This is a genomic window from Mucilaginibacter phenanthrenivorans (genome assembly GCF_024721155.1).
GTDB classification, from domain to species: Bacteria; Bacteroidota; Bacteroidia; order Sphingobacteriales; family Sphingobacteriaceae; genus Mucilaginibacter; species Mucilaginibacter phenanthrenivorans.
On sequence record NZ_JAHVAP010000004.1, the window covers coordinates 519042 to 576712 of the forward strand.

Genomic DNA, 57671 nt, shown 5'->3' on the forward strand with positions numbered 1-57671 from the left:
TGATACGTTTGCTTGTTTGCTGCGCTATAACGATAAACGCCTGAATTTGCCAAAACAAACCAAAAGTCCCCGTGGCTATCCCTTGTTATTTTAACAATATTTGCATTAGCAGGAAGTTTTAGTGCTTTTAGCCAGGGTGATATGCCGATGCTAAACTGCTCTGTTTTAGGGCTGTAGATACAAAACCCACCCCTGGTTGCTAACCATAGGTTTTGATCCGGTCCCTCATAAATGCTTTGTATAAAATCATCAACGAGTGAGTTTTTATTACCGGCATCGTGTTTGAATACTTTAAAGGAATAACCGTCGTAACGGCTAAGACCCGACATGGTGCCGAACCACATAAAGCCTTTTGAATCATTATAGATGCAGTTTACCTGGTTGTGCGACAAGCCATTGCTTATATCCAGTTGCGAAAACTGGTACTGACTGGCTTGCGCAAAAGCCCGGGCACACGCAAAAAGCATGGCTACTATAAGGATATAAAATTTTATGCGCATCGGTATAATTGAAAAGGGTCGACAATCAATGGTTTGAACCATATGAAAGGCCGTACACTAAGGTAATATAATGTTGTGTTATTATTCGCATAAAAAAATGCGTTCCGGATCTCATCCCGAAACGCAATTTATGACATTTATAAATTAATGCCACTATCAACTAAATCCCGGATTTAATATTATAAACCCGTTCTTATCGGTTATTAATCAGGTAAGCTTTTGCACTGGCCTGATTCAAATCATTATATTTTAACACCATGACTATAACTGCACCGTTACGGCCTTGCCATCATATTCAACTGTTTTATCTGCATTAACGGTTATCCCCACATTTGAGCCGTGTTCGCCGTTAACCAGCACAACATTAAATGTGCGGTGTTGCTGTATGTTCGGGTAATCGCCTTTAATAGCCGATATGGCAACCTGATGTAGTTTATCATTCCAGCTAAAGGTAAACGTGGCATATTGCCCCTTTTCGTAATTATAATTATCGTTTTCGTCCTCGTAAAACTTAAACTCCCCATTTGCACCGGGGTAGATCCTTAACTCAATGGGTTGGCTGGTTTTTTCCGTTGCATATTCAACCACCGGTCCCATGGGGATAATTGAACCCGCTTTTACATAAAGCGGCATTATATCTATGGGGGCCGAAGCTGTTATTGTTTTTCCGCCGGTAAGGGCTTGTCCTGTCCAGAAATCATACCATGTAGCTTTTGGCAGGTATAATGTCCTGGCCTTTTCCTTACCGTCGGCCCCCGCTGCAGTATATAACTGCTCTGTTACGGGGTTAACCAGGAATGCCGGCCCAAACATATATTGATCAGGGATATTATAAACGTTGGCATCGTCCCTGAAATCAAATGCAAGGGAACGCATTATGGTATAATTATCGGTTGAAACGCGGCCCGCCAGCGAGTATATATAGGGAAGCAGGCGGTAACGCAGCTTATCAAAATTTAACAATATAGCTTTAGTTTTGTCATCCCAGTTATTGGAGAATATTGCCCGCTCACCCTTGCCGTGGATCCGGAATATCGGCGAAAACGCTCCAAACTGGAACCAGCGTGTAAACAGTTCCCTGAATTCTGGTTTCGACCAATCCGGCGCTACCCAGTTATAGTGGTAACCGCCTATATCCGATGTCCAGTATGGAATACCCGATACACAGGCGTTTATCCCCTGCGGCACCTGGCTTTTGAATGCTGAGAACGTACAGGAGATATCTGAAGACCATAGCGTGGCTGCATTGCGCTGTTCGCCAGCAAAGGATTGCCGGATTAAAAAGAACGCGCGCTTACCCGGGATATCCCTGCGCCATCCCTGGTAAATCCCCTTTGAGTGCTCCAATGAGTAGGTGTTAAAATAATCTATTCCCCTGCCAATTGAAAAATTACTTTTCCGGCGTTCGTCCAAAAGGGCGCCATTATCAGGCTCACATTGGTCAACCCACCATGCATCCCAGCCATATCGTTTTATCAAACTGTCGCGCGCCTGGTCCCAATACAATTCGCGTGCCTTGGGGCTATGGGCATCATAATAACTATCGAAGGTATGGGTTACGATGTTATCCCAGGTAATGTCTGTTAATCCACCTGTCTTTTGCAGCGCATCAAAATCCTTTGTTTTTTTTCCAAATACCGGCCAAATGGAGATCATGCCATGAATATTGGCCTTGTGCAGTTCGGCCACCATTTTTTTAGGATCGGGATAGCGGGCGGGATTCATCACATGCACGCCAATTGGAAATGGATCCCAATAATACCAGTCCTGCACAATAACATCAACCGGGATATGATTTTTGCGGTAATTGTCCTTAACTGATAAAACTTCATCCTGGCTCATATACCTGTCTTGCGACTGGAATAAGCCAAAGGCCCATTTGGCAAACATGGGCGCCGTACCTGTAGCCGTGCGATACAAGTTAATGATCTGGTCAAAATCAGGACCGTAAAAGAAATAGTAATCAACCTGCCTGCCGCTTTCAGAAACGTATTTAAATTTCGTATTGTTGGCTTCAGCACCGTAAAAATTGGATGCCGAATAATTGTCCCACATCAGGCCGTAGCCTTTGGTGGATAATAGCACGGGTATGGCCCCCGTCATGTACTTAATAGCCATGTCCTGGTTGCGCCCCTTGTAGTTAATGGAAAGCGTATCCGTAGGGTGGCACCCAAGGCCAAAAAGTGCTTCATTTTGCGGTGAATTGAACTGGGTACTTACATTATAGGTATCAATCCCAGCAATAGTTGCCGGGGTAATGGTTTTGTTTTCGCCGCTGCTTTCAGAAGTAATTTCGTTCCCATCCAGGTCGTTATAAATAATAGCGTTGGTGGCTTTATTTATGATGACTTTTAGCCTTGAGGTGGTAATTATATACTCCTTCTTATTTTCTGTGAGATTAAAAGCCGGGTAACTCCATTTGTTATTAACCACCAGTGAGGCTTTGTTAGACAGGCTGTCAAATATGGTATACCTTACCTCTATTATGTCGTCCTTACAAACGGTAACCTGCATCAAACCTTTATCTAAGGTAAAAACTACGCTGCCCGGTTCCTTTTTGTAAGATAGAATAGACGCCCTGGCTTTTGATACATTCATTACAATCAGCAAAGGCACCAGGATTATAATTTTTGAAAAAGCAGCTTTTAGTATTGATTTTGTATTTAGCATGAAAATTACAATAGTTTATATAGTTAATTGGTTAACGATAAAGTCCGAAATACCTGCGGCATTAAGCCCCATTCACAAACAGGATAACTAGAACTTCCTTTTGGGTGGCCAAAAGTCAGCGATGATTATTTTTCTTGAAAATGCCTTCGGTTTATTATCTGGGCGATAAAATTATGCTTTGCACCAATGGGAGAAGGGGTACAAAAGTTAATAAATAGAGTACAAAATGTTCAAATTATCGAAAAAGCACACTTTATTTAATCGTGTCTCAGATCAATCTGATCTTTTCTTAATGAATTAAAAGAGATTGTCGTTTTCAGAGATCAGTAGTTATCGTTTTTCCGGGGGTGATCGATCGTTTGGCTTATCAGCATATAAAGCTGATGTAAGCCCGGATTTTTTAATAAAATTCATCACATCAATATTGGATCTTGTCATTTTTAAAAACCGACTGGTCATTTGCACGTTATAATGTTATTAATAACTAACAGCTATCATCATGGCAAAATATTCAGAAAAGGCAGGGGAAAAAGTAGAAAAAACCATGCACGAAATGAAGGAGGGTACACTTAAAAGCGGAAGTGGTAAGAAGGTCACTTCAAAAAAACAAGCGATAGCTATTGGTTTATCCGAAGCGAGAAAAGAAGGAGCCAAAGTGCCAAGGAAAAAATCTTAGTTATTTCGGGTGAAAACAATCATGGAAAAATTTGAAATTTCGGTAAGTAGCGATAATCAAAATCATCATTTTGAGGTAGTCGATTACATGCACCACAGCAGCGACCATTGTAAATTTGAAGTTTTTAAGGAGGGAAAATTTGTTGCCAGCTTTGAACCTGGTGCGCATAAAGTGCTGCACATTTGTAAAAACACAGGTGTGGTTGAGGAAGGGCTTTTACATTTACTGGCCGATCAGCTGGAGTCTTACAATCTTTAGCATTGCTTTAGGGCAGCAGATATGATGATCCCAAGCAATGCCGATGCAGCAAAGCTTAGTAAGGTGCCTACCAGGATGTATTCTGTTTTCTTTTCGGCTTTCTTGTCCTTATCGCCAAATCTTAGGATGGACTTAGCGGTAATTAGAAAGCCTATTGCGGTGTATTGGCCGGTAAGCACAAATGTCAGAATTAATGTTCGTTCGCAAATGCCAATCCATTTACCGGCATCTTCCAATCCTTCTTGGGCTTCCTTATTTGCTTCCAGGTCCTTGCGCCATTTTGTGGTGGCTAAACCTATTAAAATACCTAACGGCCAGGTTACCGATACGTAGCCAAACGCCAGAATCCAGAACCTTGTGCTTTCAACTATTAAAGATATCCCCGCTGTAATTACCGGCCACTGCTTATAAATACAAAGCCAGATAATTACAATTACCAGTAAATGCATTAGCTGATCAGCTATGAAATAAATAAATTTATCGGGCAGGTATGATTTAACAACATCAATAAGATAATGTGATACCAGGATCACCAGCGGAAGCCACCAGCAACTGTATAGTCCTGAAAATATGTAAGCAAATACGGCAGTAAGCAATGCGTGCCAGATCAATTTTACCGATTTGATCTTCTTCTCCTTCCTGTCCTTAACCCACGATACCGGTTGAAGAACAAAGTCGGTAAGTAGATGTGAAATGATAAGACGGAGCAATAAATTGGCAACCATTTGTTATTTTGTTACAAGCTTACTAATGTAATTTATCCCTTTTTCAACCTCTTTCCATTTAGCAACCTTTAGCCGGTTATTAACCGCGCCCTGCTTAATACCTAAAGCTTCGGCCATTTTTGTTTGGGTGTATCCCTCACATGCCAGGTAAACAACTTCAGCCTGGTTAGCCTTCCATTGATTTACAAAAAGGTTTATAAAACTAAGAATAATTGTTAATTGCTGGTTAATTTCTTCGTTGGTAGTTTTTATGGTGAGTATTTCATCAGCCCCCATTTTATCAAAAGATCTTCCCGATTGGTGAAATGCTTCGCCATCCGAATCCAATACCGATTTTCCTTTGTAAGCGATTCCGCCGATGCCAACGGATACTCTTGAGCTTAAATTGATCTTATTATTATTTTCCGGCTGCTTTTTAAACCAGCAGATCAGCTGGATACTTTTCTTGATCGCGTCCTCAACGTCGTCCATTATAAACTGGTAGCTGTCCCCTCTGAAAACCTCGGCGTCCGTAGGTTTATCAACCCATGACTTTAGCAGCTTTTCTGTGGAAGCTATTATTCTTTGGCGCTTGTCATTATCTAATCGTGTGAAGTTGATAATGTCCCCGGTTATTACCGCGTAATATTTCATATCCATCATCAATGAATTTCTTGATAATTCAAATATATCAATCTTTTACTTAATAATCAATAATTATCAATAAATCACTTGATAATTGATAATTATCAAATTTTTAATTGATATTATCAATTAAAAATACCGGCGCTTCAGCTTTATCGCCCATCACAAAAACAAGCTTACCACCATTCATTATATCACGATGCGTAATGTAGTTTTTGGTATAGCTAACCCCGTTAAGTGTTATACTTTGCACGTATTTATTTCCTGCCGACAGGTTTTTAGCCTCGATAATAAAGGCTTTTTTACCCGGTACAACTATGGTGATCTTATCTAACTGCGGTGCGCCGAATATGTACCTTCCATCGGCTGGATTAACAGGATAGAAACCCATCGCCGAAAACAGGTACCAGGCCGACATTTGCCCGCAATCGTCATTGCCTGATAGTCCATCCGGTTTATTAAGGTAGAATTGATCGATAATTTGCCGGACCAACTGCTGGGTTTTGGCGGGATTGCCGGCCTCCGTGTATAAATAGGCTACATGGTGATTGGGCTCGTTACCATGCGCATATTGGCCTATCAAACCGGTAACATCAAGTGTTGAGCCTTTGCCGAATACTTTTGAATCCATGGTGAATAGAGAGTCCAGCTTTTCGCTGAAATGTTTTTTGTCGCCCATCAACTTAATTAACCCGGGAATATCCTGCTGCACTTGCCATACATATTGCCATGCGTTGCCCTCGGTATAATCGCCGCCGATGGCCAGCTGTCCGCTATCTAGATTGGCAAAAGGGCGCACCCAATCACCGTTTGACAGGCGACCACGTTCCAAATTTGTCGACTTATCAAATAGGTTGGTATAAAATTTTGAGCGTTTAATAAAATAGTTATAATCGGCAGTTTTATGTAGCAACCTGGCCAGTTGCGCTGCGCACCAATCGTCATAAGCTGCTTCCATGGTTCGGGAAACGGCCTCGCGCTTAACTGTGTCCGATGGTAGATAACCGTAATGCATGTACAGGTTCCAGTCGTATTTTGGGCTTTTACCAATGGTGAGGGTAGTTTTTATAGCGGCAAATACCTTTTCCTTATCAAAGCCTTTTATCCCCTTTAAGCTGGCATCAACCATAACCGGGACGGCATGGTTACCTATCATGGCATAGCTTTCCTTACCCCAAAGCGCCCAAATGGGCAACAGCTTTACGGCATTAAAATGCTGCAGCATAGTTTCAACCATTTGCCCGTCGCGCTCGGGGCAGATGATGGTGTATAGCGGATGAGCTGCCCGGTAAGTATCCCATAAGGAGAGCGTAGAATAATAAACCTTATCTGCCGATTGATGCACCAAGCCATCTGCTCCCCGGTATTTGCCATCTATATCGGCAATATTATTGGGCTGGATGAGGGCATGGTAAAGGCTGGTATAAAACGTTATTTTTTGTTCTTTGGTTCCTTCGGCCTTAAGCTTACCTAAATTATTTCCCCAAACGGCGGCGGCATCAGCCTTAACCACGTCGAACGATTTATTGATGGTTTCTGTTAAATTTTTATTTGCACCGTCAATACTTACTGCGGATATGGCAACCCTGGCTTCTATTGTTTCACCGGGTTTGGTATCAAAATCAATTACCAATCGGCGGTAGTTATCGCCGTCAATAAAATGAGAACTTTTAAATGCCTTGCTGAAGTGTGCCACAAAAAACACCTTCTTATCCACCCATAAACTGGTACTGGCATAACCGCTGATGCTGTTTTTTCCGGTGATGTTGATGCTGCCTTCGTTTACATGGGTTTCCAGTTCTTCTTTGCTGTCGACAAGACCGCTTTGCAAGTCGACTAGTAAGTGTGATGCGCCTGTGTTCAGATAAGTATAACGGTGTACGCCTGTATGAGCAGAAGCGGTAAGCTCCGCTTTAATGTTATTATAGCTAAGCACAACGGTGTAATAGCCCGGCGATGCCTTTTCTGTTGATTTAGAGAATTTACTATTGAATGCTTTAGGTTGATCTCCCTGGAAAGGAAAAAAAAGGACATCACCCAAGTCAACGCCGCCTGTGCCGCTCAAGTGGGTATGGGCAAAGCCGGTAATGGTGGTGTCTTCATAACGATAGCCGGAGCAGTAGTTCCATCCGAAGTTACCGGTTTCAGGGCTTAGCTGCACCATGCCAAAAGGTACCGTAGCACCGGGAAAGGTATGGCCCGTTGCCGATGTACCAATAAAGGGATCGACGTATTGGTTGTTTGATTGGGCGAAAAGCGAGCTGCTTAATAAAAGCAGGGTAAAGTATATGGTTAGTTTTTTCATGATGCCAAATAAATAACCTGTCATTGCGAGGAGGAACGACGAAGCAACCTCGTAGCTTTGCATATTCGCCCTGCTTACGACGAGGTTGCCACGCTACGCTCGCAATGACAATTTTTTTTTATTATTCTTTATACTCCAAAGTCTTCTTCAAAACCACATCCTCTGCGGAGCGGGCTATCATTACATCAAATGTGCCCGGCTCTGTTACTTGCTTCATATCCAGGTTCCAGATGGCAATGTCTTCGGGTTTCACGATAAACTTTACCGTTTGTGTTTCCCCAGGTTTGAGGCTGATCTTGTCAAAACCCTTTAACTCCATCACAGGCGTGGTTACTGAATTTATTTTATTGCCGAGGTACATCTGCACCACCTCCTTACCTTCAACTTTACCTTCATTGGTCACATCTACAGAAACCGTTACCTGCTGATCTTTGCCAAAAACAGGTGAGGATACCTGCATATTGCTGTATTTAAACGTGGTGTAGCTCAAACCATAGCCAAAAGGATACAGTACATTCGACGATGAGAACACGTAATCCTGTCCCGGCTTATCTGGCGTGCCCGGGTTATGGTAAAAGCCTTTACTTGTATTTACATGATTATAAAACACCGGGATATGTCCAACCGACTGCGGAATAGATACATTCAACCTGCCAGATGGATTTACTTTTCCAAACAGGATATTTGCTATGGCATTACCGCCTTTTTCGCCGGGATACCAGGCTTCCAGGATGGCCGGGATATTTTCCTTTTCCCAGTTGATACTCCACGGGCGACCGTGAACCAATACCAATATCACGGGCTTACCTGTTTTATAAATAGCCTGTAATAATTCGCGCTGTACGCCATCGGGGTTTATGTCGGTAACATCGTAGCCTTCGCCGCAGGTAAACGGATCCTTTGGTTCACCTTCTGGTGTATGCCCGTTCCAGCCGATGCCGGAGAAAACTACGCTGGTAGTTCCTAATACTACCACCACGGCGTCGCTGTTTTTGGCTACGTCAACAGCCTCGTCAAATCCGCTTTTATCAGTCCCTGAAGTTCCACAACCTCTGGCGTAGTTGATCTTTACTTTATCACCCACAAATTGCTTAATACCGTTTAGCACAGTAGTTCCGGAACGGCTATCCCGGGTTGAGCTATAGTCGCCGTACTGCACCTGGTTAGCATTGGGGCCGATAACCGCCAGAGATTTTAGGCTGTTGATATTTAACGGCAACAATTGCTTATCATTTTTGAGCAGGATAATGGATTCCTCGGCAATATTTTGCGATAACGCGATATGCGCCGGGGTATGAACACGCTCCTTTAATTTTGTGGTATCAGCCAATGGTTTTTCAAATAAGCCGGCTTTAAATTTAACCCTGAGGATTCGGGCTACCGCTGTATCAATATTAGCTTCTTTTACTTTTCCTGCTTTTATCAGCCCGATTAACTTGTCATAAACATTAGCTTCCGGCGCTTCCAAATCAACACCAGCGTTCAATCCTCTTATCGCCGCACCTTCGGCATTTGGGGTTATCTTATGAAAGGTGTATAACATTTTCAATCCCTCGTAATCCGAAAACACGTAACCCTTAAAGCCCCACTCCTTCCGCAAAACCTGGTTCAGCAAAAAGTTACTGACATGGGCAGGTATGCCGTCAATTTCATTATAGGCTGGCATCACTGAATAAATATTAGCTTTTTGTACAGCAGCCTGGAACGGCGGTAGAAAGATTGATCTTAATTCCCTTTCTCCAACTGATGCAGGCGCTAAATTGATCCCTGCAACAGGGATGCTGTACGCTGCAAAATGTTTAGCGGTGCACATCACCTTGTCCTTGCCGATCCCCAATAAGCTTTCCGTTGGATCTCCCTGCATACCGGTTACAAATGCGGTTCCCATCTGGCTCACCAAAAACGGATCTTCTGCATAACATTCCTCTACCCTGCCGAAACGCGGGTCTCTTATTAAATCAAACAATGGAGAAAGCGCCTGGTCAACACCTGATGATGATGCTTCGTAGGCAATAACAGTTGCCATTTGTTTTACCAATGCAGGGTTCCAGGTACTGCCCAAAGCAATGGCCTGTGGGAATATGGTTGCACCCGAAGCCAGTTGCCCATGCAGGCACTCGCCTATCTGGATGGGCGGAATGCCGAGCCTTGTTTTTTCGCGGGCATATTTTTTTGCGGCGATGGACAGGCGGGCTATTTCATTTATAGTAACAAACGGACTTTCACAAACGCCATAGGCAAGCGGGTTGGTTACCGAATTTTTTAATGTCGTCATGCTCATTTGGCCAACCTTTTCTTCCAGCGTCATGCGGCCCAGCAAATCCTTTACACGGGCTTCAACCGGCGCTTTGGGATTTTTGTACAATTGCGCATTAGCAACAATTACTGATAAAAATGTTGCCAGGAATAAGATTATGCTTTTGAATTTTAAAAAACGGTTAATAGGGAAATAACAAAGAGGGGTGTCATGCTGAGGCACTCGAAGCATGTGCGCAGAGGCCTGTACGCTTGCTAAGCAAACGGAAAAGGGCCATTGCGCACGTCGTCCTTCGAGTGCCTCAGGATGACAGGCCGGTGCGCATTTTTGAGAAAGCATATCCATACTATTGATGGTATAAATATACAGCCGGATCAAGCAATTTACCTGTAGCGGTTTGCAACTGCAATAAATTCTGGCCGCTGTTGGCGTCATCCGCTAAGTAATAGCCTTTAAAAGTATAGTAACCCTTTTTTAAGTGCAGCAGCGCCTTCTGCGGATCAACATAGTTATCCTTGTCCCGGTTGATCACCACCACATTATCCACAAATAAAAGCGGACTATCCTCAAAGCCCGAAGTAAGTTGGTAATCACCCTCATTGTCTATCTTTATAAAACCCTCGACCTTGACCCAATTATTTACCGATTCAACTGGCGGGGCAAGCGCAAACTGCTGCGGAAAGGCGAGCATCCCGGTGGTTACCGGCGCTATCGTATCCAGTTTTTTGTAATTTACTTCCTTGGTTTTGTAAAGGGTATAGTTTAGACCTGGTTGCAGGGTAGTGGTTATCGCTGCCGGATTGATCGTCACATGCTTAACAAATTCCTTTTGCATTATATGTTGATTGCCGTTAGTCCAGGTAATGTAGGCCGATAGTTTAAGCGAATCAGTAACCGGTTCGCTGATCTTCACAGGGAATAAAACAGCCGTGGCGGTGCTATCAGGCATTTTACCATCTAGCGAATACCTGATCTTTGCATCCTTTAAAGGATATTTTAAAGTAAGGGAATAATGATCTTCATTGGTAACCACATCACCTACCCCGTCGATACTTGGCAAGCGTGCGTTTAAATCCCACAATTTAAATAAACCATATTGCTGATCCAGCTTATCAGCAAACTTGTTGAGATCCTTGTCCTGTTTTAACGACCATGCTGTTTCGGCAACAGCCAATGCGCGCGGATACATCATATATTCCAGGTGCCTCATGTTCGGAATTTTCTCTACCCAAACGTTGCCTTGCACGCCTATGATGTATTTGGCTTCGTCATTACTCAGCTGTTTCGATTGCGGCTCGTAGTTATAAACCATTTGCCACGGTACGGGCGGGTTCCATCCAATTGGCTCAAGGCTTTCATTGGCTTGTGGTGCGTCAAAGTACATGTAAGGCAGTGGCGTCATTACTACAGGGTGATGCATCCGTGCTGCGGTTATCCCCCCGGCTTCACCCTCCCAGCTCATAACGGTTGCAGATTCTGCTAATCCCCCATGCAGGATCTCGTCCCAGCCAACCAATTTTTTGTTTTTTGATTGCAGGAACTTTTCTATTCGTTTGATAAAATAGCTCTGCACCTGTTCGGGCTTGGTAAAACCCTCCCGTTTCATCAGGGCAACGGCAGTTGGGCTTTTCAACCAGTCCATCACCTCGGCTTCGTCGCCCCCAACGTGAATGTATTGGTTAGGGAACAGATCGATCACCTCCGTCAAAACGTTTTCCATAAAAGTGAATGTATTTTCGCTTGGATCGAGCATCCGCACGCGGTGTTTTTCACCCGTCGAATCCTGGCAGCCCAGTTCCGGGTATGCAAAAATAGCGGCCTCGCTATGGCCGGGCATTTCTATTTCCGGTAGCACGGTTACATAGCGCTCTTTTGCATATTTTAATACCTCGCGAATATCATCCTTGGTATAAAATCCATCACGACCGCCGCCGTCAATCAGGTTATCCAGCTTGCGGAACTTGCCCTGCTTTTCGTAAAAGGTGATCTTTGAACCGAGCTCCGTCAGCTTCGGATATTTATCAATCTGGATGCGCCAGCCTTCATCATCGGTTAAGTGCCAGTGCAAAACATTCAGCTTGTAATGTGCCATTATGTCGATGTACTTCTTAACTTCATCAACCGTAAAAAAATGACGGCTCACGTCCATGCTCAACCCGCGCCATTGAAACCTTGGCGCATCAGCTATGGTACATTCCGGCACTTTTAAAGGCAGCGGACCAGTTGATGGAAGAAGTTGCAATAACGATTGCACGCCGTAAAAAACACCATCGGTGTCACCCGTTATTGTAAGCCGGGTATGATTTGCATTCAGGCGATAGCTGCCTTTTGACATAGTGGTATCCGTCAGCAAAAAGATAGTCCCAATGCTTGGTTGGTATTGTAATTTTAAGTGAAGATTATAGCTTTTAGCCAGGTAATTTTGCAGGTAGATACCGATCTCCTTTGTATCCGTCATATAAGCAATCACATCACCATTTTTTAAGGCAAGCGTTCCCTTCCTGGCAACGATCTGATTTGGTTGGGGGATGATATGAAATTGGGCTTTAGCCGTAAATGATAGACAAATCAATAATATAGCCACTAGTCCCCCTCCCCGGTGCTGTGTCCCCACAGCACCCCACATGCTAAGCATTCGACTTACATAGCTGCGAACACGCTGAATCTCACTTCTATTGACGATATTATATTTAAATGCGGTCATACTTTGATGGTGATTTTTTTAATGTAAAGCACCCAGATGGGGATAAATATGATGAACACCATTAAAAACGCACCGGCCAGCGAGGCATTTACAGGTGATAAATAAGGCACAAAAAGATGGTTATACATATACCCCCACAGGTTAGTTTTCTTGCCGTCTGATGTAACCGGGATAGCAGACAGTATAGCGGGGATAATATCAGCCAACACGTAAGTGATTATCGCATTTCGCCCGAATGCCAGGAACGGCGGGGTTAATTTTTTACAGCCTTTTACGTCTATCAGCCAATAGCACAGGGCAAGGATCACAATATCTATCCCGCCGACATACAGCACGAACGAGCTTGTCCATAGCGCCTTGTTGATTGGGAAGAATATATTCCAGATCAGTCCGGCAACAATTAATATTGTGCCAACCCCTGCCATTTGCAGGAGCTGATTGCCGGTTTTAGTTTTATCCTTTTTGAGCCAGGTTCCGGTTAATACGCCTATTAAGCACGTGCCTACTGCAGGAATGGTACCCAGGATACTTTCCGGGTCCCAGGTTTTGGTGGAGTTCCAAAGGTGATTGGTTGTAAACACCAGGCGATCAAGCCACGCGCCCAGGTTGGTAGTTGGCTCCAGGTTGGCATGGCCTATCCCGGGAACCGGTATCAGCGTCATGATCAAATAGTAACCTATTAAACAAACCGCCGCCAAAATGGCCTGCGTGCGTTTGCTGGTTTTAACATATAGTAAGCCGGTGATTCCAAACACAACACCTATCCGCTGCAATACGCCGGGAAAGCGCAGGTGAGAAAAATTAAAACCAGAGATGAGCGGAAGGAAAAGACCCAATGCCACAATGATCAAGGTACGCCGTAAAATGGAAAGCAACAGCGCATTATGCTTTGCCGGGTCCTCCTTTTTCGACTGCATGGCATAAACAATGGATACCCCCACAATAAATAAAAACGATGGGAATACCATATCCGTTGGTGTGCAGCCATTCCATTTGGAATGCTCCAGCGGTGGATAAATGTTGTCCCAATCGCCGGGATCATTTACAAGCAGCATGGAGGCTACCGTAAACCCGCGAAAGAAATCGAGCGAGGATAAGCGGGCATTGATTGCAGTTGAAGAGGGTACGGTTTTGGTCATATTAGTAGGCTTATATTTTGGTCATCAATGGTTATCAGGCGTGATTATCGCACGCAGAGTTGACGCACCCGGTCGACGCTACGCTGGACCTCCCTCTCTTCGCTTACGCGGAAAGAGGGAAGAAAAAAATAAATATTATATAACTATTGCAGAGAGACGCAAAATATTGCGTCTCTACATTTACGCCCGTTTCGGCTTCACATTTTTCAATTTGTATACAAAATGATAGGTTCCCGATCCTGCATTTAGCTGGATATCGTCGCCTGCATTTTTTACATTGGTTAAATCGGTTATTGATGTTATTTCTACACCACTCTCCATTACATCACTGCCTACTAAAGGTAAGATAATTTGTGCGGAAGTATTCGGCGGCACGGTAATATCAACAGTAATATTACCATCGGCAATGCTCCATGCAGATTTCACCTTACCATACATTGTTTCCAGCTCGCCGTCGGCATTCTTTAATCTTCCTCCCGGGTGCGGTGAAATGATCGTGCGGTGAAAGCCCGGCGATGTTTCGTCAGTGTTTATGCCGGCGATAACGCGGTACATCCAATCGCCAATGGCGCCGTAGGCATAATGGTTAAAGGAGTTCATGGCAGGGTCCTCAAAGCTGCCATCGGGTTTAATGCCGTCCCAACGTTCCCAAATTGTGGTTGCACCGTGCTTAACCGGGTACAACCATGAAGGGTACGATTCATTCATCAGCAAATCATAAGCCCTGTCAGTAAAACCAAAGCGGCTTAACACATGGCAAATGTAGGGCGTACCTAAAAATCCTGTGGTGATGTGACCATCATAGCTATCAATGTTCTGTACTAATCTTTTTGCTGCAGACTCGCGCAGGTCCTCCGGAAGTAAATCAAAATTTAAGGCAAGTACATAGGATGTTTGCGTGCCCGAGATCATTCTCCCGTTGGGCGTAACATATTCGCTCATGAAAGCCTTCTTTATGTTAATGAGCAACTGGACGTATTTTTTAACATCATCCTCCTTATTCAGGATTCTTGCTGCGTTAATAAGCAATTGGGTGGAATGCGCATAAAATGCCTGCGCTATCAGGTTTTTGTCGGTGTGGGCGGCACCTTCTTCGTAATCGGTGCCGGAGTAAAAAAGCCAGTCGCCAAAGTGGTTACCGGTATCCCAAAGGTTATTGCGGGTATGCTGCTGAATATAGGTTACCCAGGCTTTCATACTCTCATATTGCTGCCGCAGCACTTGCTTATCGCCGTAGGCTAAATAAACATTCCAGGGCATTATGGTTGCCACGTCGCTCCAGCCTGACGCAGCCGAATAGGTGGAGTCCAAAACATTGGGGATAACATAAGGCACGGCACCTCCCTTGATCTGATCGGCCGAAAGGTCCTTTAGCCATTTGGTGAAAAAACCGGCGACATCCATATTGAACGTGGCCGTGCGGCCAAATGCCTGCGCATCACCCGTCCAGCCCAGGCGTTCATCGCGTTGGGGGCAATCGGTGGGGATATCTATAAAATTACCTTTTTGTCCCCATAAAATATTATGCTGTAATTGGTTGATGAGCGGGTTGGAGGCGGAGAATTTCCCGGTTTGATCCATATCCGAATACAGTGCGTATGCCATTACATTGGTAGAGTCTATCGGCCCCTTGTACCCGGTTATTTTTACATACCGAAATCCCTGGAATGTAAAATGCGGCTCGTAGGTTTCGGCAGTATCACTTTTAAAAACATAGGTTATTTCCTGCTTCGCTGTGCGCAGGTTTTTATTGTAGAAATTGCCCTTTTGATCAAGAACTTCACCGTGATATAGCTTTATAGTGTCGCCCGCCTTTCCCTTTAATTTAAATTTCACCCAGCCTACTAAATTCTGACCAAAATCAACTACGCGATCCCCCTCTGGCGTAGTAAGTACCTGGCGTGGGGCAAAGCGCTCCTCCTTTTTAACAGGAGGACCGGCCATTGCGATGAGCTTATCCTTTATTAAATCGTTTACCCTTACCGGTTGCCACCCGGCATCGTTAAAGCCAGGGGTTGCCCATTTAGGAATTTCCTTGCGGGCGTCATAAACTTCACCATCAAAAAACGACGAGGAACGGATAGCACCGTAGGTAACCTTCCAACTTTTATCTGAAACAAAGATTTGTCGCTTACCATCGGTATACAACACTTCGAGCTGGAAAAGCAGCGCAAGCTTTTTACCATATACATTCTTTTTACGGTCATAGGTATAGCCGCGGTACCAGCCATCACCTAAGGTAACACCAAAAGCATTCAGCCCTTTTTGCAGGCTTGAGGTAATATCATAAACCTGGTATTGCAGGCGCTTATTGTAACTGGTAAAGCCCGGCGAAAAGTAATCATCGCCGATTCGTTTGCCATTTACCTGTGCTTCGTACAGGCCGTGGGCTGAAATGTATAAGTGTGCTGCCTTAACCTTATGGGTAAGCATGAAATCGTTGCGAAACATGGGGCTGGCACCGCCAGTTGTATCCTGCGCATCGTTACTCTGGATCCAGTGCGCTGTCCAGTCATCGGATCTTAACAGTCCCATTTTCCATGAATTGATCTGGCTCCACGGTGTTACCTGGCCCTTGTTATTCCAAACCCTAACTTGCCAGTAAACCTTTTGCCGCGATATCATTGGCCTGCCGCCGTAATAAATATGAACTGACTGATCAGACGGGATCCGCCCTGATGTCCAAACAATATTCAATCCTTTTAAAATGGTGGCAGCGTTTGAGCCTACCCTCACTTCGTACGCAGTTTGGCGCAGGTTACGTTGCAGGGTGATCAGCTTCCAGCTTAAGCGCGGGTTTGTAACATCAACCGAGATAGGATTAATTTTGTATTCACAGGTTAAATTATCAACCCTAAAAAGCACAGGCGCTTTTTTCTTCGCTTGTAGTACGCCGGGGGTAAAAATCGGGATCAATAAAGCAGTGGCTATACACATACTTTTGCGCAAAAAAATCCTGCTCAAAAAAATCATACTATATTAACGTTAGGGGCCGTCGTTTTGATTGATGTAGCAATATATATTGCAGCCCACTGACAAGCGGCGGGCTGCATTAATTTCAATGCTCGAGGTTTTGCTCGTTAAGCGGGTATTGATACAGCAGGCGGATGTTGGTGTAGGCAGACGGACTGATGTTCCAATAATCACTTTTCGAAGCCCTTTCGCTGGCTGCATGTGCTTTCATTACTTCAAGGACCTTACCTGTGCGCAACAAATCGAACCAGCGGTGATTTTCAAAAGCCAGCTCAACCTGCCTTTCATGGGCAATTGCTGCGCGGAAGGCATCCTGGTTAGGTACGTTTAATGAAGCGTCTTCATTTCCTACCGATTTGTCATTCAGCCCGGCACGCTCCCGCACCAGGTTCAAATATTTAAATGCATCGCCGCCACCTGCAAAACCCTGTTCGTTAAGGCTTTCGGCCAGCATCAGGTACACGTCTGAATAACGGTAAACGGGGAAATCATTTGCGGTAACGCCTTGTACAGCGGCAATGCTCTGGTACTTTTTAACAAAAGGCAGATCATTGCCAAACTCATCGGATGTAAAGTCGATTAAGGATGCATCCCTCCTGTTATCGCCATCCTCGTAAGCGTTTACCATATCCTGTGTTGGGATATTCCAGCCGTTTAATGCCCCGTTCTGGATCTCGAACCCGGTTACATCGCTATCATAATAATCCCATGGAATAAACTGGTCTATAAAATCGCTGCCAAGCCCATTTGGGCCCTCCTGGTATTGAATTTCAAAGATCGATTCCGGGCCATTCTTTTTATGGATGTCAAAGTTATCTGCATAATCAGCGTTCAGGCTATAGGCGTTTGAGGCTATTACTGTGCGCAACAAAGGTATGGCGAGATTGAATTTCTTTTGCGTCATATACACTTCGGCAAGCATGGTTTCGGCAGTGCCCTTGGTTACCCGGCCCTTGTCGGCATCTGCAGTATATTTAACCGGAAGCTTCGCGATAGCCGCAGTAGCATCGGCAATTATTTGGGTATAGATCTTGTCAACCGGTGCTTTTACTGCCAGTTTAAATGCATCTGCTACGGATTGCGCTTCCGTTGTTACCAACGGCACAGAGCCAAACAAACGTACCAGGTTAAAGTAATTAAAAGCGCGTAAAAATAAGGCCTGTCCCTCTATTGGGTCTGAAACAGCAGCGCCTAATTTGGCTGCCGGCAATCTGCCTAAAATAACATTGCACCTGCCAATACCTGTATAAGCGCCGCCAAAAAAAACCTCTACATATTGGTTATTATTTATCTCCCTAAACTCATCTATTTCTTCCTTTTCGGTACCGGAGCGGTCATAGGGATCATACTCGTACGAGGTATTGTCAGAGCGCATTTCAGCCAACACCCAAAACGAGCCGTTGTATATGCCTTGCAAAGGCTGGTATGCGCCATTTATCGCCTGGGTAAACTGTGCTGCCGTTTTGAAAAAGTTGTCGGCATTTTGAGTAGTATCATTTTGAAGTTCGAGATAACTTTTCTTACAGGCTGATAAGGTAAGCGCTGTAATTAAAAAAAGGTATATATATTTTTTCATGTCTTCAGTTATTATTGTTTGAATTATAAATCAACTAACAATCTCAATTAAAACGTTACGTTACAGCCTACTGTGTAAACCGCAGAAACGGGGTAAGCGTTAAAATTCACGTTTGGTGAAAGTGAGCGGTTACCGTCGCCGGTATCAATACCCACTTCCGGGTTACCGCCTTTGTACCCTGTTATCAATATTGCATTCTGCGCGCTTATATAAACCCTGAAGTTTTTGCTGAACTTTGTTTTGAAGTTGTATCCTAAATCAATATTCTTAACTGCTAAGTACGAGTTACTTTCAACCCAATATGATGGAAATTCATCGCGGGCAAGGTTGGTATTTGATACCGTTGTTGGCAGCAGACCAGCACCCGGCTTGCTTGCCGAACGCCAGCGGTCAATAACCGACTGTTCCACATTGAACACGCCGTCAAGATTTGTAGTGAATTGCTTGTAAACATCAAACACATGGCCACCAACCGAACCGGCGGTTACAATTTGCATATCAAAGTTTTTATAAGCAAAGTGGTTATTAAATCCGAAAGTGAACTGCGGCCACGGATTACCTACAATGGTTTGGTCGTTACCGTCAATTACACCGTCGTGGTTAATATCCTTGTATTTAATATTACCAGCGTTCAAGCCCCATTTTGCGGCTTCTGCTTGTGTTTTAAAGATCCCATCAAATATGTAACCATAAAACTGGCCCATAGGTAAGCCTACTTGGGTAATGCTGGTTGCATTGTCATTCAAAGGAGCTTCCTTGATATTTGGCGTTGTGCCTAAATCAAGCACCTTGTTGCGATTAAACGAGATGTTAAAATCCGATGTCCAGTTAAAGCCGGTGCCCACGATGTTCTTGGTAGTTAAGGTAAACTCCCAACCCCTGTTACGTACGTTACCTACGTTTGCGGTTGCGAAATCATAGCCGGAAACTATTGGCACCGAAATGCCCTGCAATAGCCGTTGGGTATAGCGGTTATAGTATTCAGCAATTAAGTAAACGCGGCCCTTAACCAGGGAGATATCCATGCCAATATCAAGCTGTTTTGTGGTTTCCCAGCCAAGATCAACATTACCTAATTGCAATAAGGAAGAACCTGGTGCAAGGGTGCCGTTAAATGTATAATTGGTAGGACCAACCGGCGAGGCATAGGCATATTCAGGGATCGCATTGTTACCCGCAAGGCCATAGCTGCCTGTAAACTTCACCTCGTCTATAAATTCTGTTTTGGGGAAGAACGACTCCTCCGAAATGCGCCATCCTGCTGACACAGACGGGAATGTTCCCCAATTATGTCCCGGAGCAAACCTTGACGATCCATCACGACGGATTGATGCGCTTAATAAATACTTATCCTTATATGCATAGTTTACCCTGCCAATTACCGATAGTAACCGCCATTCTTCATCCCCTGCGCTTGCAGTAATAATTGTTGCTGCATTAACCGAGCGGATTGCATCATCGGCAAAGCCAGTTCCATATGTTAAGCGGTTATGATTGATCTCCTGCTGGATGGAATAATCGGCCAATACTGTTAGCGTATGATCGCCCCATGTTTTTTTATAGTTGATGCTGTTTTCATTCAGCCAGTTCAATGTGCTTGATGAATTAAATGACGCCGCTGTTTTTACCTGCTGCCCGTCGCGGTTTGGCACGTTAAAACCGCCAAGGAACGATGGCCTGAAATAATCGCCGGTGCTGTTTTGGTAATCAATACCAAAAGTCGACTTTATATCAAGCCCGCTAACAATTTTCCAATCCGCATAAATATTGGCTAGTGTTCTAAACTGGCTGTATTTATTGGTGGTATTTACCAATTGGCTAACCGGGTTTGCATTCTGGAACGTGCCAGGCGAGCCAACCACATTGGTATATGATCCGTCGGGTTGTTTAACCGGGGTAAGCGGGCTTTCTAATAAGGCCTGGCTTAATACGCCGGAGTCAAAATGGCCGTCTGTTTGCTGTAAATTTCTCAGGCTATAGGTAGGCGCTAAACTAAGGCCAACCGTTAAATTCTTTATCAGGTCGGCATCTATCGCAGTTTTTAATGAGTAGCGTTGGAAGCCTGTATTCAATACTGTTCCCCGCTGGTCAAAATACCCTGCAGAAAATAATGATCTTACCTTTTCAGTGCCATTAGCAACGGTAACATCATAGTTTTGCATAGGTGCGGTGCGGGTTACTGCATCAAACCAATCGGTGCCCTTGCCAAGCGCTGCCGGATTCCGGTACGCAGCGGGGATAGGGTCATTTGTACCATTCACCTTATTGGCGTCCTGTATGGCTTCTGTGCGCCACTGTGCAAATTGCGCGGCGGTCATCATTTTTAGCTTGCTTTGCGAAAGGATGCTCTGAACACCAGTAGAGGTGTTTACAGTTATGCTTGATTCACCTTTTTTTGCTCTTTTAGTGGTGATCAGGATAACCCCGTTTGATCCGCGCGAACCGTATATCGCGGTGGATGCTGCATCCTTTAAAACACTGATATTTTCTACATCGTCCGGATTGATGGTACTCAATGGGTTTGAATATTGGTCAAAACCTGGTGATACCGGAAAGCCGTCAATCACATATAGCGGATCATCACCGGCACCGATTGAACCTGCGCCGCGGATATTGATTGATACCCCACCGCCCGGTGTACCTGTTACCTGGTTTACAGTAACCCCGGCAAGCTGGCCAGCAAGCTTCAGATCAATACTGGCTGCTTTTATCTCTTTTATATTGGCCATTTTAACAGACCCAACGGCGCCAGTAACATCTTTACGTTCCTGGTTACCGTAGCCAATTACCACAACCTCCTTCATTTCGGTATTATCCTCCTGCAGGGTTATGTCGATGGCGGATTTTTTATTAACAGCGATCTCCTGTGTTTTGTAGCCGATAAATGAAAATACCAGGGTGGCATTGTCATCGGCTGTTAAGCTGTATTTTCCATCGGTGCCTGTAACCGTTCCGTCAGTAGTGCCTTTAATTCTTACGTTAACACCCGGCAACGGCAAATGCGTATTGTCGTAAACCGTACCTGAAACCGTAATTTTTGTTATGCTTTGTGCAGGTATATCCTTTTTGTTTACAACAATGGTTTTGTTTTCGATGGTATAGGTAAACGGCTGATTTTTGAAGCATTGTGCCAGCGCATCCTCAAGCGTCGCATTATTTAGTTGCAGGGTAACGGGTGCTGCCGTTTCTACATCTTTGTAGCGGTAGAAAAACCCATACCCGCTTTGCTTTTCGATAGCCGAAAACACTTTGCGAATGGGTGAAGACTTTACGTTTAATGTGATGGTTTGCGAAAAACTTTTGGCGCTTAACTGCAAACAGCCAATTATAATTAATAGTACTGTTATCCTCATAATCAAAAACAGTTGTTGAATTGTTTTTTTTGTGGCAATAAAAATTTTACCACTAGCGTTTAATGTCATAACTTTGAATGTTTTGGTTTATATTTCTATTGATGATAGCGTAAACCCATCCATTTTTTAAAACCGGAGGGTGTTGCAGCACCCGCCGGTTTTTTCATTTTGGGATAAGGGATTCAGGGAGAGTATTATTTATGACTTTGTCGGTGTTTTTTCATAGCAAGGGATTTAATGGCTTTTAATTACTTATTGCGTTTTTCAGGGCGTTACAATTATATTTTTGTTTTCAATTTTAAAGTGCACATGACTCAGTTCGAGTATCCGCAGCACCTGCGACAGCTTTACGCCTCGCTCAATTCTACCCACAAATTCATCGTCCGGAATTTTACCTTCGTAAGTAACCTTTGTATCATACCAGCGTGATAGCTGCGCCATTATTTCCTGTATGTTTGAGCGGTCGAACTCAAAATAGCCGTTCTTCCAGGCTATGGCCAGGTCGGTGTCAACATCAACAACCTTAATTTGCCCGTTTTTATTTACCATACCCTGCTGACCGGGTTTTAAAACATTGCTTGCCTGCCCGATAGATAACTTTACAGAACCTTCCAGCAACGTAGTCTTCACAGCAGCTTCGTCATTATAGGCCATAATGTTAAAATGTGTGCCTAAAACCTTTACCTGCATATCATTCACCTTAACAATAAACGGCATGGCCGCATTTTTTGCTACTTCAAAATAAGCCTCTCCGGTAAGCTCAACTATACGTTGACTGCCTTTAAACGCAGTTGGATATTTTATTGAGGATTCTGAATTCAGCCAAACTTTGGTGCCATCAGCCAGTAAAACCTGGTATTGACCACCTGCCTTTGTGGTCATGGTATTATACATGTTCTCATCGGCAGTAGTACTTTTTACACCATCGGCAGCATATACTATCTGCCCGTCCTTTTCCTTCTTTATGCTAATTTTCCCGTTTTGGGTCAAAATGCCGTTTTTTGCAGAATCAAGTACATAGGTTGCACCATTGCTTAGGGTAAGTGTGGCCTTGTTGCCGCCGGGATTAACATCATGCGTAACAGCGGGTTTGTTAACAGCCACCTGGTTTTGCTGCTGCCTGTGCATTATGCAATACATAATAGTGCTGGCGGCGGCTAAAAATATAGCCGCAGCAGCAACGTGCTTTAGCACAGGTATAGAGAATATTTTGCGCTTTTTATTATTTGATTGAGCAACTGCGTTTTGCAACCTGCTTAGCATTTTATCTTCAAGCTGTTGTTTTGCGCCAAACACATCATTATCCCACTCCGCGTCCGACTGGAAGCTGTCGAAAAAATTCAGCAGCAACTGTTCCTCCTCAACGGACGCGTTGCCCGCTAAATACTTATCGATAAGCTGACGGAATTCTTGCTGGTTCAAAACTAATTTCGTTTTATAAGGAGAGTAAAAATTAAGGGCTATCCCCTATGGGGATGGAAAATATTTTTTGAAGCGTGATGTTTGTTGTACAGACTTTGCCGTTTTGATTTTGATCTCCGCTATGATATCAGCTCCTTCAGCACATTGGGCCATGCAGAAGTGGCTGGAAAACTATCCATTCCGGATTGCGATGGATGCATGGGTATTCTTGCTGGCGGCAGTATTTGTGTTATTTATAATTTTTTATCGTATTGAGGTAATTCAACAAATAAGGCCGCTTTTTTTTACTGATCATCATTTTTTGATATTTAGTATAATAAGCATTTATAGCCAGCAACTCGTTATCATTAAGGTAATATGACAGTATTTGCGCCTGGTTAATTTTCGTGCCGGTAAAGTCAGGCTGCAACGTTTTGGTTTGCTTATTCCAACTATATTTTACAACAGTTGAATCGTTCACAATCATTGGCCTGTTATTGTACGACACCGAATCGAAATCACCAGGCTCGGTTGTATCAGGCAGTGTTTGATGATATACCATCTTAATGGTTAGCGGAATTGTCCGTTTAACTGTCGACTCAAACCATAACTCCCGAAGACCCCATGGCGATGGCTGCAGCAGGTTGGTATTTTCAGGGATATTTAAAACAGGTATCAGTTGGTCGCCGTCATATTTATAAAAGAAGTATTGGTTCCACCAAATCCCGCTGCCACTGTTAAATTCAATCATTCGGTAAACTATCGTATTACCATCGCCTGCAGGATAATATTTAATATCATCATCAAAGTATTTACTATAGCCGTCCTGTTTGGCAATAATCCTGTTATCCCTAAAAAAATACAAGTCAGACCCATTACAGTGTTCAGCATCGCTCACACGCACTGCAAATTGCCTTAATTTATCAAACGGAAAATATGATAAATGAACATATCCTTTTTTTACACTGTCAAGCAATCCGTTGGCATTACACGTACTGTCACCGCTCAATTCGCCGAAGATGGTCCGCGCTAACCGCGGTGTTATCATCTTGGCTTTGATAGCCTTTTTAAGCTGCTCAAAATCATTGGCCGGCACCAGCCGATTCATAGGTTTGGTGAAATTCTTAAATATCGAATCGACCCCAAAAGCCACCTTATCAGCTAGTGTCTTCTGCGCCAGGTGCCCTACACTATCTAAAAATGCTTCAAGTTGTTTGTCGGTATATTTCACGATTGCCTTTTCGGCAGGGGGTGACTTTTTTTCAACCTTTTTACGTACATCCTTTTTTACAGCGGATTTAGGTTTATTATTACAGCTTAACAATGTCAGGATAAAAAATATCCCGTAGAAAGTCTTCATTCTTGGATGGTCCGGGGAGTAAGATCGGCTCTTTAAATTTACTTTTTTTTTCGTTGATATTTACAAATTTTAGTGTGATTTCATGTATTTTTCCGTCGGTTCAAGCGTGCTTGAACCGACGGACTTGGTTATACGGCCACCATTTACTTGCCTCGGCTTTTAATTCTATAGGGGTAGTAAATTCGCCGTTCTCAATTTCAGCATTTCCCTTTCAGCATGTAACCTGTTTCCAAATCTTATCGTCACAGTAAAAAAAACGATAAGATAAAAACTTGCTCATACATTATGGAAACTAAAAAAAATACCCTTTTCTGTATACTACTAATGTTAATCCTTGCTTCGGCATGCAGCACGCCTGCTAAGCAAGTATATACGCGCCCTGCCTACAAACCGGAATCAAAGGAACTCTACGACGAGATCGTCCGAATGGATAGTATTTGGGAAGATTCCTATAATCACTGCAAGATGGATGTGCAGGATCAACTGCTATCGGATGACATCGAATTTTTTCATGACCAGGGCGGTTTGCTCACTTCAAAAGCAAAGCTGGTGGAAGCCTATAAGAACAATATTTGCGGAAAAGTTACCCGCGAGCTGTTGAAGGGCAGTATTGAAGTTTACCCGATTAAAGATTATGGCGCAGTCGAAATGGGCTATCACCGGTTTCATAGTATTCATGACACCGGCCCAAATTCAAAATTTGCCCGTTTCGTACATACCTGGAAAAGGGTGAACGGCACCTGGAAAATTACGCGTGTGATCAGCCTGCACTAATTGACGGGTTTGTTGTTTAAAAAGTTGATTGCCTGTGATCTTAAATATTTGAGATTTATGATTTAATTTTAATATTTGAAATAACGTCGGCCATTGGCAACTTAAGAATAGGTTATCAAGCATGGCGACAAAATAGCCAAAGAAAGAAATCATGAAGCTTCTTCTTACTTCCGCCGGTATCAGCAACACGAGCATCCATAACGCCCTTGTTGAACTCCTGGGCAAACCGGTTGCCGAGGCAAGCGCCCTTTTCGTGCCCACCGCGATATACGGGATAAAAGGCGGCGCTGATATAATACGGAGGGTGATCCGCGGGTCATTAGGCGACCCTTTCTGCGAATTGGGGTGGAAGTCACTGGGGTTGCTGGAGCTAACCGCGTTGCCCAGCATCAAACGAGAGCTTTGGATTCCCATGCTGCAGGAGACAGACGCCTTGCTGGTGGGAGGTGGTGACTGCCAGTACCTGTGCTACTGGATGCAGCAATCCGGATTGACTGACTTATTGCCGTCGCTGCTGCGCAAAACGGTGTACGTGGGCCTGAGCGCCGGGAGCATGATAATGACCCGTTTTGGAACCACCTACGGTAACCATGTCCTGCCGGCCGAAACGGATAAATCGCTGAACCTGGTTGATCTTGCCATACATCCGCACCTGGATCATGAATGGTTTCCGGAGAATTCACTAGCCAGCATAGAGAAGCTGGCTGCTACCATACCAGTCCCGTCATACGCGATTGACGATCAGACCGCCATAAAAGTGACCGATGGCGCCGTTGAAGTCATCTCCGAAGGACATTGGAAGCTGTTTACTCCTTAAGCTTGATAGTGAAACGAAAGGCTATCTTAGCAAAAAATAAACAATAGCGGCAATAACTGTGGTGGTTAACGACGTGCGCAAATGTCGCAATGCTTTTGTTATTTGGTTTTCTACTGTTTTGGGGGATATGTTAAGCCGCTCGGCAATTTGTTTGTGCGACAGTTGTTCCTCGCGACTTAACTTATAAACTTCCCGGCATTTTTCGGGCAATTGGTTTACTACTGAATTTATCTGGCCTATCAGTTCCTTGTACTCAATGTTATGATAGGTTTCCGGCGTTTGCAGCCGTTCTAACAAATTATCATAAATATCGGCCCTAACCGCACCTGATTTAATCTGCCGGTAAACCTCGTACCTGATTGACGCATACAGGTACGCTTTTAACGATACGTTGATTTCGATAGCATGGCGATTATTCCATAGTTTTATAAAAAGCTCCTGGATTATATCCTCGCAGGCCTGCTGATCCTTCAGGATATTATGGGCCGAGACATACAGCATTTGCCAGTATTTTTTGTAGATAATTGACAACGCAATATCATCATCGTGTTTTAAACGATCAATTAATTCGCTATCAATCAAATGGTCCGGCATATAAAACGAATATAAAAAATATGCTCAATATTCTGTATGGTTTTGTAATAATACATTATTTTGTTACGACTAATGAAAATTAAGGTTAAATTATTAACCTATAATAAATTACCCCTTAGTGTCTTAACCGGGTTGCCGCGCTCCAGCGAATGGTGTTGCAGCCATTTGCTTTGCTGCTGCTCAACCAGTTGCCCGGTTTGCCGGGCCAGCACTTTTCCTTCTAACCTGCTTAAACATAATTTTTTATTTTCCAGCTGCGACCGGCTATCCATAGCGAACACCTGTATACCCGACGGCAAATGCAAACCTCTTACCGCCGTCTCAACCTTGTTAACGTTTTGCCCGCCCGGCCCCGACGCCCTGGTGGTTTCAAGCTTTACATCCTTTAAATCCCACTTAGGCAGTTCTTTAACATCGAAAACCGCCACCCCTGCAAACCAGTTTTTGCGCTTATGATTTTTTCGGAACGGGCTTGGGCCTATCCATTGAATAGTGCCCTGCCATTCGGCAATCAAAACCTGCAAATCGTCGCCCTGCGCCGTTAATGTTGCTGATAATAATGTATCAGGATATTCACCTTTTATAGTTTCCAATACTTCAATTTGTATTCCCTGTTGCTTTGCCTGCTTTAACAGCATTTGCAGCACAAGGGCAACAACCCGGCAACATTCTGCCAGGCCCTTGCCTGCTGTAATTTGTATAATTACCTTTTTCATTGTTTTAATCCTTGTTCATTCTTGAAATCCTCGGGAAAAACTTCCCCTCAATGTTTACCAACTCTCTTTGTGCCTGCATCACTGTTTCAATATCCTTATAAGCCTGCGGGTTTTCTTCAACACTGCCGCCAATAAGGGTTACATCAGCATTCGCCAACAGCTTTTTCATCCCGGAAACAGTCATGTTATCCTTTGCCTTTTGCCTGCTCATAGCACGCCCGGCGCCATGCGATGCAGAGAATAGTGCATTATCAGTACCCTTGCCGCTTACTATATAAGCAGGCGTGGTAATACTACCCGGAATAATACCCAGTTCGTTTGTGTGTGCCGGCGTAGCGCCCTTACGGTGAACGATGACTTCCCTGCCATCCGCCAGCGTGTCCTTCCAGGCAAAATTATGGTGGTTTTCAATCACCATGATTGATTTTAAACCCAGTGCCTTTAACAGGTTGGCGTGGATCCGCTCATGACAGGCCCTCGCGTAATCACCTGCTAAAGTCATGGTGAGCCAATACTCTTGTCCGGCTTCGCTGTTCATATCGAGCCAGGCCAGCTGTTGCGCATGGCGCGGAAGCTTGCAGGTATTCATAGCAACCTGCGTGTAGTACTTGGCTATTGCGGCGCCCACCCCCCTGCTGCCGGAATGAGAAAGTAATGCCGCGTACTTTTTGCCGGGCAAGCCCAGCGTGTTATTTTCTGCAAGTTCAATTTCGCCGAACTCCACAAAGTGGTTGCCGCTACCTGATGTACCTAATTGTCTTACGGCCTTGCTTCGCAACTGTTTCAGGAAAGGGATTTGTCCAAACACAGCACTATCCAAAATTTCATGCTCCTGCCTTACGTCCAATCCGCCCTCCATCCCGAAATGGGTGTGGTTTCTTAAGGCCTGGTTCAGCTTGTAATCGTAACGTTTAATAAACGTGTCGCTTTCATCAATAATGGTGAGCGCCATGCGGCAGCCAATATCCATACCCACGGCATAAGGGATCACTGCATTATCAGCAGCCAGCACGCCGCCAATCGGCAGGCCAAAGCCCATGTGCGCATCGGGCATTAAAGCTCCCTGAACACTTACGGGCAGCAGCATCGCCAAATCCATTTGTTTTTTAGCTACGGCTTCAATGTCCTTACCGCCATAAATTTTATATGGTGCAGGCGTTGCCATCAGCTCAAAAGCTTTAAACTGGGGCTCAGCTACTTTACCAATTATTTTCCCGGCTATCTTTCCTGCAACTTCGTCCTGCAAGTATTCTTCCGGGTTGTTTTTAATCTCCGTTAGCAAGTCGATCAATTGATCATTGCTATGGTGCTTAAAATGTTTCGAGGCTATGCCCAATACCAGGCTTATCAATTGGTTATTGGTGTAGCCTATTTTTGTCAGATCTTTTGTTTTTAAATTGCCCATGTGGGTTTATGTTTTTTAATCCAGGTACGCCTCTTTGTTGGTATACCTGGGTTGGTTTTTTAATTTGTTAACATATTTCGGTTGTTCAAAAGGGATTATCTTCCAGTATTTATAACAATTGCCCTTGTTTATCTTCGTGATTTTTGGCCACAAATAATACCGGGCAATCTTGTTATCAATAGCTTTTAACTCCTGTTCCAGCTGTTCATCAACCATTTTTGCTTCGTAAATAATGTGTGGCTTAACCGCCAACACAAAGCGCCATGAGTCGTTAAATAAGTAGGTTACTATTATTTTACTTCTTGATGCCGACCATTCTTCATTGCGATAAAAACACTCTTTTTCAGCTTCGGTAAATTTTAACTTATCGCTTTGCCAGTCATTATCATATATAGGCCGCAAGGTTTGAGGCTGTTCTTCATAATGATAGCGTTGTTTCCGTCTTTTCCTTTTTTTAAAGCTGATATCCTTGTTATATTCAACGGTATTGATCTTATCCAATATTGCCTGGTAAAACATCGCTTTTTCGCTTTGCCGTACATCTTGCCGTAATACAAAAATCCGTTTCCATCCTTTTTGATAAGGATGTTCCAGGGGTATCATTGGTAGCTGTCGTTTTTGTTCTAAAAGAGAAGTTTGCAACCTATCCAGTTCAATCAATTGCTTATCGCGGTCTTTCTTAACGAGCCGTCTTTTTTGCCTCGCCGATTTTAAACGGTACGGCAACTCATGCAGGTCCATAAGGCTTCCTGTATTAAAATTTTAATATTGATTTTAATTACAATGATTCGTCCCTGATTAGGGAGATAGCCCTGTAACAACGCTCAGCTGTAGAAATTTATGGCAGCACAAAAAACTTGTCGGTGAAAAAAAGCAACCGGTTATTTTATCTAAAAAAAATTGAAAAAAGGATTTTGCCTGCCGTTTAGGCAATGAGCGAAAGGGGCGATATGTGGACTTGCTCTGTCATGATTCCTTGATATTTAAATGGTTAACAAATCAGGAATTGCGGCAAAGATAGAAAAAAATTGCAATCCTAAACTATTTTTAATTTCCGGATAGTTCGGCTTACATTAGCGCCATGCAGCAAAACCTACAACAGCTTTATGGCAATATTGATATTTACCTTTTCGACCAGCTATTAAAAGGCCGTTTTGATAATTGCCACAAGATCCTTGATGCCGGTTGTGGTGGCGGGCGTAACCTTATTTATTTTTTACGCAACGGGTTTGATGTCTACGGGATAGATCCAAACCCGCAAGCTGTGGAAGCTGTAAAAGCACTTGCAACCGCACTTGCGCCAAACCTTTCCTTAACCAATTTTAAAACGGCTGCGGCTGAGGATCTGCCTTTTAATGATGAAGCTTTCGATTTGGTAATAAGCAGCGCGGTACTGCATTTTGCAAACAATGAGGACCATTTCGAAGCCATGTTAACATCCATGTGGAAAGTGTTAAAACCAGGCGGCTATCTTTTTGCACGACTGGCATCAGACATAGGGATAGAAGACAAAGTAAAACATATTGAGAACCGGCGCTATTTATTGCCTGATGGCTCAGTTCGTTTTTTAGTGAACGAGCAAATGTTGCTTAATTACACCCAAAACCTAAAGGGACAATTATTTGAACCCATAAAAACCACCAACGTGCAAAATCTGCGATGTATGACCACGTGGTGCCTGCAAAAAGTGTGAGTATGTTTATAATTTACAATAAGCTAATTTAAGCTGCGTTTTTATATTTACATCATACATCATAATTTATGAAATTTATCAAATCGTATTTCCTGTTATTTAGTATTTTATTCGCAGTGGCCGTATTGCCGGCATGTAAGGCTAAAAAGCCGATAGTTACGCGCCCGCCGGTTACCTATCCACCCGATCCACAACCTGTAAAGAGGGAAACGCCACCGCCGGCTGCTCCTGTTCAGCAGGAAACACCGCCACCGCCGCCACCGGTTGCAAAACCCGACTATAACTTTAAAAATATCCAGTTTGAATTTAACTCAGGCATCTTAAAAACCGACTCATATCCTACTTTAGATAAGATTGCCGCCGAAATAAAGAAAGACCCCTCTGTAAAGTTTGTATTGAACGGTAATTCTTCGGCCGAGGGTAGTGCTGACCACAACATGGCACTATCGGTAGAGAGAGCAAATTCTGTAAAACTGTATCTGGTTAACAGTGGAATTTCTGGTGATAATCTTGCTATAAAAGGATATGGTGAAAGTAAACCTGTTGCAGATAACAGTACTGAAGAAGGCAGGGTATTGAACAGAAGGGTAGAGATAAAGAAGCAGTAGTAACGTTATAAATTGCCAGGAAGCCTTAAACCGCAGCGTTATGCTCCGGCTTAAGGCTTTTTCATTTTACGCCACCAGGTTAGCTTCTGCGCCAAATGCCTGGTCTATTATAATTTTCCAGGTACCATCGGCCTGCTGTTTCATTACCTCAATGCCTTTGGCGCTTATTTTCACTTCGTCTCCATCCTTAATGCTCCATTCGGAACGGCCAAGGGCAACATCGCCTGTTTGCAGGCAATAAACGGTTTTGATCTCCATTTTTCCTTTTATAGATAAAATGGCTTTTATGGCCTCTTCAAACTTTTCCCTGCCCGATACCGGTTTTTCCGGCTCCGGCACAATAATTCCTGTAACATCATACATGTTCATAACGGTGGCAACATCGCCTGTATTAAAGGCGGCTGCAAGTGTAGTGTGAGCGTCCTGTGCTCTTGTTGGTAAGTTCATTTGTTTTTAGTTTTTATTGATGATTAAGTTATTTTTAAAGAATCGACGCGAAGTTGTTGTCACTAAGGACTGCTTTTGCCAGCGCGCCCGCGTTGTTATACACCTTGTTAAAAAGGAATGGCCCCATGCTGATGCGCTTTACACCCAGTGCACCCAATTCGTCAAAACCGGGAAGTGCGGGCATACACATTACATTAACGGGCAGCGTGGTGGCTTGTACAACTGTTTTAATATCACCGCTGTCAGTAATACAGGGAACGAAGATCCCCTGGGCGCCTGCGTCTTCATAGGTTTTAACACGGACAAGCGTATCTTCAAGCGCAGTTGGTGAGCCCATAAGGAAACCATCCGTCCTGATGTTTAAAAAAAGCTGCATGTTATTCCGGCTGATGTGGTCTGCTATTGCTGAAAGCGTACTCTGAAAAATGTCTGCCGACTGGAATTGGCGTGATGCGCCGGGGATTGTATCCTCCAGGTTTATACCCACTACGCCGGCATCATGCAGTTTATTAATGTTATTGATAATCCCAGCGGCAGTTTTATCATATCCCCCTTCCATGTCAACAGAAAAAGGAATTTTCACCACCTCAACCACCCTTTTTGCAAGACGCAGCAACAGGTCAAATGGGAGATTTTCGCCGTCAGCGTAGCCGAGTGAGTTTGACATGGCCTGGCTTGATACGCCAATAGCCTGGTAACCGGCAGCTTCAAATACGGTAGCGCTGTGAACGTCCCAAATGTTACCCAAAACGAACTGGGACGGATTGTTGTGCAGTTGCACAAATGCTTCAAAATTATTCATATTTTTAGCTTGTTAATTAATTTTAAACAAAGCTACATTGGCGGCGAATGCCAAAATTGTACAAACAGGAACTGGTAAAATTATTGCTGTAAAAGCTGGTTAACAGGAGTAATGTTGTGCAGGTAAGCAGAGGGGGTAAAACCGGTAAACAATTTAAAATCGCGGATAAAATGCGATTGGTCGAAGTAACCGCTTTCGTAAGCTATTGAGGTAAGCGAGAGGTCGTTTTTTGAAATAAGCTTAAGGCTGAACTGGAACCGGTTTATTTTATTGAACGCCGTTGGCGAAAGGCCCGTATTCTGATAAACAAGTTTATGCAGGTACCGCGCGGTAATGCCATGTTTTAGTGCAATATTGTTCAGGTTATTTTCGGCGGGATCCTTTTTTATACTGGTCAAAATATTGGCGGCTTTATCAATTCTGAAAAAACGTTTTTCATTTTCCTTTAACTGTTTAATCAGGAAAGCCTCCAATAGCGCTATTCTATTACCGGGATTCAATGTTTCGAGCAAACGGGCGTAAAGAGTGTTAACAGGCTCACCAATCACATCAGCTGCATTTGAGATCTGATCATTAAACAAACCTATTTCATCATTTAAAAAATAGGCGGCCGAATGCGGGAAGAATTTAACGCCCAACATGGTGTGCTTCCCTTTTGAGCGGATAGGGAGCGGTTTGGTAACCTGTCCCCATAGTTCAATGCCAGGCGTTTTTAAGTATTTATTTTCAACAGATGACTCCCAGGTACCACTACCCAGGTTGAAGATCAATTCCATATCCCCGCTGGGGAAAACGGTATCTTCAAACTCAATATCCGAGTCAGATTCAAAGATATAGTAATGCCTTACATAAGGCTTCAGTATATCCGATGGAAAAAACTGCTTAAATTCCATAACGTAAATTTACTGATATTTTCTCATTTGGCGGGGTTATCACTGCTGAACGAATCGCGAAACATTTTCCAGCCCTTTGCAGTCTTTTTCCACAACACCAAAAACTTTCCATTATCAATTATTTTATTGTTTTTATCAAATGATTGCCAGATCCCCTCTTCGGTCACATAACCATTTCCAAGCCCATAAACATTGGTAGTAATAAATTTCCCGTTCCAAAGCCCTCCTTTTTTGTGGCTGGTCATTTTAAAGAAGTCAAGTGCGCCTTTATGCCCCTTCATTGCGGGTGCATTTGGCAGCATAATCAGGCAATCTTCTGCGTAACGGTTGATAAAAATAGATGGATCGTTCTTTAGGTACGATTGAAAATAAATACTGTTACTTGCAGCAATAGCTTTTTTTTCTTCAGCCAGATCGCTTTGAGCGGCAACTTTGTTAAAGCTAAAACACAGCAATAACAGGATAACTGATAATAAAATTTGCTTTTTCATATTAGCTTGATCTTTAAATTACGGCCAAAACTACATTGTGCAAAAACGAAAAAATTGTACAAAACGGCCCTATTTAAAAACGATAAATATTTAGATCTTCTCCGTCAAATGCTTCCAGTATCGTTTAGGGATGTGCCTTACATGCAGCTTTGTATTTTTACGCGAGGCTATGTCCACACTTTTAAAATAATTTTTCCATAGGTGCTGGTAGGTTTCTTCATCTTCCCCGAAAGCAGCAACCACTTTACCCGGCGAGTTAACAGATGAAAATTCCATCGAAACAAATTCAACATCGTGCAGGTCGTAATACAAACCGTAATTGCGTTTAATATCATAGATCATCCACTTCTGATCAGCATAGCGGCTTTTGAAATGTTTGATCAATAAAGGTAAAACGTTAAAATCAGGCTCGATGCCTGCATAATAAGTTTCGTCCTTAAGCTTCTGAAAACGGATAAATGCTTCCATACGGTGTTTTTCGCGGCGCATCATCCTCACAATTTCCGAGATCCTGAGCACGTATTTGTTGCCGTAATTGTCTTCTATATTTTGTTTACTATCAAACGCATACCTGATATAACCTAAAATATTATTTTCTTCGTTTTCCATTTCAGAGAGATGCGCAATGTAAATACGCTGCACGCCATTCGCCGATAGCTTTTGATTCAGGCCTTTTAGTACCCGATTAGCCCGGATATCATCGGTTATAATTTGCAGTACATCTTCAAACATAGCGCTGTTTGCGTTCCCGTTTTTTTGTAGATTTACCTGTATGAGTTTCCTGTCATAAACTTCAAAAACAGCGGTTAGCAGGCCTTCAAATGTGCCATCGTATATCAGCCTTGTCATGGTTAAAAAATGCTCAACTGGTTTTGCACGTTCTTTAAGTATTTGCTCTGCGACTCGGCAAGGATGAATTGCTTAATTTTAGTTCCGGTAAGATCTCTGCGTTCAAAATCATTGCTTTTACAGGTGATAAAATATTTGGCGCGGTTTATGGCAACACCTATTTTTTTAAGCTGATCCCAATTTAAGCGGGCAAATTTGCGGGCACTTACAATCTTTTGCGCCGATTGAACGCCAATCCCCGGCACGCGGAGGATCAATTGCAGATCAGCCTTGTTGATATCGATAGGAAAGGCTTGCATATTACGGATGGCCCAACCAAGTTTTGGGTCGATGTCCAGGTCAAGCAGTGGTTGTTGGTTATTTACAATCTCGTTTACTTTAAAGCCATAAAAGCGCATCAGCCAATCAGCCTGGTAAAGGCGATTTTCGCGCACCATTGGCACGGCTGTGTTTAAGCCGGGTAAGCGTTTATCAGCCAGCACCGGCACATAACCTGAATAATAAACCCGCTTTAAATTGAAGTTTTTATAAAAGTGATTGGCTGTGTTTAAAATCTGCTGATCATTCTCGGGCGTTGCACCGATTATTACCTGGGTGCTTTGCCCGGCGGGCGCAAACATCGGCGCTTTTTTAAAAAGCTTTTTCTCTTCGGTACGCTGGATGATCTCCTTATTTAAAAATGTCATAGGGTCAATCATATCCTGGCGGTTTTTATCAGGGGCAAGCAGCTTTAAACCGGCTTCGGTTGGCATTTCGAGGTTAACGCTCAGGCGATCGGCATACAGACCGGCCTCGCGCATCAATTCATCACTTGCGCCGGGAATGGATTTTAAATGGATATAACCGTTAAAGTTATTTTCGGTACGGAGTTTTTTGGCGATCATTACCAATCGCTCCATGGTATAGTCGGCATCCTTAAAAATACCGGAGCTTAAAAACAGGCCCTCAATATAATTGCGGCGATAGAAATTAATGGTGAGATCAACCACTTCCTGAACGGTAAAGGCAGCGCGCTTGATGTCGTTACTTTTGCGGGACACACAATAAGCACAATCAAAAATGCAATGGTTAGTGAGCAGGATCTTTAACAGCGATACGCATCGTCCGTCTTCGGTATAGCTATGACAGATGCCGTTGCTGGCATTGCCGAGTCCCTTATTCTCATTTTTTCGCTTGCTGCCGCTCGATGCGCATGATACATCATACTTGGCTGCATCCGCCAGGATGTTCAATTTCTCCGTTATCCTATCCACATTCATATCAATTAAAAATACCAATATTATTAGCAATTTGTTTTGATAATAAGTAGAGCTTTGGGGAATAAGAATATTAGAAGTTTTAAAGGCGTTTAATGCCAAAATTGTTATTGACCTTAAAATATTAACATTTTAAGGTCAATAACATATCTCTGTATCGTGCAAATTAGTTACGCACCTATGGAGCGAAAAAACTTCTTTTAATTATTTTGCTACCAATATGTTGCTCCTATCGGAGCAGTTAGGCGGCTAAAATTGGAGTTGCAATTTAATCTTAATGCTTCAACCAACTCGCGGGAATTTCCTTCGGTTCCGAACCATTTAAACTATATTTCAATAAAAGCTTAAAGCCGCCGCCGCCTTCAATAAAGTCAAGGTTAAACGGATGTGCGCCCATCGCCAATGCAATTTGCCCGCTGCGTTCCTGGGCTGAGTGGTTGCCGTCGTTATTCACTGTTACGTTATTGCCGATGCGTAAAACGCCGCCGTCATCGCAGGTTAGGTAAAAACTGTAAATACCATCAGTCGGAACTTCGATATAGCCTCTGTAGGTAATTCCAAATGATGGCGCTTTTACTGTGGAGGGCACCTCAATTTTATTGGTAATAAATGTGCTGTCAACTTTCGCACCGTGCATTAAGGCGGTTTCTTTAAAATAAGCTTTGTAATAGCTGCAAGCCAATCCGGGCTTTGGTGGTGCAATTTTCACCGGGCCAAGCATGAGCTGTTGCGTATAATTAAGGCTATAAATATCACCGCGGGTACCTGCCGGTGTAAAGGCGGCTACTTTAACCAGTTCCGATGTTTTAATAATTAAAGGCGATGGCAGTTTCGGTGATGCAGTTGTCGGTGGCAAGCCATCGGTTGTATACCTGATAGTAAGGGTCGGCAACGGTTTAGTAATGCTTAATTTTCCCTCATCAGTAAATACATATTCATTTAACAAACCCGGAAGATCGGGCAGACGATAATTGATCTTCAGTGCATCCATCCTGTTGTATTGCTGAACCAGGCGCTTTAAATAGGAATCGTATTTATTTTGATCATTCGTCCAAAGCATTTCGGCCAATGCAGTCATGCGTGGCATGTACATATAATCGGCACGTTTTTCTGAGGGTATCATCTCCGACCAGATGTTTGCCTGGGCACCGATTATCGCTTTTGCTTCCTCTTTATTTAACACCTTCGGGATAGGGTTAAAATGGTATACTTTAGAAATGGAGTACTGATCCGGCTGGGCGTCAAAATACAATGGTTCGCCGGGTGTCATGATAACGGTATTGCCATTTTTAGCTGCTTTTACAGGTGCATCAGGCACCCATCCACGCCAGTACATTATAATCGCCGTTTTGGTTACGCCGCCTTCAATTATCTCGTCCCAACCTATCATCTTGCGTCCTTTTGAATTAAAGAACTTTTCCATCCTGTTAATGAAGTAGCTTTGCAGGGCAGGCAGGTCCTTAATTCCCTCCTTTTGCATTAAAGCTTTACAAGCATCAGATTTTGCCCAGTCGGACCGGTCAACCTCATCGCCGCCAATATGAATATATTTTGATGGAAAGATCTTCATAATCTCGTTAAATACATTTTCGGCAAACTCAAACGTATTTTCGTTACAAGGACAGATGGGTTTTGAAAACAGCTCGCCAAATTTATTCTCGCCATTGCAGGTTAAAAACGGGTACGAATTTATTGCGGCCATCATATGGCCGGGCATATCAATTTCCGGGATAACATCGATATGCCTGGCAGCAGCATAAGCCACAACACCCTTCATTTCATCCTGTGTGTAAAAGCCACCATATAACGTTTTGCCATCGCGTTGGATGATGTGTTCTTTATCAATAGTAAAATCAGGATTATCAACTGCGCGCTTCATGCAGGCCGAGTCCTGGTTATTAAAAGTTCGCCATGCCCCTTCTTCGGTAAGTCTTGGATATCTTTTTATTTCGATGCGCCAGCCCTGGTCGTCGGTTAAATGCAGGTGCAGCTTATTCATTTTGTAAAGCGCCATCCTGTCGATAAACTTCTCCAAATAGTTAATGGAAAAAAAATGCCGTGATACGTCCAAATGCATGCCACGCCATTCATAAGTTGGATGATCTTCTATGGTTAATGCTGGTAACGATAACTGCTTCGCTATGTTGCCGTCCTCAATTGAAACAGGCAACAGTTGTCTTATAGTTTCAATAGCATGAAAGATTCCGGCGGGATCTTTTGCCGCTATAATTACCTGTTGCGGAGTAATGGTTAACTTATATGCTTCAGGGGCAGCAATGGATGCATCATATACCAATTTTATAGCATGGGGATTAGGGTTTTTAGTTATGCTTAATTTTTTGCCAAGGCCCTTGCTTAGCAAATCATTTAATTCATTTGCCTCATTCCAAAACCGCTCAGCAAGTAAAATACTCGTTTTTGAAGTAATAATAAAAGAGCCTTTACCGGCAACCAATTCTGCAGGATATGGTATTAACGGGTACCTGCTAATTTCCTGCGCTGCTGCATTAAAGCTGATAAAAATTACCAGGGTTACAAGCTTAAAGGATAAGTGCTTTGACGTAAAAAATTTCATTGAAAGAAGCGTGTTGTTTTGAGTTTGAAAGGTAATGATTTGAGGGATATTACACAAGAAAAGATAGGATTGCTAAAGCGATGAGCCGAATAGGAATCCTATTCGGCTCAATAAAATTAAATTTTTGAGCCGATTAATTTACTATTCGGCTCAAAAAATACGTATATTTGAGCCGAATAGAATAAATATCCGGCTCACGATGTATAACTGGCAACAAAAAGACTGGCCAAACTTCACTTATAATTCTTCAGAAATTGAAGAAAAGCTATACCTGTTTTCTGAAAAAACCGGGTTAATAAGTGGTGTATTGAAGTCGTTGCCGGAAAACTCACAAATGGACACCATTGTTGAATTTATGGTGTACGAAGCTATAAAAACATCAGAAATAGAAGGGGAATACCTGAGCAGGAAAGATGTAATGTCGTCAATAAGGAATGACCTTGGATTAAACAAAATGCCGGAACATATAGCTGATAAAAAAGCAAAAGGAATAGGTGATTTGATATTTGATGTACGCAACACCTACCAGCAGCCCTTAAGTAAAAAACAATTATTCGCATGGCATAAAATGCTGCTGGGTACAAGTAAAATGTTAAAAGTTGGTGCCTGGCGTGCCCACACTGCGCCAATGCAAGTGGTATCGGGCATAATGGGTAAAGAAAAAGTGCATTATGAGGCGCCTCCCTCAGAAAAGGTGCCCGAAGAGATGGATAGGTTTATTACCTGGTTTAATGAGAGTGCCCCCGGAGGCAAACATGAAATAAAAAAAGCACCTGTACGGTCGGCAATAGCCCATTTATATTTTGAGTCTATCCATCCGTTTGAAGATGGTAACGGCAGAATAGGCCGTGCAATTGCCGAAAAAGCTCTATCACAGGGCGTTGGCCGGCCCGTGCTTTTAAGCTTATCCAGAACTATAGAGGCAAAAAAAAATAATTATTACGAATCGTTAGAGCAGGCTCAAAAATCAAACGAAATAACAGCGTGGGTAAATTATTTTGTGGATGTTATAATAAATGCGCAGCAATATACCGAAGACCATATAGACTTCACATTGAAAAAGGCCAAATTTTTCGACAGGTTTAAGGGTGAACTGAATGAGCGGCAGCTGAAAGTGATAAAGAGAGTATTGAAAGAAGGTCTTAAAGGTTTTGAAGGTGGGATAAATGCTGGTAAATATGTTACTATTTCCAAAGCATCAAAAGCAACCGCAACGAGAGATCTGCAAGATCTGCTGGCAAAAAGCGCGATAATACTTTTGGGAGACAGCGGGGGAAGAAGTACGCGGTATGAGTTGAATTTGTAATTAACAAATAATATTTGCTTCTTACACCCCGGATGCCCTTTTTGCTTCTTTATGCACCTCCACAATGCCTTTAAGTATTTCGTTCTCATTAATAGCTTTTAACCCTTCTTCGTAGCCAATCTTGTAAATTTCGTCGGCAGCATCGGTATCAAATATGCCGTAGCCACCCAGGCCATGCGGCTCAATAACTACATCGCATAAAATTTTATGCATATTAAGGCTCGAGTTGATAGCAATCATAGCGGCCCTGTCAACAAGGCTCCCAAATGATTTAATTTCGGTAACCACCGGTAAGTGGTTGCATGATGAACCAATGATCACATCGCAATTGCCTACCAATGGTTCAACCGGGAAATTATTGAGGATCCCCCCGTCTATATACATATGTTCATTAATAATAATGGGCTTAAAAATCCCCGGTAAACAGCAGGAGGCTAAAATTGCCAGGTCCAGTTCCCCATCGGTAAAATAAACCAGTTTCCCCTCCCCAAGATCAACAGACGAGATAGTAACATGTATTTTAAGTTTCTGAAAGGAATTATGGGGAATATATTTTGCAAATAAAAACCGGGCCCTTAGTATAGAAATTAAGCCCGCACTGCCAATTGAAGGGCGCAACAGTTTAAGCAGCTTAGTTTCTTTAATAATCTGTAACACTTCTTTAGGCGCATATCCGGCAGCAAAAAAGGACGCGGCAATTGCTCCCGCACTTGTACCTGATATATGCGAAAATTCAATACCATTATCGGTTAATGCTTGCATTATACCTAAATGAGACACTCCCCTTACACCACCGCCTGATAGCGCTAATCCTATTTTTTTTGTTTTACTGAGATCTGTAGCCGGATTCATTTATTAGTTGTGTATATGATAATCATTTGCCATTAACCGTGCCAAAGCCATCCGAGTAGTTTTTCAATATGCTATTAACCGATTTGCTAATCTACTTTTTTATCGCTTACCAAAAAGTTAAATGAAATAAAAACGGGACAACAGACCAGGTTATGGTGTTATCCCGTTTGGGATGATTTGTGATCCAACTACTGGATCTGTATAAATATTTTTTACTTCAATACATTCATCACCACTTCAACCACTACTACAATGGCCCAAAATGCTAAAGTTATATTCCAATCTCTTATTGAACAGTAAAGCATTTTGCCTCTTGAGATTACAAATTCCTTCATCGTTATTGTTTTTAGTTTTTCCAACCACCACCGAGCGACCTGTACAGATCAGACACGGCGCTTAATTCATCTCTTTTTATCGATGCCAGTTCCAATTCACTTTGCAATACGTTACCCTGCGCAGTTATTACTTCAAGGTAAGTAGCCAATCCATTTTTAAATAACAAGTCGGCATTTCTGGTAGCCTGTTGCAAGGTGCTTACCCTGTTGGTAGCTATTGCCTGTTGTGCCTTTAGCTTATCAATCTTCACCAAAGCATCAGATACTTCGCCAACTGCATTTAATACCGACTGGCGGAACTGCAATACAGTTTTTTCGCGATCAACCTGGGCAACTTCGTAATCTGTTTTCAGTTGCTTGTGGTCAAGCAATGGCTGCACCACGCTGCCTGCAACCACACCAAATAATGATGCAGGAATATTGAACCAGTTGCTGGCTTTGAACGAGTTTACACCACCCTGTGCGGTTATGCGCAAAGCAGGGTACATTTCGGCTTTGGTGATACCAACCTTGCTGTTGGCGATCATCAACGCAAGTTCGGCAGTCCTTACATCGGGCCTGCGGCTTACTATGGCCGATGGTACCCCGGTTGCTACGTTTGTCGGGATCACCATTACGTCAAGAGTTGCGCTTCTTTCAATCTTATCAGGCAATGCGCCAGTTAAAATCCGTAAAGCGTTTTCCTGGATAGCAATGTTCTGTTCAAACTGCGGCACCAATTGTTCAGCAGCTTGCTTTTGTGCATCAGCCTGCTGAACGGCTAACGAAGTAACCTGGCCAGCATCATATTGCAGCTTGATTATCCTTAATGTGCTATCATTCAACTTTACATTTTTTTGTGCGATATCAAGCTGTGCGTCAAGCATCAACAAGTTATAATAACCCTGCGATACACTGGCAACAATATTAGTTTGGACCGCTTTCCTGGCTTCCTGAGTTTGCAGGTAGGTGGCTAGCGCTGTACGTTGCTGGTTGTGGATCTTACCCCAAATATCAGCCTCCCATGAGATGGCCACATTTGCAGAATAATCTTCAATGTGTTTTGTGCCGATGTTGTACTGACTCAAGCTTAAGCCAGTAACGCTGTTATCAGACGGGCGCTGTGAATTAGCTGTAACATTCAAGTCAACCTGCGGAACGTTGTTCCACTTTACCTGCTTGAACAGCAATTGCGATTCCTCGATATTTTTAACGGCTATCTGCATATCGTAATTTTTAGCGATAGCGCTATCGATCAGCTTCTGCAAAGTTGCTTCGGTAAAAAAGCTTTTCCATTGTATATCAGCAATGCTGCTGGTATCGCCGGTTGTTACTGCATTCCTGAATGATCCCGGCAGCTCAGGTTTGGGCGTTTCTACATCCTTTGATACCTTACAGGCGCTTAGCACTGCTAATACCAGTATCATAGTGGATATTTTTATATAATTTTTCATTTTATGATATTCTTTATAAACAAAAGCTTTGCGATTCCTACCCTGTGGAAGAGTGCTTATTTCACTAATCCCGTCAGCCCTCCTCCTCAAGGAGGGAACCGCACAAGCCTTGTTTGATTTTCTTTATACTAATTCAACTTCAGGCTGATTTACACCATCGGCTGTCAGAACTGGTTCCGGTTTGCCGGAGATTCTTTCCTGTAAGCCCTGGAAGATCACGAACAGCACAGGTATAATGAACAGCCCCAGGATAACTCCTGATACCATCCCGCCTGCGGCGCCTATACTGATAGAGTGGTTACCCTGTGCAGATGGGCCTGTTGCAATACTCATCGGGAATAAACCGAATACGAATGCCAGCGATGTCATGATGATTGGACGAATCCTCAACCTTGCAGCTTCAATTGCCGCCGACACCAATGATAAACCTGCCCTGCGGCGCTGTACCGCGAACTCGACGATCAGGATGGCGTTTTTGGCCAGCAAGCCGATGAGCATGATGAGCGCTACCTGTACATAAATGTTATTTTCGATGCCGGTTAAACCTAATACCACAAACACACCCAAAATACCTGTTGGAATTGAAAGTATTACAGCCAATGGCAAAATGTAACTTTCATATTGCGCTGATAATAAGAAATATACAAACACCAGACACAACATAAATATTATAGCTGATTGTCCGCCCGAAGAGATCTCCTCACGTGTTTGACCAGCGAACTCATAAGCAAAGCCTGTTGGCAATTGCTCTTTTGCTGTTTCCTCTATAGCCTTGATCGCATCACCTGAACTATATCCCGGTTTAGGGATAGCATTAACCTCAATAGAGTTGAACAGGTTAAAACGTGAAGCGGTTTCTGAACCATATACACGGGTTAGCTTAACCAGGGTATTGATTGGCACCTGCTCGCCTGTTTTGTTTTTTACAAATACACGATCAATAGCTGTAGGGTCGGTCCTATCGGCAATATCAGCCTGAACCACTACGCGGTAGTATTTACCAAAGCGGTTAAAGTCGGATGCCTGGGCAGTACCAAAGTATGCTTGCATAGTTGCAAGGATATCTTTAACACTTACGCCTAACTGATCGGCTTTTTCGTCGTCAACTTCTAATTGTAATTGAGGATAATCTGCTTTGTAGGAAGTAAAGGCATAAGCGATTGCCGGTTTAGCCATCAGCTTGCCGATAAAGTTATTGGCAACGCCGCTGAATTTATCCAGCCTGCCGTTGGTTTTATCCTGCAGCACCACGTCCATTGCTTCTACGTTACTAAATCCCGGCACAGTTGGAAAGCTGAACACGAAGAACGTACCGCCTGGTATGCCTGCTAACTTCCCTCTTACTATATTTTGTATATCATCGATATTCTTTACCGCGCCCCTTTCTTCGTTAGGCTTTAACAATAAGAAAATTACACCGGCAGATGGACTGCTTGATTGTGTTAAAAAGTTAAAACCAGATAACGCTGTGACAAACCTTTGTGATGGTAAAGTTTTAAGCTGATCTTCGGCTTGTTTGAAGATTTTGTTGGTACCACTTAAGGAAGTTCCGGATGGTGTGCTAACTGCTACAGCCACAAAGCCCTGATCCTCGGTAGGAATGAAGCCCGTTTTTGTCCTGTTTACCAGGAAAACGGTAATTAACACTACTAATGCCAACCCGCCTATGCTCAACCATTTTCTACGGATCAGGAATTTTAAGCCACCTACATACCTGGTGGTCATATAATTAAACCCGCCGTTAAAGCCTGCATAAAATTTCTCAACAAAGCCTTTTTTAGGTGCATCATGACCATCAGCAGTATGCTTGTTCTTTAAGAACAGGGCCGCCAGGGCAGGACTCAAAGTTAAAGCGTTAACAGCCGATATAATGATGGCTATGGCCATGGTTAAAGCAAACTGCCGGTAAAAGATCCCTGTTGAACCCGTCATGAAACTAACCGGTAAAAACACAGCTGCCATAACCAATGTAATAGATATAATGGCACCCGTAATTTCATGCATTGCCTCGGTAGTTGCCACTTTCGGGCTCATTCCCGGGTTGTGCTCCATTTTGGCGTGAACCGCCTCGACGACCACAATGGCATCATCCACCACAATACCTATCGCGAGCACCAGTGCAAACAGGGTTAACAAGTTAACAGAGAAGCCAAACAGGTTCATGAAGAAGAAAGTACCGATAATAGCTACCGGAACGGCTATAGCAGGAATCAATGTAGACCTGAAATCCTGCAGGAATATAAATACTACGATAAATACCAGTATAAATGCTTCCACCAATGTATGCTCAACCTGGTTGATTGATTCATCAAGGTCGGTTTTGGTACGATAGAACTGGTTGTATTTGATGCCGGCTGGAAAATCCTTTGACAGTTTTACCATCAGCTTATCAACGTCGATCTGAATTTGATTGGCGTTTGATCCTGCCAGTTGTATCAAACCTATAATGATACCATCGTGCCCGTTCAGGTTACTCACACTATTGTATGAATAAGCACCAAGTTCAACACGTGCTACATCTTTTAAACGTAGCACAGAACCATCAGCGTTTGCACGAATAGCAATATTCTGGTATTCTTCCGGTTTGGTAAGCTTACCCTTATATTTAATTACGTATTCAAAAGCCTCATCGCTGCGCTCGCCAAATTTACCAGGCGCTGCCTCAAGGTTTTTATCCTGTATGGCGGCCATAACTTCGGCAGGCGTTACTTTGTAGGTAGCCATTTGGCCCGGATTGAGCCAAACACGCATAGAGTAATCCTTAACACCACCAAATATGGCGGCAGAACCTATACCCGGGATACGTTTAATTTCGGGCACAATGTTGATTTGCGCATAGTTGGCTACGAAAGTCTGATCGTATTTTTTCGGATCTTCTGAATAGAGCGCCATCGCGCCAATGAAGCTGCTTTGCTGCTTGGTGGTGGTTATACCAAATTGAACAACCTCGGCAGGTAACTGACTGGTTGCCTGCGACACGCGATTTTGAACGTTTACAGCCGCCTGATCCGGATCGGTACCCTGTTTAAAATAAACAGTGATGCCCAGTGAACCGTCATTACTGGCAGTAGAGGTCATATAGGTCATATTTTCCACACCGTTAATAGCTTCTTCTAACGAAGGCGTTACGGAGCGCAAAATGGTCTCGGCATTAGCGCCGGGGTAAACGGCAGACACCAATACTGCCGGAGGGGCAATATTCGGGAACCGTTCTAAGGGCAGTTTTGTTAAACCAAGTATACCAACTATCACCAATAATATGGAGATAACAGTTGAGAGTACCGGTCTTTCTATAAATTTTTGAAACATGACTTTGTGTTTTTGTAGAGTTATGAAGCAAGAGTCAGGAGTCAAGACAGAATTACTTGTCTTTTACTTATCTGATATGACGCTTTTTCTTGACTCTTGATTTCTTGATTCTTGATTCTCTTAATTAGTTTTTTGCTAATGCAGCAGGTTTGTCAGTTGCCTTTTCAGGATGAATAACCATACCTTCCTGTAAGTGATCGATGCCGCTTAATACGATCTGGTCGCCGGCTTTTACACCGCTTTTGACCAGGTAGTTGGCTCCGCTCTTTCCGATGATATCGATAGCTTCTTTTTTAACTTTGCTGCTGTCGCCAACGGTAAACACAAACACCTTATCCTGCATTTCGATAGTAGCATCTGTAGGAACCAGTAAAGCATCCTTGTGGGTTAAGCTCAAGCGGATCTTACCGGTATTACCGTTACGCAATAAACCTTGTGGATTTGAAAAGCTGGCCCTTAAAGTGATCGCTGCTGTAGTTTTATCAAACTGGCCGTCAATCATATCAACTTTACCTTGTTTGGTGTAAGTTGAATTGTCAGCAAGCAACAAAGAAACTGTTGGCAATTTGCTCAGCTTATCTTTTAAAGTTTCGCCGGGATATTGTTCCTTGAAGCTTACAAAATCCTTTTCGCTTAATGAGAAGTAAACATGTACGTCGTGCACATCAGAAAGTTGTGTTAATGCATCAACGTCAGCCGGAGCAACAAGGCTTCCCTGTTTTTTATTTAACCGACCAATGTAACCGCTAACAGGTGCTTTTATCAAGGTGTAACCTAAATTGATCTGTGCGGTATTAACATTTGCTTTTGCCTGTTCAATGTTTGCTTTTGCAACATCATAAGCTGCCTTTGCTGTTTTAAGCTGGTATTCAGAAACCACCTTGTTTTGAACAAGCGGGGTTAATTTGTCAACTTCCAGCTGTGCGCTTGCCGCTGCGCCTTCAGCAGCGTGCTGGCTTGCAATAGCATTGTTCAGAGCTGCGCGGTATGGCTGCTCGTTAATTTTAAATATCGGCTGACCTGCGCTTACAAAAGCACCTTCGTCAACAAATACTTTGTCTAACGCGCCGCTTACCTGCGGGCGAACTTCTACGTTAACGGTACCTTCTATTGATGCAGGATATTCCTGGAAGGTAGTATCGTTACCCGTAACTATGGTAGCTACCGGTAATGATGGCGCCGGCGGCGCGGCAGGTGCCTGCGGCTTGCTTGAGCAACTGTATAGTGAAATTGCGATTATCGCTAAAATTAAATTTTTCATGATTGTATTATTCTTGTATAAGTGCATTATATGTTGTGTTTTTATTGATGGATTGTGTTCCTGACCGTTGCTATCTGCAACAGGGGTTATATGAAGTCGGGATGTCTGTTATAACATTATTTGTTTTAACATCATTAAATTGTTTAACACTGTTAGATATTGGGGCGATGGTTTGATTCATTGTTTTCATAGCTTACGGGATTAGTTGTTAATAATATATGTATTGATTGTATCTTTTAAGTTAACACTGTTAAATTATTTAACAGTTCAACTTTTCTGTAAAAAAAATTACGGGGTCATGGTCCTTATAATACCGGTGATAGCATCCTTCAATACTATCCGGTTGATCTCATCAGACGAACCGCGGCTCAATAAGTTAATTGATACCAGGCCATGTACAACCGACCAAAAGGTATAATACTTTGTACAGATCACGTCACCTTCTAAATCTTCAATGTTCATCATCTGCCCTATCACCTCGCTGAATAAATCGTAAGGTATATCTGCCTCGGCTAAGCCATTTACAAGCTCACAGCTACAATTGGTAGTTATTCCAAACATACCCTGGTAAAGCTCTTTGTTCGCAAAGGCAAAGTTCCAGTAGCTTAGCCACATATCTTCCAATTGTTTGGCCGGTAAACGGTGCCTGTCGCGGGCTTCTGTTAATTCTCTTGCGAGCTTTAAATAACCCTGGCGGTTAAGTTCCAGCAAAATCGCTTCCTTATTGCTGAAGTATTCATATATAATAGGTGCGGTATATTCAATTACGTCGGCAATTTTGCGCATGCTCAAGGCTTGCCATCCTTCTTCCTTAACGATCTGAAGCGCAGCTTCCAGGATGTTGCACCTGGTTTCTTCCTTCAATCGTAATATCCTGTCTTTACTAGCCATTTTGTTTAGGTATTAAATAATTTAACACCGTTAAGCAAATGTACAGCGATAAATTATAAAGCGTATTCATTTAATTGTCATTTAATTATCGGTGAAATGTCATGAGATGAAGTACACCTAAATCAACCTGTGGTAATCGAAATTGCCGATTATTGATTTAAGTATTCCTGAATTATAGCTTTTAATTGCTTAACAGCGTCGATCTTCTTAATGGTGGATGTTTCTGACTTATCGAATATGTTTAATAAAAGCATCGCAATTCCGTCTTTGGTTTTATTGAGATGATAATATATCACCCTAAAGCCACCGCTTTTTCCTTTACCCTTACTTCCATCAGCAACCCGGACTTTATAAATACCTTGTCCGTATGATTCACCCAGGTAAGGATTTTCAATCAAATCCTGTTCGAGTTTTAAGATAGTTTCTTTAAGCGTTTTGTATTTTTTTGAGAGTGGTTTCAGATCCCGCTTAAATTCAGGGGTTGGGTTGACGGTGTTATTCATCCCAAAGGTCATCCATTGAAAGTGGTTTTAGTTCGCCCCGTTTAATCATACCTGCTTCCTTTAAACTTCTTTTTACCGACGCTAGTTCATCGTCAGTAAATCCATCGTCATAGCTGTCAATATCTATGCGGCTACCTTTTACGCCTTTCACCATATTCGTTATTTTTGATATAATGTCTGTTTCGTTGTCCGGCAATTCAATAGTTACTGTTGTCATGCTGCTGAGGTTTAATATTCATTCAAATATACGAAAAAGCGAAAAATATATCAATTGGTATATTTTATCAATCTTTGTCTTATGAACTCTTTAGTCGCCTACTTAAAGCTTTTAAAACACATCTCCACGGAAGATGAGCAAATCATCACCTCCCATTTCGAGCTTAAGCATTTTAAGGAGGGCGATTATTTATTTAAGGGTGATGGCAGGGTAAGCCGGGAAATGTTCTTTGTTTGTAAAGGCGTGATAAGAATAGTATCGGTTAACGATAAGGGTATTGAGCTCACCCACTTTTTTTATAACGAGAATAAGTTTTGTTCCATACTGCAAAGCTTTAATGATGAAGCACCTACTCCAGCAGCTATCCAGGCCTCGTGCGATGCAGAGATCCTGGTGATCAGCAAAAGTCGGTTGATGGATCTTTATCACCAGCTTCCTTATATGAAGGAGATCATCGATAACCTGAACCAACTCCATCTTATAGAAAAAGTAAACGTACGCAATACCTATTTGGGCGAAGATGCCGAAAATCAATATAAGCTTTTTATTATGCAACACCCGGATATTGCCATGCGGGTACCGTTAAAGGATATTGCGAGTTACCTGGGCATTACACCGCAATCGTTGAGCCGCATTCGCAAAAATTTAAATTAAAAATGATCGAAATAAGAAAAGCAAGCCCGGAGGATCATAGTCAAATCTGGGAGATTATAAGGCAGGTGATAGCTAAAGGAGATACTTATGTATTTGATCCGGGATCATCCCGCGAAAAAATACTTGATTTTTGGTGCGGCGAGGGCAAACACACTTATGTTGCCACCGTTGATGACAAAGTTGCAGGCACCTTTCTTTTAAAGGATAACCAGCCCGATTTGGGAAGGCATATTGCAAACGGGGCTTATATGGTATCGCCGGATACTGGCGGCCTGGGTATTGGCAGGGCAATGGGCGAATTTTCTATTGAGGAAGCCAAACGGCTTGGTTACAAAGCCATGCAATTTAATTTTGTGATCAAGAGCAATGAACGCGCTGTAAGGCTTTGGGAGAAATTGGGCTTTAACATCATCGGCGAAATTCCGGAAGCATTTGATCATCAGCAAAACGGCTTGACCAATGCATATATCATGTACCGGAAGCTTTAATCCGTTTATCCATCGCATTTTACCTTTTGGTAAGTGAATTTGGGCGATTATAAGGTATTAAGCTTGTGTAAGTCCGTACAAAAGGATGTCACACTGAGGCACTCGAAGTGCGACGTGCGCAGAGGCCTATCTGCGTGCTGAGCAGGGTGCAGAGGCCTTTGCCCGCATGCTTCGAGCGCCTCAGCATGACACCCCTCTTTTTATTTGTTACTTCTTTGTCAGAATTCATCGAGTTTCATATCTCAGCAGGTCGTTTTCGTCCAAAACAACGCCTATTTTTCTAACTTTAAACCATGAAAAAATCTATAGCTATTGATATGGATGGCGTTATTGCCGATACCGAAACACATTTACTAAACTGGTACGAAAGAGACTATGGTGTAAGGATTTCCTTAGATGAGATCCAGGGATTGGATGAAAAGGAGATCTTTCCCGATAAAACCCAATCCCGCAAATATGTGCTGACTCCCGGGTTCTTCAGGACATTACCGCTCATGAACGGAGCAGTTGAAGCTGTAAAAACCTTGATGGAAAGCTACGAGGTTTATATCGTTTCCGCAGCAATGGAGTTCCCGCTCTCCCTGGCTGAAAAACTGGAATGGTTGAATGAGCATTTTCCATTTATCGACTGGCGGCATATCATTTTCTGCGGCGATAAAAGCATCATCAACACCGACTATATGATTGATGACCATATCAAAAACCTTGATTATTTTAAGGGAACAACCATTATGTTCCATGCCTTTCATAACGTGAATTACGACCATCATCAAAGGGTTAATAATTGGGATGAGGTATTGGAGTTGCTGGAGAAATAAAGCAGAAATTTCAACCAGCGTCATTGCGAGGAACGAAGCAAACTCTGAACTGTGCAAATCAGGGAACGGAAATATTGTTGGGGGGCAGCCGGCGGCTGTAAGGTCACACTAACATAAAGTTTCATTGATCGTCCTGTGCAGAGATTGCTTCGTTCCTCGCAAAGACGTGAGGGATAACAGAATTTACCATTTGGTAAGTGCATCCCCTTAAAATCACCGCAATTTTGTCTTATCAAAATAAATAAGACAATGGAAACTCCAACAACATTCAATCAATCATTACAGGGTAAAAGGGTAATCATATTAGGCGGCAGCTCGGGTCTGGGGCTGGCTACTGCTAAAGCAGCAGGTGCAGAAGGCGCTAATGTAGTTATCGTATCAGGGAACCAGCAGCGAATAGATAATGCGTTAGCAGAACTTCCCGCAGGCAGCGCCGGATTCTCTGTTGATCTAAGCAAGGAAGAAAACATAAAAACATTTTTTGAACATGCAGGCAACTTTGATCATTTGGTTTATACAGCCGGGGAAAACCTAACCTTAAATACCCTCGACCAAACTAATATTGATGAAGCCCGCACGTTCTTTAACCTGCGTTACTGGGGTGCATTAACCGCAGTTAAATATGGCGCGCCGCATATCAATGCAGGCGGCTCCATTTCACTAACAAGCGGCACTGCAAGTGCAAGGCCTGGTTCAGGATGGTCAATAGCATCGAGTATCTGCGGGGCCATGGAAGGTTTTGTCAGGGCTATGGCTGTTGAGCTTGCGCCTATCCGGGTGAACGCTGTTGTGCCGGGTGTTATTAAAACCAACCTTTGGGGCAGCATGAGCGAAGCCGACAGAGAGGGCTTATACAAATCGCAAGCTGACGCTTTATTATTAAAGCGGGTTGGTGAGGCAGAAGATATTGCGTTCGCCTTTTTATACCTGATGAAACAGCAATTTGGAACCGGCCAAAACATGGTGATTGACGGCGGCGCGGTGCTTGTTTAATTTTTAGCTATCGAAGTCAATTCATCCAACAAAGCGGCTAAGCTTACACTGGCGCAGGCGATCAACTCATCGGCTGCGCCATAATAAATATATAAGGTATCGCCAAATTGAGCGGTTCCGGTTGGGAAGCAAACATCGTCCACATCACCATCGAGTTCATAATCCAGCTCGGGTTTGAATAATGGGTAGGATAATCGGGAAATTTCCTTCCGGGGATCGTCTAAATCGAGCAAAGCGGCGCAACAAGAGTATTCGTAGCCTTTAACCGTATCCTTAACACCATGGTAGATCAGCAGCCAGCCATGCTCCGTTTCAATCGGCGGGCAACCGGCGCCTACATAACTTACCTCATGCGGATATTTCGGCCCCAGCATAATATGCTTATTGAAATGCGAAAAGTAATCCTCCCAAAATTGGTTATTGAGTTCAGTTAAACTATTAACTGAGGTTATTTGTATATCCGGCTTAATGCGATGCAAAAAGGTTAGTTTCCCATTTACCCGGCGTGGAAAGAACACAAAATCCTTATCAGCCAAAATTTTGGCGCCACGGTTATAACGCAGGTACTTCTCGTTTAATACAGCGTTGTTTTTTGTGAGACGGTCGAAATCTGCGTAGCTGATCTGCGGTACGATAATGCCTTGCCGGTGAAAATTAACAAGGTCTGTTGATGTAGCCAGTGCACCCAAGGCATTTGCACCATCAAAGGCCACATAGGTTAAATAATACAAATCATCTATCTTAACAATCCGCGGGTCTTCCATACCATGCTTTTCGTAATCGAACTCTGGTACGAGGAATGGTTTATCATCTTTTTGTTCGATGGTTAAGGGGCCATCAAGCCGGCAATAGCCAATACACGATTGATTTTTTTGATGCACAGCCCTATAAAAAAGGTGGACCTTTTCCCCCACCTGCATAACCGCGGGATTTAGTACGCTCTCGTTCTCAAAATCCAACTCCGAATTCCTAAGTATTACACCCTCTTTTTTTACTGATACCATAAATTTGCTCCGGGTTAAAACCCTTTTTTAAAATGCCCGTCATCCAGGCTGCCTATAATACCCTCAACAACACGCTTTGTTTCATCCGGATCCTTTACGCAAATGGAAAAAGCGCCCGATTGCCTGGCGGGAAAATCATTACCGCCGGGAAAAATGGCATCGCCGATAAAGATCATTTCGCTGATCTTTATATCCAATATTTTGTGCAGTTTGTGCATCCCGTACTTTTTGTCAATCCCCTTTTTAGTTACATCCACTGATGTCGCCCCGCCCAGGTTCACTGCAAACTCCGGGATCAGTTTATCCAGGTGCTGCTTTATTTTATCGCGCTTTTTAAAATCAGGATCATATTTTTTCTTTTCATCAAGCGGCGCCGTCTGTCCTAATGCTGAATAGGTTACCTGGCTGCCCCGGTCCTCAATGGTTTCACCCCAGGTCTTTTCGGCTTTATACCCGGATGCATCAACTGCTTTGTTTAATGAGTCGATGATCTTCTTTTTCTGCGCATCAGTAAAGTTTTCGGCATAAAGTTGCTTCCAGCTTGTTTTATACTGATAGAATTTTGTACCACAGGTGGGCAGGATAGATAGATTTTTAAGCTTGCTGCCCTTAGGCAAATGCCCTAAAACCTGTTTTTCAAACTGGGGCCAGTCGCCGCCTGATATGATAGCAACCTTTGCTACAGTTAACAATGCAGCCAGCCTTTCGGCCATATCCTTATCAATGGCAGCCTTACTTTCGGCAAGCGTACCGTCGAGGTCGAAAACAATTAATTTTTTCATGTTTTTTGGTTCATAGTTGATGGTTCATCGTTCATGGCTAAAAGTAGGTGGATCAATAGGAGTCTAAATTCCGGCTATGATCCATGAACTATTAACCATGAACTTCCTCCGGCAAGCTCAGTTCTAATATCACCACTTCTCCTTTTGGAACAAACGGACAAGCTCCGGCATTAGCGGGCAATAACATCACTTCGCCTTTGGTAAGGTGGTAAAACTCGTTCCCGTATTCTACTTCACCTTCTCCATCAATGCAAACCAGTACGCGTGGCATCGCCTCCTTGCCTACCATAAACGGATATTCGCCCGTTACGCGGCAGAGGTTGAAATGCTGGTTTTCTATCAAGGTTTCCCTTAGCACTGGTTCATTACTTTTGACGATGGTTGTAATTGGCTTTATCTCTACCTTATCAAAATCGATACAGGCCAGCGCTTCATTAACCTGCAGGTCGCGGGGTTTCCCGGTTTTTTCATCTATGCGGTCCCAGTCGTACAAACGATAGGTTACATCACTGTTTTCCTGGACTTCAAAAACCACTACATCACCTAATGTATGCACGGTTCCGGCTTCAATCAAAACGCTGTCGCCAACTTTTGGCTTAAAACTGGCCAGATCGGCAGCGACCTCATTTTTCTTCAGATCAGCTTCTATTTTTTGCTTGGTAGTGCCTGATTTTAGCCCCGCATAAATAGTTGCGTCCTTACCTGTTTCCAATACCACCCAGGCTTCAGTCTTTCCGTTCTCACCTTTCGGGATATACTTTTTAAGATCATCAGATGGATGCACCTGTACGGATAATACCTGCTGGCAGTCCAGGAATTTCAACAGTAAGGGAAACCTATCGAACTTACCCTGCAGCTTGCCGAGCAATTGTTTGGGTGCATTTTCAAAAAGCTCCTTAATTGTTTTACCCTTCAATTTGCCATTGATCACTTTACTCGGATGATCGTCGCGATCGCTCAGGATCCAGGCTTCACCTATAGGGTCGTTTTTGGGTAACGGCTTTTCAAGCAAGCTATTGAGCCTGCGACCGCCCCAAATGCGGTATTGGTAAATGGGATCAAACTTAAGGGGGTAGAGTTGTATATTCTCCATTTTTTTTTGAGTCTTGAGTCTATAGTCGTTAGTCTCGAGTCAAGAGCCTAATCCTTTTATCAATCTTTGACTTAAGACTGCCGACTCCGGACTAAAGACTTATTTCTTTTCCATATCAGGCGTGTACTCACCCCTGCGTGCTGCGTTATCCAAACTAGCTCTTTCAAAAAGCAGCTTTTGCGCGGCCTTTACATTTTTGTCCTCGCCTCTCCATATGTCCATAGCCGGTTGCTGAATAGCCCGTGCAAACGAGAATGTAAGCGCCCAGGGCAACTTGCCTTTATATTTTACGTGCATGGCGTTTAAATGAGCCGTAGCTAATTCAGGCGATTGGCCGCCGGATAGGAACGCTATGCCGGGCACAGTTGGCGGCACACATTTCAATAATGTCGTAACCGTTGCCTTTGCTACCTTATCAATTCCTGCCTGTTTTGCGCTTTTCAAGCCGGGCAATATCATATTTGGTTTAAGGATCACTCCGCGCAGGTCTACCTTCTGTTTTTCCAATTCTTTGAAAAGGATCTTCAATGTCTTTTCGGTAACCTTTTTGCATTTTTTCAGGCTGTGATCGCCGTCCATTAAAACCTCCGGCTCAACAATAGGCACGATACCGTTTTCCTGACAAAGTGCGGCATAACGGGCAAGCAGGTGCATATTGGCTTCAATGCTACCCTTGGTAGGCGTTTCCCCGCTAATGGTGATCACTGCGCGCCATTTGGCAAAGCGCGCGCCGAGATCATAATATTTCTCCAGGCGCTGGCGCAAACCATCAATCCCTTCGGTGATTTTTTCGCCGGGAAAATTGGCCATATTAACGGTGCCTTCATCAACCTTAATCCCCGGAATAATTCCCGCCTTTTTTAAAATATCAATAAACAGCACGCCTTTTTTGGTCGATTGGTATATGGTTTCATCAAACAAAATAGCGCCGCTTAAACAATTGCCCAGGTTTGGTGTGGTTACGATCAACTCGCGGTAGGCACGCCGGTATTCAATTGTTTGGGGGATGCCTGCTTCTTCAAAACGTTTGTTGCAGGTTCCGATGCTTTCGTCCATGGCCAGCAGGCCCTTATCGCCGGCCATAAGTGCAGCGGCGGTACTGATCAATTCTTCTGTTTTCATTTTTACTTATGATTTTTTTTGGGATCGGCAATTATGCAATTTAACACGTTTTGGTATTAATTGTTGGGCTGTAATGAGGATTGTTACAATATTATGATTCTATAGCGATTTTGAACCATGATTAAAGGATTTTAGGATTCTCCGATTAATCAACAGGGAACTTATCTAAATAAGTCCCTCCATCCTTTAATTATTTTTCAACCTTAATCAGTCAATTGCGATCCGGCAGCCTCATCAAGCATTACATAAGCTGATGGGAATGTTTGAAAAATAGAAGCCGGAACCAGGTTTGTCACCTTGCCCTGTAAGGCTCGGGCTATTATCTCCGCCTTATTTTTGCCCGACGCCAATAACATGGGTATTTGCGCCTCCTGCAGGTGTTTCAGTCCGAGGGTTATGCCCTCGGTTAATTGGGTTTGTTGTTTAAAGTATTTCTGACCTACTTCAATTGTTACCGGCGCCAAAGGGGAATGATGGGCATAGGAATTAAAATCGACGCCAGGCTCGTTCAGTCCGATGTGGCCGTTCAAGCCAACACCCACCAGCATAATAGCCAGCGGGCCGTGCGCTTTTATAAAATCATCCATTGCAGTGCATGAAGCATTGAGATCTGTGGCTTTGGCATCAAAAACCTTCATCCGGGAAGCTTTTATTTTTGCCGGGGTAAAGAAAGACTCATAAAGAAAATTGGTGCAACTGCCCGCATCGTTTTTATCCATTCCCACCCATTCATCCAGTCCAACAAAATAGCAATTGCTAAAATCAACCCGTTTTTCTTTAGCATATTGTATCAGCAGTTTATAAATCCCGGCCGGTGTATCGCCGGATGTTAGGCAAATCAACGAATCTGGCTTTTGCTTTACCTGGTTAACAATCATTTCGGCAGCAGCCCGGCACATTTCGTTATAGCCTGCGTAGGTACGGATTTTCATATTTAGGGTAGATTTAATTCAAGATTAACGAATAAAATTTAAAGAAGAAATAGGTGACGAGGAATTACTAACCAGGTAAATATTTATTGAAGCCAAATAACACCGGCATATTTATCAGTAGAAGCTGTATAATCTATATAGATACTATACAATTTTGCATTAAAAAGCCCCTGACCGATGCGGCAGAGGCTGAATTAGTACTCGCTAATTAGCATGACTTTTTAATTTGTCGTGCTGGATCTCTTCTAAAAAGCCGTTCTCGTTAATAGCGTAATTGGCCTCCGTTGTATCGTTATAGTGTTTTGGGATCTTAATAGCCTTTACCTTCTTTTTATACGGAAAAAATACGGGTAAAATTAGCACTGCAATTAAAGCGCCGATTTCAAATGATTCGATAAGCATATAAATCTATACTAAGTAAATAAATAGCAAAAGCACCTACAATTGGTTTAAGTTGAGGATATTACCCCGACGTAGAATTTTAGGCGAAGTGCGAATTGCTTTATCAAAGCTAAATCAATGCCAAATAATTTCATAGTGTTTCAACACTACTCACAAATTATCAAAAAAGCAGTATTTAGCCCATATTATTTATTTTTATAGCTAAATATGGCTATCAAATTTATAAGGTTTTGCCGTTTTGATGGTATTTTTTATATTTGATATTTCGTCATTCACCTCACAAAACCTTTGAAATATCCAACAATTCTGCGCGAAAAAACTACACACTTCATCCCATACATACATTTTGTAGATTTGTTAACAATAAAATAACACACATAACAACACCAAGCTGGTGTTTCATTGTTAACCATTAAAATACTTTACTCATGAAATTTTTAAAGATTAGTCAATTGGCGTTTGCAGCTGTGCTGCTGGCCGAGACAGCTTTAGTTAGCTGCGGTGGAAATAATGCAAAATCGGGGAGCGATACTTCAGCGAAACCGGCTGCTGCTACAGCTTCGACAAGCGATGCAAACACTTTGCTTGGCGCGGGAAGTACTTTTGTTTACCCGCTTTTTTCAAAACTGTTTGCCGAATATGATAAGGAAACCGGTATTAAGGTAAACTATCAATCAATTGGCTCGGGCGGCGGTATTTTACAGCTTACCAATAAAACCATCGACTTCGGTGATTCTGATGCGCCTTTGAATGATGACCAGGCGAAAAAAATGGGAGCCGATGTATTGCACATCCCGATGTGTGCCGGCGCAGTAGTTATCAGCTATAACCTGCC

At 43.1% G+C, this 57671-nt stretch carries 50 protein-coding genes (2 of these 50 cut by a window edge); 12 read left to right on the forward strand and 38 right to left on the reverse strand.

Going from position 1 to position 57671, the window contains the following annotated elements; genetic code table 11:
• Positions 1-500 carry the beginning of a hybrid sensor histidine kinase/response regulator transcription factor gene (locus KXD93_RS11870; RefSeq protein ID WP_258137322.1) on the reverse strand. It extends 3688 nt beyond the left edge of the window, so the window shows 500 of its 4188 coding nt (coding positions 1-500); it begins with the start codon at positions 498-500; the stop codon falls past the left edge of the window.
• Positions 501-761: 261 nt separating this feature from the next.
• A complete protein-coding gene (locus tag KXD93_RS11875) occupies positions 762-3170 on the reverse strand; it encodes a glycoside hydrolase family 31 protein (protein WP_258137324.1) in 2409 nt (802 codons plus the stop codon).
• A gap of 499 nt (positions 3171-3669) precedes the next feature.
• On the opposite strand from KXD93_RS11875, the gene KXD93_RS11880 reads away from it, so the two are divergent.
• Both KXD93_RS11880 and KXD93_RS11885 read left to right on the forward strand, forming a co-directional pair.
• Complete coding sequence (locus KXD93_RS11880) at positions 3670-3846, forward strand: DUF6496 domain-containing protein (protein WP_258137325.1); 177 nt, start codon at positions 3670-3672, stop codon at positions 3844-3846.
• 21 nt (positions 3847-3867) lie between these two features.
• Complete coding sequence (locus KXD93_RS11885; protein WP_258137327.1) at positions 3868-4104, forward strand: hypothetical protein; 237 nt, start codon at positions 3868-3870, stop codon at positions 4102-4104.
• Here the strand turns inward: KXD93_RS11885 and KXD93_RS11890 are convergent.
• The 11 genes from KXD93_RS11890 to KXD93_RS11940 all read right to left on the reverse strand — a co-directional run bounded on the left by KXD93_RS11890 (position 4101) and on the right by KXD93_RS11940 (position 24521).
• Entirely contained in the window at positions 4101-4829 is a 729-nt protein-coding gene (locus KXD93_RS11890) for a DUF3307 domain-containing protein (RefSeq protein ID WP_258137328.1), read from the reverse strand. The genes KXD93_RS11885 and KXD93_RS11890 overlap by 4 nt on opposite strands.
• Positions 4830-4832: 3 nt before the next feature.
• Positions 4833-5471, reverse strand: a complete 639-nt coding sequence (locus tag KXD93_RS11895; RefSeq protein ID WP_258137329.1) for a SatD family protein — start codon at positions 5469-5471, stop codon at positions 4833-4835.
• A 94-nt stretch (positions 5472-5565) separates the two neighbouring features.
• Positions 5566-7821 (reverse strand): GH92 family glycosyl hydrolase, encoded by a 2256-nt coding sequence (locus tag KXD93_RS11900; RefSeq protein ID WP_258137330.1) that lies wholly within the window; start codon positions 7819-7821, stop codon positions 5566-5568.
• 58 nt (positions 7822-7879) lie between these two features.
• Positions 7880-10360 carry a glycoside hydrolase family 3 N-terminal domain-containing protein gene (locus tag KXD93_RS11905; protein ID WP_258137331.1) on the reverse strand — a complete coding sequence of 827 codons (2481 nt, stop codon included), beginning with the start codon at positions 10358-10360 and terminating at the stop codon, positions 7880-7882.
• 1 nt (position 10361) lies between these two features.
• Positions 10362-12719 (reverse strand): beta-N-acetylhexosaminidase, encoded by a 2358-nt coding sequence (locus tag KXD93_RS11910; protein WP_258137333.1) that lies wholly within the window; start codon positions 12717-12719, stop codon positions 10362-10364.
• Positions 12716-13858: an acyltransferase family protein gene (locus KXD93_RS11915; RefSeq protein ID WP_258137334.1), complete on the reverse strand. Its 1143-nt coding sequence runs from the start codon at positions 13856-13858 to the stop codon at positions 12716-12718. Before KXD93_RS11915 ends, KXD93_RS11910 begins: the two co-directional genes overlap by 4 nt.
• Positions 13859-14038: 180 nt before the next feature.
• Positions 14039-16822: an alpha-L-rhamnosidase gene (locus tag KXD93_RS11920; RefSeq protein ID WP_258137335.1), complete on the reverse strand. Its 2784-nt coding sequence runs from the start codon at positions 16820-16822 to the stop codon at positions 14039-14041.
• Positions 16823-16916: 94 nt separating this feature from the next.
• Positions 16917-18407 carry a RagB/SusD family nutrient uptake outer membrane protein gene (locus KXD93_RS11925; RefSeq protein ID WP_258137336.1) on the reverse strand — a complete coding sequence of 497 codons (1491 nt, stop codon included), beginning with the start codon at positions 18405-18407 and terminating at the stop codon, positions 16917-16919.
• 47 nt (positions 18408-18454) lie between these two features.
• Complete coding sequence (locus KXD93_RS11930) at positions 18455-21760, reverse strand: TonB-dependent receptor (protein ID WP_258137337.1); 3306 nt, start codon at positions 21758-21760, stop codon at positions 18455-18457.
• Positions 21761-22024: 264 nt separating this feature from the next.
• On the reverse strand, positions 22025-23182 hold the full coding sequence (locus tag KXD93_RS11935) for a FecR family protein (protein WP_258137338.1): 1158 nt from the start codon (positions 23180-23182) through the stop codon (positions 22025-22027).
• 229 nt (positions 23183-23411) lie between these two features.
• Entirely contained in the window at positions 23412-24521 is a 1110-nt protein-coding gene (locus KXD93_RS11940) for a hypothetical protein (RefSeq protein WP_258137340.1), read from the reverse strand.
• A 285-nt stretch (positions 24522-24806) separates the two neighbouring features.
• On the opposite strand from KXD93_RS11940, the gene KXD93_RS11945 reads away from it, so the two are divergent.
• On the forward strand, positions 24807-25295 hold the full coding sequence (locus tag KXD93_RS11945; RefSeq protein WP_258137341.1) for a nuclear transport factor 2 family protein: 489 nt from the start codon (positions 24807-24809) through the stop codon (positions 25293-25295).
• A gap of 151 nt (positions 25296-25446) precedes the next feature.
• Positions 25447-26112 carry a Type 1 glutamine amidotransferase-like domain-containing protein gene (locus tag KXD93_RS11950; RefSeq protein WP_258137342.1) on the forward strand — a complete coding sequence of 222 codons (666 nt, stop codon included), beginning with the start codon at positions 25447-25449 and terminating at the stop codon, positions 26110-26112.
• 21 nt (positions 26113-26133) lie between these two features.
• Here the strand turns inward: KXD93_RS11950 and KXD93_RS11955 are convergent, their stop codons facing one another.
• From KXD93_RS11955 to KXD93_RS11970, 4 genes are all read right to left on the reverse strand, one after another.
• Complete coding sequence (locus KXD93_RS11955) at positions 26134-26706, reverse strand: RNA polymerase sigma-70 factor (RefSeq protein ID WP_258137343.1); 573 nt, start codon at positions 26704-26706, stop codon at positions 26134-26136.
• A 98-nt stretch (positions 26707-26804) separates the two neighbouring features.
• Positions 26805-27422 carry a peptide chain release factor H gene (prfH, locus tag KXD93_RS11960; RefSeq protein WP_258137344.1) on the reverse strand — a complete coding sequence of 206 codons (618 nt, stop codon included), beginning with the start codon at positions 27420-27422 and terminating at the stop codon, positions 26805-26807.
• A 4-nt stretch (positions 27423-27426) separates the two neighbouring features.
• Positions 27427-28827, reverse strand: a complete 1401-nt coding sequence (locus KXD93_RS11965; protein WP_258137345.1) for an RtcB family protein — start codon at positions 28825-28827, stop codon at positions 27427-27429.
• A 15-nt stretch (positions 28828-28842) separates the two neighbouring features.
• Positions 28843-29568, reverse strand: coding sequence for a hypothetical protein (locus KXD93_RS11970; protein WP_258137346.1), 726 nt, complete (start codon positions 29566-29568; stop codon positions 28843-28845).
• 340 nt (positions 29569-29908) lie between these two features.
• Here KXD93_RS11970 and KXD93_RS11975 point away from each other — a divergent pair, with 340 nt between their 5' ends.
• Positions 29909-30520 (forward strand): class I SAM-dependent methyltransferase, encoded by a 612-nt coding sequence (locus KXD93_RS11975; RefSeq protein ID WP_258137347.1) that lies wholly within the window; start codon positions 29909-29911, stop codon positions 30518-30520.
• Positions 30521-30588: 68 nt separating this feature from the next.
• The gene (locus tag KXD93_RS11980; protein ID WP_258137348.1) at positions 30589-31128 is read left to right on the forward strand and encodes an OmpA family protein; all 540 of its coding nucleotides are present in this window, start codon (positions 30589-30591) and stop codon (positions 31126-31128) included.
• A 66-nt stretch (positions 31129-31194) separates the two neighbouring features.
• On the opposite strand, the gene KXD93_RS11985 is transcribed toward KXD93_RS11980, so the two are convergent.
• From KXD93_RS11985 to KXD93_RS12015, 7 genes are all read right to left on the reverse strand, one after another.
• Positions 31195-31575 carry a YybH family protein gene (locus tag KXD93_RS11985; RefSeq protein ID WP_258137349.1) on the reverse strand — a complete coding sequence of 127 codons (381 nt, stop codon included), beginning with the start codon at positions 31573-31575 and terminating at the stop codon, positions 31195-31197.
• Positions 31576-31609: 34 nt separating this feature from the next.
• A complete protein-coding gene (locus tag KXD93_RS11990; protein WP_258137350.1) occupies positions 31610-32377 on the reverse strand; it encodes an isocitrate lyase/PEP mutase family protein in 768 nt (255 codons plus the stop codon).
• Positions 32378-32457: 80 nt separating this feature from the next.
• Positions 32458-33270: a helix-turn-helix transcriptional regulator gene (locus KXD93_RS11995; RefSeq protein ID WP_258137351.1), complete on the reverse strand. Its 813-nt coding sequence runs from the start codon at positions 33268-33270 to the stop codon at positions 32458-32460.
• Between the two features lie 23 nt (positions 33271-33293).
• Entirely contained in the window at positions 33294-33761 is a 468-nt protein-coding gene (locus KXD93_RS12000; RefSeq protein WP_258137352.1) for a YybH family protein, read from the reverse strand.
• Between the two features lie 90 nt (positions 33762-33851).
• Positions 33852-34610 (reverse strand): TIGR03915 family putative DNA repair protein, encoded by a 759-nt coding sequence (locus tag KXD93_RS12005; RefSeq protein WP_258137353.1) that lies wholly within the window; start codon positions 34608-34610, stop codon positions 33852-33854.
• Positions 34611-34612: 2 nt separating this feature from the next.
• Positions 34613-35869 (reverse strand): putative DNA modification/repair radical SAM protein, encoded by a 1257-nt coding sequence (locus KXD93_RS12010; RefSeq protein ID WP_258137390.1) that lies wholly within the window; start codon positions 35867-35869, stop codon positions 34613-34615.
• A gap of 271 nt (positions 35870-36140) precedes the next feature.
• Complete coding sequence (locus tag KXD93_RS12015) at positions 36141-38441, reverse strand: family 20 glycosylhydrolase (protein WP_258137354.1); 2301 nt, start codon at positions 38439-38441, stop codon at positions 36141-36143.
• A gap of 124 nt (positions 38442-38565) precedes the next feature.
• Here KXD93_RS12015 and KXD93_RS12020 point away from each other — a divergent pair, with 124 nt between their 5' ends.
• Positions 38566-39747 carry a Fic family protein gene (locus KXD93_RS12020; protein WP_258137355.1) on the forward strand — a complete coding sequence of 394 codons (1182 nt, stop codon included), beginning with the start codon at positions 38566-38568 and terminating at the stop codon, positions 39745-39747.
• Between the two features lie 21 nt (positions 39748-39768).
• Here the strand turns inward: KXD93_RS12020 and KXD93_RS12025 are convergent, their stop codons facing one another.
• The 8 genes from KXD93_RS12025 to KXD93_RS12060 all read right to left on the reverse strand — a co-directional run bounded on the left by KXD93_RS12025 (position 39769) and on the right by KXD93_RS12060 (position 48548).
• Complete coding sequence (locus KXD93_RS12025; RefSeq protein ID WP_258137356.1) at positions 39769-40599, reverse strand: patatin-like phospholipase family protein; 831 nt, start codon at positions 40597-40599, stop codon at positions 39769-39771.
• A gap of 212 nt (positions 40600-40811) precedes the next feature.
• Positions 40812-40934, reverse strand: a complete 123-nt coding sequence (locus tag KXD93_RS12030; protein ID WP_258137357.1) for a hypothetical protein — start codon at positions 40932-40934, stop codon at positions 40812-40814.
• A gap of 11 nt (positions 40935-40945) precedes the next feature.
• Positions 40946-42340, reverse strand: coding sequence for a TolC family protein (locus tag KXD93_RS12035; RefSeq protein WP_258137358.1), 1395 nt, complete (start codon positions 42338-42340; stop codon positions 40946-40948).
• Positions 42341-42490: 150 nt separating this feature from the next.
• A complete protein-coding gene (locus tag KXD93_RS12040; RefSeq protein ID WP_258137359.1) occupies positions 42491-45676 on the reverse strand; it encodes an efflux RND transporter permease subunit in 3186 nt (1061 codons plus the stop codon).
• A 124-nt stretch (positions 45677-45800) separates the two neighbouring features.
• Positions 45801-46937, reverse strand: a complete 1137-nt coding sequence (locus KXD93_RS12045) for an efflux RND transporter periplasmic adaptor subunit (protein WP_258137360.1) — start codon at positions 46935-46937, stop codon at positions 45801-45803.
• A 288-nt stretch (positions 46938-47225) separates the two neighbouring features.
• Positions 47226-47828 carry a TetR/AcrR family transcriptional regulator gene (locus KXD93_RS12050; protein ID WP_258137361.1) on the reverse strand — a complete coding sequence of 201 codons (603 nt, stop codon included), beginning with the start codon at positions 47826-47828 and terminating at the stop codon, positions 47226-47228.
• Positions 47829-47977: 149 nt separating this feature from the next.
• Positions 47978-48331 (reverse strand): type II toxin-antitoxin system RelE/ParE family toxin, encoded by a 354-nt coding sequence (locus KXD93_RS12055; protein WP_258137362.1) that lies wholly within the window; start codon positions 48329-48331, stop codon positions 47978-47980.
• Positions 48324-48548: a hypothetical protein gene (locus tag KXD93_RS12060; protein WP_258137363.1), complete on the reverse strand. Its 225-nt coding sequence runs from the start codon at positions 48546-48548 to the stop codon at positions 48324-48326. Before KXD93_RS12060 ends, KXD93_RS12055 begins: the two co-directional genes overlap by 8 nt.
• Positions 48549-48629: 81 nt before the next feature.
• On the opposite strand from KXD93_RS12060, the gene KXD93_RS12065 reads away from it, so the two are divergent.
• The 4 genes from KXD93_RS12065 to KXD93_RS12080 all read left to right on the forward strand — a co-directional run bounded on the left by KXD93_RS12065 (position 48630) and on the right by KXD93_RS12080 (position 51501).
• On the forward strand, positions 48630-49202 hold the full coding sequence (locus KXD93_RS12065; protein ID WP_258137364.1) for a Crp/Fnr family transcriptional regulator: 573 nt from the start codon (positions 48630-48632) through the stop codon (positions 49200-49202).
• Positions 49203-49204: 2 nt separating this feature from the next.
• Positions 49205-49690 carry a GNAT family N-acetyltransferase gene (locus KXD93_RS12070; protein WP_258137365.1) on the forward strand — a complete coding sequence of 162 codons (486 nt, stop codon included), beginning with the start codon at positions 49205-49207 and terminating at the stop codon, positions 49688-49690.
• 293 nt (positions 49691-49983) lie between these two features.
• Entirely contained in the window at positions 49984-50508 is a 525-nt protein-coding gene (locus KXD93_RS12075; protein WP_258137366.1) for a 5' nucleotidase, NT5C type, read from the forward strand.
• 249 nt (positions 50509-50757) lie between these two features.
• Positions 50758-51501 (forward strand): SDR family oxidoreductase, encoded by a 744-nt coding sequence (locus tag KXD93_RS12080; RefSeq protein ID WP_258137367.1) that lies wholly within the window; start codon positions 50758-50760, stop codon positions 51499-51501.
• On the opposite strand, the gene KXD93_RS12085 is transcribed toward KXD93_RS12080, so the two are convergent.
• The 6 genes from KXD93_RS12085 to KXD93_RS12110 form a co-directional block, all read right to left on the reverse strand.
• Positions 51498-52505: a glycoside hydrolase family 130 protein gene (locus KXD93_RS12085; RefSeq protein ID WP_258137368.1), complete on the reverse strand. Its 1008-nt coding sequence runs from the start codon at positions 52503-52505 to the stop codon at positions 51498-51500. The two genes, KXD93_RS12080 and KXD93_RS12085, sit on opposite strands and share 4 nt — an antisense overlap.
• A 14-nt stretch (positions 52506-52519) precedes the next feature.
• Positions 52520-53287 carry an HAD-IIB family hydrolase gene (locus KXD93_RS12090; RefSeq protein WP_258137369.1) on the reverse strand — a complete coding sequence of 256 codons (768 nt, stop codon included), beginning with the start codon at positions 53285-53287 and terminating at the stop codon, positions 52520-52522.
• A 91-nt stretch (positions 53288-53378) separates the two neighbouring features.
• Positions 53379-54380 (reverse strand): type I phosphomannose isomerase catalytic subunit, encoded by a 1002-nt coding sequence (locus tag KXD93_RS12095; protein ID WP_258137370.1) that lies wholly within the window; start codon positions 54378-54380, stop codon positions 53379-53381.
• Positions 54381-54479: 99 nt separating this feature from the next.
• The gene (locus KXD93_RS12100) at positions 54480-55502 is read right to left on the reverse strand and encodes a class I fructose-bisphosphate aldolase (protein WP_258137371.1); all 1023 of its coding nucleotides are present in this window, start codon (positions 55500-55502) and stop codon (positions 54480-54482) included.
• Between the two features lie 203 nt (positions 55503-55705).
• Complete coding sequence (locus tag KXD93_RS12105) at positions 55706-56434, reverse strand: glucosamine-6-phosphate deaminase (RefSeq protein ID WP_258137372.1); 729 nt, start codon at positions 56432-56434, stop codon at positions 55706-55708.
• 204 nt (positions 56435-56638) lie between these two features.
• Positions 56639-56836, reverse strand: a complete 198-nt coding sequence (locus tag KXD93_RS12110) for a hypothetical protein (RefSeq protein WP_258137373.1) — start codon at positions 56834-56836, stop codon at positions 56639-56641.
• A gap of 428 nt (positions 56837-57264) precedes the next feature.
• Here KXD93_RS12110 and pstS point away from each other — a divergent pair, with 428 nt between their 5' ends.
• Positions 57265-57671 carry the 5' end (the start) of a phosphate ABC transporter substrate-binding protein PstS gene (gene pstS, locus KXD93_RS12115; RefSeq protein WP_258137374.1) on the forward strand. 712 nt of this gene lie beyond the right edge of the window, so only the first 407 of its 1119 coding nucleotides appear in the window; it begins with the start codon at positions 57265-57267; its stop codon lies off the right edge, out of view.

What these genes read in the sequence shown, in the direction of transcription:
- KXD93_RS11875 (WP_258137324.1), bottom strand. Translation starts at nt 3,170, where the DNA reads ATGCTAAATACAAAATCAATACTAAAAGCTGCTTTTTCAAAAATTATA.
- KXD93_RS11880 (WP_258137325.1), top strand. Translation starts at nt 3,670, where the DNA reads ATGGCAAAATATTCAGAAAAGGCAGGGGAAAAAGTAGAAAAAACCATG.
- KXD93_RS11885 (WP_258137327.1), top strand. Translation starts at nt 3,868, where the DNA reads ATGGAAAAATTTGAAATTTCGGTAAGTAGCGATAATCAAAATCATCAT.
- KXD93_RS11890 (WP_258137328.1), bottom strand. Translation starts at nt 4,829, where the DNA reads ATGGTTGCCAATTTATTGCTCCGTCTTATCATTTCACATCTACTTACC.
- KXD93_RS11895 (WP_258137329.1), bottom strand. Translation starts at nt 5,471, where the DNA reads ATGATGGATATGAAATATTACGCGGTAATAACCGGGGACATTATCAAC.
- KXD93_RS11900 (WP_258137330.1), bottom strand. Translation starts at nt 7,821, where the DNA reads ATGCAAAGCTACGAGGTTGCTTCGTCGTTCCTCCTCGCAATGACAGGT.
- KXD93_RS11905 (WP_258137331.1), bottom strand. Translation starts at nt 10,360, where the DNA reads ATGGATATGCTTTCTCAAAAATGCGCACCGGCCTGTCATCCTGAGGCA.
- KXD93_RS11910 (WP_258137333.1), bottom strand. Translation starts at nt 12,719, where the DNA reads ATGACCGCATTTAAATATAATATCGTCAATAGAAGTGAGATTCAGCGT.
- KXD93_RS11915 (WP_258137334.1), bottom strand. Translation starts at nt 13,858, where the DNA reads ATGACCAAAACCGTACCCTCTTCAACTGCAATCAATGCCCGCTTATCC.
- KXD93_RS11925 (WP_258137336.1), bottom strand. Translation starts at nt 18,407, where the DNA reads ATGAAAAAATATATATACCTTTTTTTAATTACAGCGCTTACCTTATCA.
- KXD93_RS11930 (WP_258137337.1), bottom strand. Translation starts at nt 21,760, where the DNA reads ATGAGGATAACAGTACTATTAATTATAATTGGCTGTTTGCAGTTAAGC.
- KXD93_RS11940 (WP_258137340.1), bottom strand. Translation starts at nt 24,521, where the DNA reads ATGAAGACTTTCTACGGGATATTTTTTATCCTGACATTGTTAAGCTGT.
- KXD93_RS11945 (WP_258137341.1), top strand. Translation starts at nt 24,807, where the DNA reads ATGGAAACTAAAAAAAATACCCTTTTCTGTATACTACTAATGTTAATC.
- KXD93_RS11950 (WP_258137342.1), top strand. Translation starts at nt 25,447, where the DNA reads ATGAAGCTTCTTCTTACTTCCGCCGGTATCAGCAACACGAGCATCCAT.
- KXD93_RS11955 (WP_258137343.1), bottom strand. Translation starts at nt 26,706, where the DNA reads ATGCCGGACCATTTGATTGATAGCGAATTAATTGATCGTTTAAAACAC.
- prfH (WP_258137344.1), bottom strand. Translation starts at nt 27,422, where the DNA reads ATGAAAAAGGTAATTATACAAATTACAGCAGGCAAGGGCCTGGCAGAA.
- KXD93_RS11965 (WP_258137345.1), bottom strand. Translation starts at nt 28,827, where the DNA reads ATGGGCAATTTAAAAACAAAAGATCTGACAAAAATAGGCTACACCAAT.
- KXD93_RS11970 (WP_258137346.1), bottom strand. Translation starts at nt 29,568, where the DNA reads ATGGACCTGCATGAGTTGCCGTACCGTTTAAAATCGGCGAGGCAAAAA.
- KXD93_RS11975 (WP_258137347.1), top strand. Translation starts at nt 29,909, where the DNA reads ATGCAGCAAAACCTACAACAGCTTTATGGCAATATTGATATTTACCTT.
- KXD93_RS11980 (WP_258137348.1), top strand. Translation starts at nt 30,589, where the DNA reads ATGAAATTTATCAAATCGTATTTCCTGTTATTTAGTATTTTATTCGCA.
- KXD93_RS11985 (WP_258137349.1), bottom strand. Translation starts at nt 31,575, where the DNA reads ATGAACTTACCAACAAGAGCACAGGACGCTCACACTACACTTGCAGCC.
- KXD93_RS11990 (WP_258137350.1), bottom strand. Translation starts at nt 32,377, where the DNA reads ATGAATAATTTTGAAGCATTTGTGCAACTGCACAACAATCCGTCCCAG.
- KXD93_RS11995 (WP_258137351.1), bottom strand. Translation starts at nt 33,270, where the DNA reads ATGGAATTTAAGCAGTTTTTTCCATCGGATATACTGAAGCCTTATGTA.
- KXD93_RS12000 (WP_258137352.1), bottom strand. Translation starts at nt 33,761, where the DNA reads ATGAAAAAGCAAATTTTATTATCAGTTATCCTGTTATTGCTGTGTTTT.
- KXD93_RS12005 (WP_258137353.1), bottom strand. Translation starts at nt 34,610, where the DNA reads ATGACAAGGCTGATATACGATGGCACATTTGAAGGCCTGCTAACCGCT.
- KXD93_RS12010 (WP_258137390.1), bottom strand. Translation starts at nt 35,869, where the DNA reads ATGAATGTGGATAGGATAACGGAGAAATTGAACATCCTGGCGGATGCA.
- KXD93_RS12015 (WP_258137354.1), bottom strand. Translation starts at nt 38,441, where the DNA reads ATGAAATTTTTTACGTCAAAGCACTTATCCTTTAAGCTTGTAACCCTG.
- KXD93_RS12025 (WP_258137356.1), bottom strand. Translation starts at nt 40,599, where the DNA reads ATGAATCCGGCTACAGATCTCAGTAAAACAAAAAAAATAGGATTAGCG.
- KXD93_RS12030 (WP_258137357.1), bottom strand. Translation starts at nt 40,934, where the DNA reads ATGAAGGAATTTGTAATCTCAAGAGGCAAAATGCTTTACTGTTCAATA.
- KXD93_RS12035 (WP_258137358.1), bottom strand. Translation starts at nt 42,340, where the DNA reads ATGATACTGGTATTAGCAGTGCTAAGCGCCTGTAAGGTATCAAAGGAT.
- KXD93_RS12040 (WP_258137359.1), bottom strand. Translation starts at nt 45,676, where the DNA reads ATGTTTCAAAAATTTATAGAAAGACCGGTACTCTCAACTGTTATCTCC.
- KXD93_RS12045 (WP_258137360.1), bottom strand. Translation starts at nt 46,937, where the DNA reads ATGAAAAATTTAATTTTAGCGATAATCGCAATTTCACTATACAGTTGC.
- KXD93_RS12050 (WP_258137361.1), bottom strand. Translation starts at nt 47,828, where the DNA reads ATGGCTAGTAAAGACAGGATATTACGATTGAAGGAAGAAACCAGGTGC.
- KXD93_RS12055 (WP_258137362.1), bottom strand. Translation starts at nt 48,331, where the DNA reads ATGAATAACACCGTCAACCCAACCCCTGAATTTAAGCGGGATCTGAAA.
- KXD93_RS12060 (WP_258137363.1), bottom strand. Translation starts at nt 48,548, where the DNA reads ATGACAACAGTAACTATTGAATTGCCGGACAACGAAACAGACATTATA.
- KXD93_RS12065 (WP_258137364.1), top strand. Translation starts at nt 48,630, where the DNA reads ATGAACTCTTTAGTCGCCTACTTAAAGCTTTTAAAACACATCTCCACG.
- KXD93_RS12070 (WP_258137365.1), top strand. Translation starts at nt 49,205, where the DNA reads ATGATCGAAATAAGAAAAGCAAGCCCGGAGGATCATAGTCAAATCTGG.
- KXD93_RS12075 (WP_258137366.1), top strand. Translation starts at nt 49,984, where the DNA reads ATGAAAAAATCTATAGCTATTGATATGGATGGCGTTATTGCCGATACC.
- KXD93_RS12080 (WP_258137367.1), top strand. Translation starts at nt 50,758, where the DNA reads ATGGAAACTCCAACAACATTCAATCAATCATTACAGGGTAAAAGGGTA.
- KXD93_RS12085 (WP_258137368.1), bottom strand. Translation starts at nt 52,505, where the DNA reads ATGGTATCAGTAAAAAAAGAGGGTGTAATACTTAGGAATTCGGAGTTG.
- KXD93_RS12090 (WP_258137369.1), bottom strand. Translation starts at nt 53,287, where the DNA reads ATGAAAAAATTAATTGTTTTCGACCTCGACGGTACGCTTGCCGAAAGT.
- KXD93_RS12095 (WP_258137370.1), bottom strand. Translation starts at nt 54,380, where the DNA reads ATGGAGAATATACAACTCTACCCCCTTAAGTTTGATCCCATTTACCAA.
- KXD93_RS12100 (WP_258137371.1), bottom strand. Translation starts at nt 55,502, where the DNA reads ATGAAAACAGAAGAATTGATCAGTACCGCCGCTGCACTTATGGCCGGC.
- KXD93_RS12105 (WP_258137372.1), bottom strand. Translation starts at nt 56,434, where the DNA reads ATGAAAATCCGTACCTACGCAGGCTATAACGAAATGTGCCGGGCTGCT.
- KXD93_RS12110 (WP_258137373.1), bottom strand. Translation starts at nt 56,836, where the DNA reads ATGCTTATCGAATCATTTGAAATCGGCGCTTTAATTGCAGTGCTAATT.